47 protein-coding genes (2 of these 47 only partly in view) are annotated in these 57,364 nt (G+C 67.8%); 23 read left to right on the top strand and 24 right to left on the bottom strand.

Annotated features, from left to right (window positions below; genetic code table 11):
• Together ACMGFH_RS05970 and ACMGFH_RS05975 are read right to left on the bottom strand one after the other, a co-directional pair.
• Positions 1–1,252 carry the 5' portion of a glycoside hydrolase family 3 N-terminal domain-containing protein gene (locus tag ACMGFH_RS05970; RefSeq protein WP_415383208.1) on the bottom strand. 1,034 nt of this gene lie to the left of the window's left edge, so the window shows 1,252 of its 2,286 coding nt (coding positions 1–1,252); its start codon is at positions 1,250–1,252; its stop codon lies off the left edge, out of view.
• A gap of 181 nt (positions 1,253–1,433) precedes the next feature.
• Positions 1,434–3,551, bottom strand: coding sequence for an endo-1,4-beta-xylanase (locus ACMGFH_RS05975; RefSeq protein WP_415381917.1), 2,118 nt, complete (start codon positions 3,549–3,551; stop codon positions 1,434–1,436).
• Positions 3,552–3,820: 269 nt separating this feature from the next.
• Here ACMGFH_RS05975 and ACMGFH_RS05980 point away from each other — a divergent pair, with 269 nt between their 5' ends.
• On the top strand, positions 3,821–5,896 hold the full coding sequence (locus tag ACMGFH_RS05980; RefSeq protein WP_415381919.1) for an alpha-glucuronidase family glycosyl hydrolase: 2,076 nt from the start codon (positions 3,821–3,823) through the stop codon (positions 5,894–5,896).
• Between the two features lie 59 nt (positions 5,897–5,955).
• Here ACMGFH_RS05980 and ACMGFH_RS05985 read toward each other — a convergent pair whose 3' ends face one another.
• On the bottom strand, positions 5,956–8,376 hold the full coding sequence (locus ACMGFH_RS05985; protein ID WP_415381920.1) for a glycosyl hydrolase family 95 catalytic domain-containing protein: 2,421 nt from the start codon (positions 8,374–8,376) through the stop codon (positions 5,956–5,958).
• A gap of 199 nt (positions 8,377–8,575) precedes the next feature.
• Between ACMGFH_RS05985 and ACMGFH_RS05990 the strand changes: the two genes are divergently transcribed.
• Positions 8,576–9,631, top strand: coding sequence for a mannonate dehydratase (locus tag ACMGFH_RS05990; RefSeq protein ID WP_415381921.1), 1,056 nt, complete (start codon positions 8,576–8,578; stop codon positions 9,629–9,631).
• 368 nt (positions 9,632–9,999) lie between these two features.
• Complete coding sequence (locus tag ACMGFH_RS05995) at positions 10,000–10,773, top strand: IclR family transcriptional regulator (RefSeq protein WP_415381922.1); 774 nt, start codon at positions 10,000–10,002, stop codon at positions 10,771–10,773.
• 63 nt (positions 10,774–10,836) lie between these two features.
• Here ACMGFH_RS05995 and ACMGFH_RS06000 read toward each other — a convergent pair whose 3' ends face one another.
• Entirely contained in the window at positions 10,837–11,919 is a 1,083-nt protein-coding gene (locus ACMGFH_RS06000) for an LLM class flavin-dependent oxidoreductase (protein WP_415381923.1), read from the bottom strand.
• Between the two features lie 530 nt (positions 11,920–12,449).
• On the opposite strand from ACMGFH_RS06000, the gene uxaC reads away from it, so the two are divergent.
• Positions 12,450–13,814 carry a glucuronate isomerase gene (uxaC, locus tag ACMGFH_RS06005; RefSeq protein WP_415381924.1) on the top strand — a complete coding sequence of 455 codons (1,365 nt, stop codon included), beginning with the start codon at positions 12,450–12,452 and terminating at the stop codon, positions 13,812–13,814.
• A 78-nt stretch (positions 13,815–13,892) separates the two neighbouring features.
• On the top strand, positions 13,893–14,960 hold the full coding sequence (gene gfo6 / locus ACMGFH_RS06010; protein ID WP_415381925.1) for a D-xylose 1-dehydrogenase Gfo6: 1,068 nt from the start codon (positions 13,893–13,895) through the stop codon (positions 14,958–14,960).
• Positions 14,961–15,003: 43 nt separating this feature from the next.
• On the opposite strand, the gene ACMGFH_RS06015 is transcribed toward gfo6, so the two are convergent.
• Positions 15,004–15,981: an endo-1,4-beta-xylanase gene (locus tag ACMGFH_RS06015; protein ID WP_415381927.1), complete on the bottom strand. Its 978-nt coding sequence runs from the start codon at positions 15,979–15,981 to the stop codon at positions 15,004–15,006.
• A gap of 94 nt (positions 15,982–16,075) precedes the next feature.
• Between ACMGFH_RS06015 and ACMGFH_RS06020 the strand changes: the two genes are divergently transcribed.
• Positions 16,076–18,550, top strand: a complete 2,475-nt coding sequence (locus ACMGFH_RS06020; protein ID WP_415381929.1) for a TIM-barrel domain-containing protein — start codon at positions 16,076–16,078, stop codon at positions 18,548–18,550.
• 31 nt (positions 18,551–18,581) lie between these two features.
• On the opposite strand, the gene ACMGFH_RS06025 is transcribed toward ACMGFH_RS06020, so the two are convergent.
• Positions 18,582–20,666 (bottom strand): ABC transporter substrate-binding protein, encoded by a 2,085-nt coding sequence (locus tag ACMGFH_RS06025; RefSeq protein WP_415381931.1) that lies wholly within the window; start codon positions 20,664–20,666, stop codon positions 18,582–18,584.
• Between the two features lie 344 nt (positions 20,667–21,010).
• On the opposite strand from ACMGFH_RS06025, the gene ACMGFH_RS06030 reads away from it, so the two are divergent.
• Both ACMGFH_RS06030 and ACMGFH_RS06035 read left to right on the top strand, forming a co-directional pair.
• On the top strand, positions 21,011–23,152 hold the full coding sequence (locus tag ACMGFH_RS06030) for a sugar-binding protein (RefSeq protein ID WP_415381933.1): 2,142 nt from the start codon (positions 21,011–21,013) through the stop codon (positions 23,150–23,152).
• Positions 23,153–23,315: 163 nt separating this feature from the next.
• Positions 23,316–24,065 (top strand): ThuA domain-containing protein, encoded by a 750-nt coding sequence (locus ACMGFH_RS06035; RefSeq protein WP_415381934.1) that lies wholly within the window; start codon positions 23,316–23,318, stop codon positions 24,063–24,065.
• A 55-nt stretch (positions 24,066–24,120) separates the two neighbouring features.
• On the opposite strand, the gene ACMGFH_RS06040 is transcribed toward ACMGFH_RS06035, so the two are convergent.
• Positions 24,121–24,366, bottom strand: coding sequence for a hypothetical protein (locus tag ACMGFH_RS06040; RefSeq protein ID WP_415381936.1), 246 nt, complete (start codon positions 24,364–24,366; stop codon positions 24,121–24,123).
• 106 nt (positions 24,367–24,472) lie between these two features.
• Here ACMGFH_RS06040 and ACMGFH_RS06045 point away from each other — a divergent pair, with 106 nt between their 5' ends.
• The gene (locus ACMGFH_RS06045) at positions 24,473–26,182 is read left to right on the top strand and encodes a glycoside hydrolase family 2 protein (protein ID WP_415381937.1); all 1,710 of its coding nucleotides are present in this window, start codon (positions 24,473–24,475) and stop codon (positions 26,180–26,182) included.
• Between the two features lie 609 nt (positions 26,183–26,791).
• Here the strand turns inward: ACMGFH_RS06045 and ACMGFH_RS06050 are convergent.
• The 3 genes from ACMGFH_RS06050 to ACMGFH_RS06060 form a co-directional block, all read right to left on the bottom strand.
• On the bottom strand, positions 26,792–27,868 hold the full coding sequence (locus ACMGFH_RS06050; RefSeq protein WP_415381938.1) for a Gfo/Idh/MocA family protein: 1,077 nt from the start codon (positions 27,866–27,868) through the stop codon (positions 26,792–26,794).
• Positions 27,869–27,964: 96 nt separating this feature from the next.
• The gene (locus ACMGFH_RS06055; protein ID WP_415381940.1) at positions 27,965–29,119 is read right to left on the bottom strand and encodes a Gfo/Idh/MocA family protein; all 1,155 of its coding nucleotides are present in this window, start codon (positions 29,117–29,119) and stop codon (positions 27,965–27,967) included.
• Between the two features lie 3 nt (positions 29,120–29,122).
• Positions 29,123–30,088 (bottom strand): sugar phosphate isomerase/epimerase family protein, encoded by a 966-nt coding sequence (locus ACMGFH_RS06060; protein ID WP_415381941.1) that lies wholly within the window; start codon positions 30,086–30,088, stop codon positions 29,123–29,125.
• 160 nt (positions 30,089–30,248) lie between these two features.
• Between ACMGFH_RS06060 and ACMGFH_RS06065 the strand changes: the two genes are divergently transcribed.
• From ACMGFH_RS06065 to ACMGFH_RS06080, 4 genes are all read left to right on the top strand, one after another.
• Positions 30,249–31,112 carry a fumarylacetoacetate hydrolase family protein gene (locus tag ACMGFH_RS06065; RefSeq protein ID WP_415381943.1) on the top strand — a complete coding sequence of 288 codons (864 nt, stop codon included), beginning with the start codon at positions 30,249–30,251 and terminating at the stop codon, positions 31,110–31,112.
• Between the two features lie 93 nt (positions 31,113–31,205).
• Complete coding sequence (locus ACMGFH_RS06070; RefSeq protein ID WP_415381945.1) at positions 31,206–31,970, top strand: IclR family transcriptional regulator; 765 nt, start codon at positions 31,206–31,208, stop codon at positions 31,968–31,970.
• 584 nt (positions 31,971–32,554) lie between these two features.
• The gene (locus tag ACMGFH_RS06075) at positions 32,555–34,462 is read left to right on the top strand and encodes a DEAD/DEAH box helicase (protein WP_415381947.1); all 1,908 of its coding nucleotides are present in this window, start codon (positions 32,555–32,557) and stop codon (positions 34,460–34,462) included.
• Positions 34,463–34,529: 67 nt separating this feature from the next.
• On the top strand, positions 34,530–34,841 hold the full coding sequence (locus ACMGFH_RS06080; RefSeq protein WP_415381948.1) for a CGCGG family rSAM-modified RiPP protein: 312 nt from the start codon (positions 34,530–34,532) through the stop codon (positions 34,839–34,841).
• 68 nt (positions 34,842–34,909) lie between these two features.
• Here ACMGFH_RS06080 and ACMGFH_RS06085 read toward each other — a convergent pair whose 3' ends face one another.
• A complete protein-coding gene (locus tag ACMGFH_RS06085; RefSeq protein WP_415381949.1) occupies positions 34,910–35,140 on the bottom strand; it encodes a hypothetical protein in 231 nt (76 codons plus the stop codon).
• 150 nt (positions 35,141–35,290) lie between these two features.
• Here ACMGFH_RS06085 and ACMGFH_RS06090 point away from each other — a divergent pair, with 150 nt between their 5' ends.
• The 3 genes from ACMGFH_RS06090 (at position 35,291) to ACMGFH_RS06100 (ending at position 36,444) form a co-directional block, all read left to right on the top strand.
• Positions 35,291–35,473, top strand: a complete 183-nt coding sequence (locus ACMGFH_RS06090) for a hypothetical protein (RefSeq protein ID WP_415381950.1) — start codon at positions 35,291–35,293, stop codon at positions 35,471–35,473.
• Between the two features lie 351 nt (positions 35,474–35,824).
• The gene (locus ACMGFH_RS06095; protein ID WP_415381951.1) at positions 35,825–36,169 is read left to right on the top strand and encodes a hypothetical protein; all 345 of its coding nucleotides are present in this window, start codon (positions 35,825–35,827) and stop codon (positions 36,167–36,169) included.
• Positions 36,170–36,303: 134 nt separating this feature from the next.
• On the top strand, positions 36,304–36,444 hold the full coding sequence (locus ACMGFH_RS06100; RefSeq protein ID WP_415381952.1) for a hypothetical protein: 141 nt from the start codon (positions 36,304–36,306) through the stop codon (positions 36,442–36,444).
• An 18-nt stretch (positions 36,445–36,462) separates the two neighbouring features.
• Here ACMGFH_RS06100 and ACMGFH_RS06105 read toward each other — a convergent pair whose 3' ends face one another.
• Positions 36,463–38,214 (bottom strand): MutS-related protein, encoded by a 1,752-nt coding sequence (locus tag ACMGFH_RS06105; protein WP_415381954.1) that lies wholly within the window; start codon positions 38,212–38,214, stop codon positions 36,463–36,465.
• A gap of 123 nt (positions 38,215–38,337) precedes the next feature.
• Between ACMGFH_RS06105 and ACMGFH_RS06110 the strand changes: the two genes are divergently transcribed.
• On the top strand, positions 38,338–39,105 hold the full coding sequence (locus ACMGFH_RS06110) for a zinc ribbon domain-containing protein (protein WP_415381955.1): 768 nt from the start codon (positions 38,338–38,340) through the stop codon (positions 39,103–39,105).
• A 39-nt stretch (positions 39,106–39,144) separates the two neighbouring features.
• On the opposite strand, the gene ACMGFH_RS06115 is transcribed toward ACMGFH_RS06110, so the two are convergent.
• Positions 39,145–40,053: a PLP-dependent cysteine synthase family protein gene (locus tag ACMGFH_RS06115; RefSeq protein ID WP_415381956.1), complete on the bottom strand. Its 909-nt coding sequence runs from the start codon at positions 40,051–40,053 to the stop codon at positions 39,145–39,147.
• Positions 40,054–40,365: 312 nt separating this feature from the next.
• A complete protein-coding gene (locus ACMGFH_RS06120) occupies positions 40,366–41,388 on the bottom strand; it encodes a hypothetical protein (protein ID WP_415381957.1) in 1,023 nt (340 codons plus the stop codon).
• A 135-nt stretch (positions 41,389–41,523) separates the two neighbouring features.
• Here ACMGFH_RS06120 and ACMGFH_RS06125 point away from each other — a divergent pair, with 135 nt between their 5' ends.
• Positions 41,524–41,964 (top strand): DUF488 family protein, encoded by a 441-nt coding sequence (locus ACMGFH_RS06125; RefSeq protein WP_415381958.1) that lies wholly within the window; start codon positions 41,524–41,526, stop codon positions 41,962–41,964.
• 52 nt (positions 41,965–42,016) lie between these two features.
• Positions 42,017–42,457, top strand: coding sequence for a thioredoxin (locus tag ACMGFH_RS06130; protein WP_415381959.1), 441 nt, complete (start codon positions 42,017–42,019; stop codon positions 42,455–42,457).
• A gap of 52 nt (positions 42,458–42,509) precedes the next feature.
• On the opposite strand, the gene ACMGFH_RS06135 is transcribed toward ACMGFH_RS06130, so the two are convergent.
• The gene (locus tag ACMGFH_RS06135) at positions 42,510–44,669 is read right to left on the bottom strand and encodes a thioredoxin domain-containing protein (RefSeq protein WP_415381960.1); all 2,160 of its coding nucleotides are present in this window, start codon (positions 44,667–44,669) and stop codon (positions 42,510–42,512) included.
• Between the two features lie 104 nt (positions 44,670–44,773).
• Here ACMGFH_RS06135 and purD point away from each other — a divergent pair, with 104 nt between their 5' ends.
• Entirely contained in the window at positions 44,774–46,087 is a 1,314-nt protein-coding gene (purD, locus tag ACMGFH_RS06140; protein WP_415381961.1) for a phosphoribosylamine--glycine ligase, read from the top strand.
• Between the two features lie 3 nt (positions 46,088–46,090).
• On the opposite strand, the gene ACMGFH_RS06145 is transcribed toward purD, so the two are convergent.
• The 4 genes from ACMGFH_RS06145 to ACMGFH_RS06160 form a co-directional block, all read right to left on the bottom strand.
• Entirely contained in the window at positions 46,091–46,504 is a 414-nt protein-coding gene (locus tag ACMGFH_RS06145; RefSeq protein WP_415381962.1) for a VOC family protein, read from the bottom strand.
• Between the two features lie 89 nt (positions 46,505–46,593).
• Positions 46,594–47,112 carry a halocyanin domain-containing protein gene (locus ACMGFH_RS06150; protein WP_415381963.1) on the bottom strand — a complete coding sequence of 173 codons (519 nt, stop codon included), beginning with the start codon at positions 47,110–47,112 and terminating at the stop codon, positions 46,594–46,596.
• A gap of 216 nt (positions 47,113–47,328) precedes the next feature.
• Positions 47,329–49,935 (bottom strand): heavy metal translocating P-type ATPase, encoded by a 2,607-nt coding sequence (locus ACMGFH_RS06155; RefSeq protein ID WP_415383209.1) that lies wholly within the window; start codon positions 49,933–49,935, stop codon positions 47,329–47,331.
• A 133-nt stretch (positions 49,936–50,068) separates the two neighbouring features.
• Entirely contained in the window at positions 50,069–50,533 is a 465-nt protein-coding gene (locus ACMGFH_RS06160) for a GNAT family N-acetyltransferase (protein ID WP_415381964.1), read from the bottom strand.
• Between the two features lie 496 nt (positions 50,534–51,029).
• Here ACMGFH_RS06160 and ACMGFH_RS06165 point away from each other — a divergent pair, with 496 nt between their 5' ends.
• Entirely contained in the window at positions 51,030–52,199 is a 1,170-nt protein-coding gene (locus ACMGFH_RS06165) for a methyltransferase (protein WP_415381965.1), read from the top strand.
• A 23-nt stretch (positions 52,200–52,222) separates the two neighbouring features.
• Here the strand turns inward: ACMGFH_RS06165 and ACMGFH_RS06170 are convergent, their stop codons facing one another.
• The 3 genes from ACMGFH_RS06170 to ACMGFH_RS06180 all read right to left on the bottom strand — a co-directional run bounded on the left by ACMGFH_RS06170 (position 52,223) and on the right by ACMGFH_RS06180 (position 54,266).
• On the bottom strand, positions 52,223–52,819 hold the full coding sequence (locus ACMGFH_RS06170; protein ID WP_415381967.1) for a winged helix-turn-helix transcriptional regulator: 597 nt from the start codon (positions 52,817–52,819) through the stop codon (positions 52,223–52,225).
• A 77-nt stretch (positions 52,820–52,896) separates the two neighbouring features.
• Positions 52,897–53,592: a metal-dependent transcriptional regulator gene (locus tag ACMGFH_RS06175; protein WP_415381968.1), complete on the bottom strand. Its 696-nt coding sequence runs from the start codon at positions 53,590–53,592 to the stop codon at positions 52,897–52,899.
• A gap of 107 nt (positions 53,593–53,699) precedes the next feature.
• Positions 53,700–54,266, bottom strand: coding sequence for a peroxidase-related enzyme (locus tag ACMGFH_RS06180; RefSeq protein WP_415381969.1), 567 nt, complete (start codon positions 54,264–54,266; stop codon positions 53,700–53,702).
• A 148-nt stretch (positions 54,267–54,414) separates the two neighbouring features.
• Between ACMGFH_RS06180 and ACMGFH_RS06185 the strand changes: the two genes are divergently transcribed.
• The gene (locus tag ACMGFH_RS06185) at positions 54,415–54,954 is read left to right on the top strand and encodes a metal-dependent hydrolase (RefSeq protein ID WP_415381971.1); all 540 of its coding nucleotides are present in this window, start codon (positions 54,415–54,417) and stop codon (positions 54,952–54,954) included.
• Here ACMGFH_RS06185 and ACMGFH_RS06190 read toward each other — a convergent pair.
• A complete protein-coding gene (locus tag ACMGFH_RS06190) occupies positions 54,951–55,202 on the bottom strand; it encodes an MTH865 family protein (RefSeq protein ID WP_415381972.1) in 252 nt (83 codons plus the stop codon). The two genes, ACMGFH_RS06185 and ACMGFH_RS06190, sit on opposite strands and share 4 nt — an antisense overlap.
• Positions 55,203–55,329: 127 nt before the next feature.
• Between ACMGFH_RS06190 and ACMGFH_RS06195 the strand changes: the two genes are divergently transcribed.
• Positions 55,330–56,751: a PQQ-dependent sugar dehydrogenase gene (locus ACMGFH_RS06195; protein WP_415381973.1), complete on the top strand. Its 1,422-nt coding sequence runs from the start codon at positions 55,330–55,332 to the stop codon at positions 56,749–56,751.
• Between the two features lie 77 nt (positions 56,752–56,828).
• On the opposite strand, the gene ACMGFH_RS06200 is transcribed toward ACMGFH_RS06195, so the two are convergent.
• On the bottom strand, positions 56,829–57,364 hold the 3' portion of the coding sequence (locus ACMGFH_RS06200) for a DJ-1/PfpI family protein (protein WP_415381975.1). 55 nt of this gene lie beyond the right edge of the window; the window shows 536 of its 591 coding nt (coding positions 56–591); the start codon falls outside the window, past its right edge; its stop codon occupies positions 56,829–56,831.

Genomic DNA, 57,364 nt, shown 5'->3' on the forward strand with positions numbered 1-57,364 from the left:
GGGCGGCGTACGCGTAGTCGCCGAGCATCCCCTTCTTGTCGTCGGCCTTCGGCCCGACCACGGCGACGGAGTCGGTGCCCTCCAGGGGCAGGAGGTCCTCCTCGTTCTTCAGGACGACCAGCGAATCGCGGGCGGCCTGGCGGGCCAGTTCCGCGGCGGACTCGTCCTCGTAGGGATCGGTGGCGGCGTCGACGTCGACCGTCGGCTCCTCGAACAGCCCCTTCTCGAACTTCGCGCGCAGGACGCGGCGGACGGCCTCGTCCAGCGTCTCCTCGGCGAGTTCGCCCCGGCGGACGGCCTCGGGGAGGTACTCGTAGCAGTCCGTGTTGGGCAGTTCCACGTCGATTCCGGCTTCGACGGCGGCGACACCCGCCTCGCGCTGGGTCGCGGCCACGCCGTGCTCTTCCTTCAGGAAGTCCACGCTGAAGTAGTCGGAGACGACGTGGCCGTCGAAGCCCCACTCGCCGCGGAGCACGTCCGTCAGTAGCCACTCGTCTTTCGCGCAGGGGACGCCGTCGATGTCGTGGTAGGCGTTCATGACCGACTCGGCGTCGGCCTCCTGGATCGCGGCCTCGAAGGGGAACATGTGGACCTCGCGCAGCTGGCGCTCGCCGAGGTTCACCGACGAGCGGTTCTTCCCGCCCTCCCCGACGCCGTGGCCGACGAAGTGCTTGAGCGTCGCCGAGATGCCGTCGGCGGGCGAGTCGCCCTGCAGCCCGGAGACGTACGCGGTCGCCATCTGCGCGACGAGGTACGGGTCCTCGCCGTAGGTCTCCTCGACGCGCCCCCAGCGCAGGTCGCGAGCCACGTCGAGCACCGGCGAGAGCGCGTGAGCGGTCCCGATCGCTTCGAGCTGGTCGCCGATCGTGTCGGTGACCGCCTCCATCAGGTCCGGGTCCCACGTGCTCGCCATTCCGATGCCCTGCGGGAAGGTCGTCCCTTCGGGTCCCATGTACCCGCTGAGACACTCCTCGTGGGGGATCGCGGGGACCCCCAGGCGCGTCTCCTCGGTGAGGAACGTCTGGAGTTCGTTCGTGATCGCCGCCGCGCGCTCGGGCGGGAGGCTGCCCTCGCCGCCGATGCGGGTGAGGTGACCGATGCCCTCGGCGAGCAGTTCCTCGGCCGCCTCGCGGTTGAGTTCGCCGTCCTCGATCATCGCGGTCCCGTCATCGCTCTCGTTCTCGGCCTCGTCAGCGACGTTTCGGCTGGGGCTGACCGACCCCAGCTGGGCGGCCTTCTCTTCGACCGTCATCCGGGAGAGGAGGTCCTCGATGCGTCGCGAAGTCGGTGCTGTCGGATCGCGGTAGACGTGCTCGGGATCGGCTGCCATTACGGCCGTGAGGTCGTGATCCCGGACTATAATGGTTCCGGGGAAACCCCGCCCGGCCGCGGTTCCGCCGGTCGGACGCAGATCAGGTGGGCAGAATCGTGCGTCACTCCGGAGAGAGTTCGACCGTCGCACCGCCGTCGCCGAGCGAGACGCGTTCGCTCACCGCCTCGTCGTCCACCGTGGCGGTGACCTCGTACTCGCCGTCGAATCCAGTCACGGCGTAGGTGCCGTCGGCGTCCGTCTCGCCGCTCTCCTCGGTCCACCACTCGTCGAAGACGAGGTCGCGGTACTCGGCGAGCGCGGGTTTCTCCTCCCAGCCCTCGGCGAAGAAGGGCGCGTCGTCGCGCCAGTGGAGCGTGTCGAGGACCCCCCAGACGAGGAAGTCGTCGACCGCGGGGTGGCTGAACGCGACCTTGAGGAACTTGCGGAAGAACTCGGCCTTCTCCGCCTCGTCCCAGCTCTCGTCGGCCATGTCGAACTCCGTGATCCGGAGACGCACGTCGTGCTCGGCGTAGCGGTCGAGGCCCGCCTTGACCTGCTCGGGCGTGAGCGCCGCCGACCGGTCGAAGTGACACTGGAGGCCGACGAAGTCCAGCCCCGGGTCGGAGTCGGCGAGGAACTCGATCTGTCGCTCGTACTCCCGACGGGTCGACTCGTAGGGACCTTCGAGCGTGTTGTAGTCGTTGACGCCAAGTGGCATCCCCTCTGGGGCGGCCTCGCGGGCGGCAGCGTACCACTCGGCGAGTATTGGTGCCTCGACTGGGTCCACGTCGTCCAGCGAGGTGTCGTCGGTGGCCGGGACGCCGTTGACGGCCTTGACGAACCCAGGTTTGTGGACGACCTCGTTGGCCACCTCCCACTCGGTGATGTCGTCGCCGTAGTAGTCGATGATGTCCCCGACCTGCTCCAGGGTCCGCTCGCGGACGTGCTCGGGGTCCAGTTCCGGGTCGGTGACGCCGTTGTCCTCCCACTCGACGCCCATCGCGCTGACGACGTCCGGCGGCACCGCCCACGCGGAGACATTCGCCCACAGGCAGACGTGCCCCCGGAGATCTAGCCCCTGATCGAGGATCCACTCGGTCGCGCCGTCGGCCGTCTCGCGTTCCTCCTCCCAGAAGCGCCACTTGTGATGGTTGCCGAGGACGGCCAGGTTGAACAGGTCCGTGACGTGCTCGCGATACGGGTCGCCCGCCTCGGTCTCCTCCAGCAGGTGCCCGGCGTTTATCGCGGTCCCGAAGCCGAAGGCGTGTTCGCGCATCGCCACCTCCACCGCCGCCCCCTCGACGGGGTCGCCAGCGGCGTCGGTCACCTCGACGGCGAGGTCGCTCGTCCGGTGCCGTCGAATCCGCTCGTCGGCCGCCGCTTCCCAGTCGCCGTTCCCCGCGTCGTCGTCGGTACGGGTCGCTCCATCGTCCGCGGGGCCGCTGGGCAACTCATCAGCCGCGACCCGCTGGTCGAAGTCGATCAGCGCGACACCCCCCACGTCGACCGTCTGCGGTCCGTACCCGAGGAACAGTTCCATCCACCAGGCGCCCGCCTCGGCGTCGTAGTCGAACTCGATGGGGACGTAGTAGCGGGTCCACTCCGCGGGCGGTCGCACCTCCGCCGTCGACCGCACCATGTTCGTGTCGACGTTGTCCTCGCTCTTCGAGACGAACTGGACCGTCGGCGACTCGCTCGATTCGGGACCGCGCAGGGAGACCACGCCGAGGAGCACGTCTCCCGCGGCGACCGACCGGTCGGTGACCGTCCCCTTCATCGTCGCGTCCCACGGATTCTCCGTCTCCTCGGCGACTGTCACGCGCACCGCCGACGAGAACGGTTCGCCGTCGCCGACCGAAACCGACGACGTCTCCGCCGCGGACGAGTCGACGGAGAACGCGTCGAGCGCCGCGCTCTCGCCCTCGGCGTACACGAACTCGCCAGCCGGCAGGCCAGTCTCCTCGATATCCGCCGCGAGCCGCCGGTAGTACGGGTCCTCGACGTCCGGCCACCCGCCCCGGGCGGTCGGAGCCGTCGTCCCTTCGCCGTCTCCGTCAGGCGCGCGTTCCGTTTCCTGTGTCCCGCTTTCGTCGTCGGGCGGATCTGTCCCTCCGTCGCCGCTCTGTCCGGGACAGCCCGCGAGTCCGAACGCCGCGAGCGAGCCCAGCAACGGCCGTCTGCCGAGGGAGCGGCCGTCGCTGTCGGTACTGTCCGGTCCTGCTGGATCACCGGCTGGCATGGATATGACTCGATACTAATGAATACCGCACGTAAATAATTCCCTGCTGACGGGCGGAGCGCTTCGAGACGGGAACCGGTCTGGGAGCTGCGGTGATCGGAACCGAAGCGAGGCGTATGGGGGCGGGAACTGATGGCGGTCGCCGCGGTCAGGCGCCGTCGGCGGACCACGAGGGCGAGACCGCCGTCTCCCGGCACCCGACGCTCCCGGTCGCCCAGTGGATTCCTCGCCGTCAGCGTTTTAGTGGGTGGCGGCGATGGGCTTCCCGTATGCAACCCGAATACGACGACTGCTGGCTCCGCTACCGCGAGATCCGCGACGAGGAGGTCCGGGCGTCCTACCGCCGTCTCTGCGCGCACGCCTACGTCTCCGAGCAGTCCCGCGAACTCGGGGCCGTCCGCGAGGAACTCCGTCGCGGCCTCGGCGGCCTGCTCGGTCGCGACCCACACCTCTGGCAGCACCCGCCGCGGACGACCGACGGCTTCCTCGCGATCGGCACGCCCGCGGACATGGACGTCGTGGCCCAGTGCGTCGACGCGGAGCAGGTCGCCGACCTCGCCGAGGACGGTTACGTCATCACGACCGGCGAGTGGGAGGGCGTCGACACGCTCGTCGTCTCCGCGTCGTCGGACAGCGGCCTCGTCTACGGCACGTTCCACCTGCTGCGGCTGCTGTCGAATCACGAACCGATCGAGGACGTCGACCTCGTCGAGGAACCGGCCTCGCCCGACCGGCTGATCAACCACTGGGACAACCCCTTCCGCGGGTCGATGGAGCGGGGCTACGCCGGCCAGTCGATCTTCGACTTCGAGACCCTGCCGGATCTGCGCGAGCGATACCGGGACTACGCCCGCTTGCTCGCGTCGGTCGGGATCAACGGCGTCGTTCTCAACAACGTCAACACGCAGATCCCGGGCCGCGACAGCGCCAACGAGGGGATGGACGAACTGGAGGGGTGGCGACTGCTCGAATCCCGGTACCTGGAGAAGCTGACCGGCCTCGCCTCGCTGTTCCGCCGGTACGGGGTCACGACGTACCTCTCGGTCAACTTCGGAGCTCCCGAGAAGGTCGGTGGGCTCGAGACCTCGAATCCGAACGACCCCGAGGTGGCCGACTGGTGGGCCGCGAAGGCCGACGAGATATACGACCTGATCCCGGACTTCGGCGGGTTCCTCGTCAAGGCCGACTCCGAGGGCCAGCCGGGTCCCTACAACTACGACGCCGACCACGTCGACGGCGCGAACGTCCTCGCCGAGGCGCTGGAACCGCACGGCGGCCGCGTCTGGTGGCGCGCGTTCGTCTACGGCTCGCACAAGGACCGCGCTGTCCAGCAGTACGACACCTTCGAACCGCTCGACGGCGAGTTCCACGACAACGTCACCATCCAGGTCAAGAACGGCCCTATCGACTTCCAGCCGCGAGAACCCATCTCGCCCGTCTTCGGGCAGATGACGAACACCGACCTCGGGCTAGAACTCCAGATCACCGGCGAGTACACCGGCCAGCACGTCCACGCCTGCTACCACGTCCCGATGTGGAAGGAGGTGCTGGAGTTCGACACCGACCCCGAGGGCCACGGCACGAAAGTCAAGGACCTGTTCACCGACGAGGGGACAGGGATGGCCGGCGTCGGCGGCCCCGGCGAGGACAAGAACTGGACGGGCCACTATCTCGCGCAGGCGAACCTCTACGGCTACGGCCGCCTCGCCTGGGATCCCGACCTCGAAACGGCGGAGATCACCGACGAGTGGGTCCGCCAGACGTTCGGCCACGACTCCGATGTGGTCGAGACGATCACCGAGATCATGCACGGCACGTGGCCGGCAGTCATCGATTACTCGACCGGTGGCATCGGACTGATGCACATGATGTACAACGGCGAGGCATACCTGGAGAACCACTACGATCCCGGTCCCGAGGAGTGGCCCGGCTACACCGGCGCGACCGCGGACGGCATCGGGAAGGACCGCAGCTCGGCGGGCAACGGCTACGCCCGGCAGTACCCCGACGCGCTCGCCGAGCTGTACGACGACCCCGAGCGCTGCCCGAAGGAGTTGCTCCTCTTTTTCCACCACCTACCCTGGGACGACGAACTCGACGACGGGAGGACGGTGGTCCAGACGCTGTACGACAACTGTTACGCCGGCGCCGAGGAAGTCCGCCGACTCCGCGACGAGTGGCGGAGCCTCGAAGGCGAGATAGACGCGGAGCGGTACCGACACGTCGCCGAGCGCTTCGACGAACAGGTCGAACACGCCGGTATCTGGCGCGACCGCCTCACCGAGTTCTTTTACAACCACGCAGGGATCGCCGACGAGAAGGGGCGAGTCCCCCGCGAGGACTGAGCGGACCGCGAGCGCGGGCCCCGCGCTCGACGGCGAACAGTTCGTCCCCGGATCGTCGGTTACGCCCGGTCGACCACGAGCGCGTAGGACTCTCCGGCCGACGCCTCGAAGACGAGTACGTCGTCCCCCCGCTCGATCTCGACGGTAGTTCCATCGGCCGCCTCGACTCGGTCGATTCGGTTCTCGTCGACGCGCACCCGGCACGGTCCGTCGCGCTCGGCCCGGACGGTCGCCTCGTCGAGTCGTCCGTCGCGCCACGAGAGGTCTACCTCGAACCCGCCGCGAGCGCGAAGTCCGCTGACCGCCCCGTCGTCCCACCCCTCGGGGAGCGCCGGGAGGAGTCGCAGTTCGCCGCCGTGGCTCCCGAGGAGCGCTTCGGCGATGCCCGCCGTCCCGCCGAAGTTGCCGTCGATCTGGTAGGGCGGGTGCGAGTCGAGCAGCGAGTCGTACGTCGAATCCGCCAGGAGCTTGTGCACGTGGTCGGCGACGCCCTCGCCGTCTCCGAGTCTGGCGAACAGCGAGATAGTCCACGCGCAGGACCAGCCAGTGTGGCCGCCGCCGTTGTCGAGTCGCCGTTCCAGCGACGTCCGGACGGCCTCGCGGAGCGTCGACTCGTCCAGCGCCAGGTCTGCGTCGTCGAAAAGTACGTCAGCGGGGTAGAACCCGACGAGGTGCGAGACGTGCCGGTGGCCCGGGTTCACCTCCGCGTAGTCCTCCAGCCACTCCTGCAGGGCCCCGCTCTCGCCGACCTGCATCGACGGGAGCCGGTCGAGCGCGTCGCGCAGGTCCGCCGCGAAGTCGGCGTCGCGACCGAGCTGATCTGCGGCCTCGATGCAGTGGTCGAACAGATCGCGCGTTAGCTGGATATCCATCGTCGGCATGACGCAGGTCGTCGCCTCCTGGCCGTCGGCCGTCCGGTACTGGTTCTCCGGCGACGCCGACGGCGCGGTCACGAGCCAGTCTTCCTCGGGGTGCTCGACGAGGTAGTCGCGCAGGAACTCGGCCGCCTCCCGCAGGGTCGGGTAGATTCGTTCGAGATCGGCTTCGTCGCCGGAGAAGGCGTAGCGCTCCCAGAGGGTCTGGCAGAGCCACGCGGCGCCCGTCGGCCAGTGGCCCCAGTGGGCGTCGACGGTCTGGCTCGTCGTGTGCCAGCGGTCGCTCTGGATGTGGGTGCAGAAGCCGTCGCAGCCGTAGCGGTCGCGAGCCGTTCGTCGGCCGGACTCGCGGAGGTCGTCGACGAACGAGACGAGCGGGTCGGCGCACTCGGCGAGGTTCGTCACCTCCGCGTGCCAGTAGTTCATCTCCAGGTTGACGTCGAGCGTGTAGTTCGAGTCCCACGGCGGGTGGTACTCCTCGTTCCAGATTCCCTGGAGGTTCGCCGGGAGCGTCCCCGGTCGCGAGGAACCCAGCAGGAGATACCGCCCGTACTGGAAGTACAGCCGTTCGAGGTGCGGATCGCGGGCGCCGTCGCGGACCCGGTCGAGTCGCTCGTCGGTTGGCAGGTCGACCGGCTCGCCGACGTCGAGCGTCACGCGGTCCATATGCTCGCGATGATCTGCGACGTGGCGCTCGCGGATGCGCTCGTAGTCGTCGCCCGCGAGAGCGGCGAGCGTCTCGCGACAGTCCGTCGTCGGGTCGCCGTCCGACGGGGCCGTCTCGGCCGTGAACAGCACCGTCACGGCCTCTGCGTCGCGGACGACGATACCCTCGTCGCTCGCGACGAACTCGTCGGCGTCCTCGTTCCCGCCCTCGATTTCGTCCTCCGCAGAACCGTCTTCCGCACCCCCGATTTCCGACGCGGCGACGACGCTCCCGCCTTCGGCGCGGACCTGCGCGCGGCCCTCGAAGCGCGGTCCCCAGCCGCCGGGTTCGACGTCCTCGTCGTCGCCGGGGACGCCGACCACTTGTCCGCGGAGGACGACCGTGTCGTCCACGACCGTCGTCCGGGCGCACCGATCGCGGTCGAGTCGGATCCGGGCGTCGAGCCCGCCCGGCTCGTCGCTCTGCAGTCGGACGGCGAGCGCGTCGTCCGGGGCGCTCGCGAGATACTCGCGCTCGAATCGCGTCCCGTCGACGGCGTATTCGACCCGTGCGATCCCGTCGCGCAGATCGAGCGAGCGGCGGTACTCCTCGGTCTCGTCGTGACCGCGCTGGTCGATCAGGAGATCACCGAACGGCTGGTACGGTGGAACGCCCTGCGCGTCGGTCACGAAGAACTCGTTGCAGAGCCGCTGGGCCTGTTCGAACTCCCCGGCCCAGAGGCGGTCGCGGACAGCGTCGAGGTCGTCGGGCCCGCCGTCGGCCGTGCGGTCGGCGTGGTCGCCGGCCCAGAGCCGGTCCTCGTTGAGCGCGACCCGCTCGGCGCCGGGTCGCCCGTGGACCATCCCGCCGAGGTGTCCGTTTCCGATCGGCAGGGCCTCGACCCACTCCTCGGCGGGTTCGTCGTACCACAGCAGATCGGTGTGGGAGTCACCGGTCATCGGTACACCGGGAGTGGGAGCCGCGAGCGATTCGGGATCGCGTCGGTCGACCTGCGTCGTAGCGGGGGCGTCGCGGTTCGTGGCATGGGCCGAGCATCCGACGGCGACGTATTGAATCCACTCATAGGGGACCGGGCGCCCTGATATTCCGGCCGTCGACGTGACCGAGTTTTATGTCGGTGAACGCAGTACGGGGCGTATGGCTACTGAAGGCAGTGAGCCGCTCCCCTCCCGAGCGGAGCTTCCGATGCGGGTGGGAGCGGGCCAGTTCATGGACCCGACGCCCGAGCGGCTGCGGTACGTCAAGCAACTGGGTGGGAGCGACGTCCTCTTGAACATGTACCAGGTCGACGACCCGGAGTACGAACACATGCCCGACGACGAGCGGGTGCCGCTGTCGGACGAGGGCGCCTGGTCGGTCGAGTCGCTGCGAGAACTCCGAGAGCGCGTGGAAGCGGAGGGCCTGCGGCTCAACGCCATCGAGAACGTGCCCGTCTCCTACTACGAGGACGTGATGCTCGGCGGACCGAACCGTGACGAGCAGTTAGCCCGACTCAAGGAGACGATCCGGAACATGGGGGAGGCCGGGATCCCGATCTTCGGGTATCACTGGGCGCCCGCGGGCGTCTGGCGGACCGGCTGGGGAACGGCCCGGGGGGGTGCCCGAGTCTCCGTCTTCGACGGCGAGGCGGCCGACACCGAGGAACTGACCCACGGTCGCGAATACTCGGAAGCCGAACTCTGGGAGAACTACGAGTACTTCCTCGACGCGGTGCTCCCCGTCGCCGAGGAGGCCGGCGTCACGTTGGCGTTGCACCCGAGCGACCCGCCGATGGAGCGGCTGGGCGGCGTTCCGCAGCTGTTCCGCAATTTCGAGAACTTCAAGCGGGCGATGGACTACCGTAACAGTGAGTATCACGGCCTGGACCTGTGTCTGGGCTGCTGGTCGGAGATGGGAGCGCCGCTCGAAGACGTGATCCGGTATTTCGGCGAGCGCGACGAGATCGTCTACGTCCATTTCCGGGACGTGTCCGGCGCTGTCCCGCAGTTCGCCGAGGACTTCCTCGACGAGGGCAACTACGACGAGTACGCGCTGTTGAGACTCCTCGACGACGTCGACTTCTCGGGGCTGATGATCCCCGACCACACGCCGCATCTCGAAGGCGACAGCGACTGGGAACACCGCGGCCGCGCGTTCACCATCGGCTACATCCGGGGGATGCTCCGCGCGCTGCGCTCCGAACAGACCGAGTGAGCCCGGAATCGAGACTCCACGCCGGCGTTCGCACCCTCGGCTTTCTTTCGACCGCAGTAACTGCGCTCTCGGTGACTCCCTTCGGACCGACTTCGGACGGAACCGTCTCCGCCGAGACGCGGCCGGTGCCCCGATGCGAGACGTGGTATCTTCCCTCACGATCGAATCCAACGATAGTGGACTGGACGCATAACGATAGACCATTATGAATGAAGCCGTCACGGCGTCGATAGCGTCGAGGAGATCGCTTCGCCCGGGGGCTGATCGCGATCGGGTCCCGGCGGCTGAAAGACATGCATAGTACTGTAATCTGGGGGCCCGATTCCAACATCAGTGGATTTTATGACCAGCGAATGTGTAGAAGGAATATGGAGATCACGCGGCCGGGCGACAGCGACAAACTGGTGCAATCGGTGGAACGAGCGTTCGACGTCGTCGACGTGTTGCACACGGAGGGGACGGTCAGGATCGACGACGTGTCGGAGGCGCTGGACATTCCGACGAGCACCGCGCACGTCCATCTCAAGACGCTCGAATCGGTCGGGTACGTCGTCAGGGACGCCGACGGCTACCGGCTGAGCTGTAGATTCCTCCGCGACGGCGTGACCCTTCGCGGTCGGAAGAACGTCTACCGGGCGACCAAGGCCGAGATCGACGCGCTCGCGGAGACCACCGGCGAGGTCGCCAACCTGGGGATCGAGGAGAACGGCCAGCGGGTCATCCTCTACCAGGCCGAGGGGACCGAAGCCGTCTACGACAACGCGCCGATCGGCGAGTACACCAACATGCACTGGACCGCCCTCGGTAAGGCGATGCTCGCTCACCTCCCCGAATCCTACGTCGACCAGATCGTCGAGACCTACGGGCTCCCCGGTGCGCGCGACGCGACCATCACGGACCGCGACCGACTGGACGAGGAACTGGCACGCATCCTCGACCGGAACTACGCCCTCGAAGACGAGGAGCGACGCGAGGGCATCCGCTCGCTCGCGAGCCCTATCGTCGTCGACGACACTGTCGTCGGCGCAATCTCCGTCTCCGGCCCGAAGGAACGCCTCGACGACGACCGGATCGAGAACGAGCTCCTCCCGGAGCTCCGGAACACGGTGAACGTCGTCGAAGTGAAGTACGCCTACGACTGAGCGAAACGACCACCCGCCCACTCCGCCGGTCGACCGGTCGCTCTGCCGGCCGGACTGTCTCCCTTACTCCCCGCGGAAGCGCGGGATGATCGTCTCCTCGTAGTGTCGCATCGTCTCCTCGAAGTCGCCGACGGGGATGAGGACGGCGTTATCCAGCCCCGCTTCCACCCAGCGTTCGAGGTCGTCGATGGCTTCCTCGGGCGTCCCGGATATCGTCACCTCGTCGACCGCCTCGTCGGGGATCCGCTCGGCGGCGGCGAGGAGTCGTTCCTCCTGTTCCTCGTCGAAGGACATCTCGAACATTATCGGCGTCTCGTCGGCGATGTCCTCGTAGCCCATCTTCTCCAGCAGCGGCGGACGGAGCGCGAGACTCGTCCGGTTCCGTTCGATGGCCGCCTCGCGGGCCTCGTCGCCGTCCTCGGAGACAGTCGTCGGGATCATCACCGCACGGTCGATGTCGTCCGGGCTGCGCCCGCGGTCTTCGGCCACGTCGAGGACGCGCTGGAGGTCCCGTTCGTACTGATCCGGCGCGTGGATCCACGGGAACCACCCGTCCGCGAGCGCGCCGGTGAACCCCCGCATGCTCGGGCCGTAGCCCCCGACCCACATCGGTGGCCTGGGCTCTTGCACCGGTTTGAGCCCCATGTGGGCGTCGTCGAGCTGGTAGAACTCGCCGTCGAAGACGACCGGGTCGTCGGCCGTCGACTCCCAGAGCTCGTCGATCACTTTGAACGCCTCGCTGAACCGGCCGAACGGGTCCGACCAGTCGATGTCCTCGATCGGCGTGAAGTTGAACGCCTCGCCGGCGCCGATACCCAGGCCGAACCGACCGTCGGTCATCCGGTCCAGTGTCGCGCCCGCGTGCGCGAGTTCCGTCGGATGGCGGCGCACGGAGTCGGTCACCCCCGGCATCAGCATCGCCTCGTCGGTGTGCTGGGCGATCGCGGCCAGGACGGTGAACGCCTCCCAGGGCGGGTCGACGAGGAACTCCTCCGAGCCCGTCGGGTGGAACAGGTGGTCCGGCACGGTGATGATGTCGAAGCCCGCCTCCTCGGCGCGGACCGCGTCCTCGACTGTTCCCTGCACGTCGCCGTACGTCACGACCTGACAGCCGAAGTTCAGGTCCTGCGGATCTCGTTGGCTCATGCTCGCAGCATCGACCGATCGCAGTAAATAGGTACCGCCATCTTGTCTCCCTCTTCGCTCACCGGGAGATTCGCTCGCGCTCGGTGGACCGGCGCCTTCGGCGCCGGATGCTCAGTACAGCCCGCAGAGTGAATAACTGCGGTGGCGCGCGCTGTCGCGGCGTTCATGCCGCGACGAAGCCGTGCGAGGGATGAGCGAACGGAGTGAGTGAATCGGCTGGGGAGGCGTGAGGCGCGGTGCTGTGCGGTTGTGGTGCTGTCTTCCTGGCGGACTGAAAGGGCGAGGCGGGCTCGCGACGAAGTGGAGTCGACTGAGCGGGCACTATCCGAACGCAGTGAGGATATCCCGCTCAGCGACCGCGAGCGCGCAGAGGGCTTTCATCGCTTGCTGTCACCTGTGGTCGCTCCCGATTCACTTCTCTTCATCACTCATCCATCAGAAACACCCGCTCAACAAGCACGACGAACTGAACACCGCACGACTGCGGGAGGACACCTACTTTTATTGCAGAATCGACGGTACGAGCAGGTATGAGCTTCCTCGACGAGACGTACCTGCTCGAAACAGCCGCCGCGGAGACGTTGTACGACGCCATCGCGGACCGACCGATCCTCGACCCGCACAATCACGCCGACATCGTCGAGATCGTCGAGAACGACGGCTGGGCGGACATCTGGGAGGTCCAGGGCGCGACCGACCACTACGTCTGGTCGATGATGCGAAAGCGCGGTGTCGACGAAGAGTTGATCACCGGCGACGCGAACAACCGCGAGAAGTGGGACGCCTTCGCGGCGGTCGTCCCCGAGATGGCCGGTAACCCCGTCTACGAGTGGCTCCACCTCGATCTGAAGCGTCGGTTCGGCATCGACGAGCCCGTCTCCGCCGAGACGGCCGACGAGATCTGGGAGGAGACGAAGTCCCAACTCGCCGAGGACGACATGCGTCCGCAGGAACTCCTGCGGGAGATGAACGTCGAGGTGCTGGCGACGACGGACGACCCGGCCGACGACCTCGCGTACCACGAGCGCGCCGAGGTGGAGGTCGAGGGCGTCGACGTCCGGCCGACGTGGCGGGGCGACCGCGCCGTCAACGTCCAGAACGCCGACTTCGACGAGTTCGTCGCGGACCTGGACGACGCGACCGACCGCAACCCCGACGACTTCGACGGCTTCCGCGCGGCGCTGGAAGCGACCCACGACCACTTCGCCGAGCGCGGCTGTGTCGCCTGCGACATCGGCATCCAGGAACCGGTCTCGCGGCCGGTCGGCGACGAGCGCGCCCGGGAGATATTCGACAAGCGCCGCGCTGGCGACCAACTGAGTCAGCGGGAGATCGAGGACTTCCAGGCGTACATGCTGGCGTTCGTGACCGAACTGAACGTCGAGAAAGGCTGGGTGACCCAGCTGCACATGGGCCCTGTCCGCCACTACCGACAGGAGCTCTACGAAGCGATCGGCCCGGCAGCGGGCGGCACCGCGACGACGGGCGAGCTGGATCTCACCGACGGACTGCGCCACCTCGTCAACCGCTTCGACGGCGAGGGGGAGCTTGTCCTCTACGTCGTCGACCCGACGCATTACCCCTCGATCACGACCATCGCGCGGGCGTTCCCGAACGTCAGCGTGGGCCCCGCGTGGTGGTACAACGACAGCCCGTTCGGGATGGACCACCAGCTCGACTACGTCGGTTCGGTCGACCTGCTCGCGAACCACGCCGGCATGGTCAGCGACTCGCGGAAGCTCCTCTCGTTCGACTCCCGCTTCGAGATGTTCCGCCGGACGCTCGCCAACGTCGTCGGGAAGAAAGTCGAGCGCGGCCAGATGCCCCTCGACGTGGCCGAGGACCTCGTCGACCACGTCGCCTACGAACGCCCGAAGGAACTGTACGGGTTCTGAACCGCCGGCGCTGCGGCCCCCGCTCTCCGCGCTTCCGCGACCGTCCCCATTTTTGCCCGTGGCCGAACTGGTCATCGTATGGACCTGGAAGTGCCGACTACGTTCGACGAACGGGACTGGGAGCGACCGGTCGACGGCGGGCCCCTGCGGTTCGCCGTCGTTGGCCTCGGGTGGTTCGGTCCGGATGTCGCGATCCCGGCCATCGCCGAGTCGGACTACTGCGAGACGACGGCCGTCGTCAGTGGCGACCGCAAGAAGGCCGAGCGGGTCGCCGATGAGACGGGCGTCGAGCACGCACTGACCTACGACGACTTCGCGGACGGCGAGGTTGCCGACGCGTACGACGCGGTCTACGTCGTCACGCCCAACGCGCTCCACCTGCCGCACGTTGAGACCGCGGCCGAACTCGGGAAGCACGTCCTCTGCGAGAAACCGCTAGAGGCGACCGCCGACCGCGCCCGACAGTGCGTCGAGGCTTGCGACGAGGCGAGCGTCGAGTTGATGACGGCCTACCGGATGCAGACGACCCGCTCTGTCAGATGGGTCCGCGACGCCGTGCAGGACGGCGCAATCGGCGACCCGGTGCAGGTGCGAGGCGCGTTCGGCTACAACCTGATCGTCGCCGGCGAAGACACGGACCAGTGGCGCCTCGACCCCGATCTCGCGGGGGGCGGCCCGCTGATGGACCTCGGGGTATATCCGCTCAACACCGCGCGGTTCGTCCTCGACGCCGACCCGGTCGCCGTCTACGCCTCGACCGTGGAGGGGCCGCCTGAGTTCGACGGCCTGGAGAAGTACTGCGCGTTCACGATGGAGTTCCCGGACGGGGCGGTCGCCCAGTGCGACACCGGTTACGAGGTCGCGGGTACCAACTACTTCGAGGTCGGCGGCACGCACGGTCGGATCCGCATAGACCGGCCGTTCGACGTCGACGGCGACCGCCGGATCACCGTCGAACGGGAGGGCGAGGAGACGACGGTCGAGGTCGACGAACCGTCGGAGATGGTCGAGGAGTTCGACTACTTCGCGACCGGGGTCCTGATGGACATGGATATCGGTCCTGACGGCGAACACGGTCACTTCGACGTGCGCACGTCGGAGGCAATCTACGAGTCGGCCGAGAGCGGTCGACGAATCGATCTGTAGATGCGACGCGTGGGCGGTTCGCTTCGCGTCGATCCTCCGCCGGTCAGTACGTTTCGAGCGTCTCCTTGATCGCGTGGTAGGCGGGCTTGGGGTCGTTGCCGGCGTCGAACAGCAGCGGGTCGCCGGTCAGCGACTCGAACCAGCTGGAGACCCACGAGTCGGAGTCGCGGACGCCCCAGACGACGAGCGTGTCGACGCCCTCGTCGAGACAGACCTCCGTGATCGCCCGGTAGTACTCGGCCTGCTTCTCCCAGCGCGCGTCCCTGTCGCCGGGGTCGTCTGCGGGCGTGTAGGCCACGTCCATCTCCGTGATCTGCACGTCGAGGCCGAGGTCTCTGAACCGGCGGACGTTCTCGGCGACCGATTCGGGGGCGGGCTTGTCGTGCAGCGCGTGCAACTGGAGCCCGACGCCGTCGATGGGGACGCCGCGGTCGAGCATCCGGGAGACCAGGTCGTAGATGGCGTCGGACTTCTCGTTGACGCCGTCGGCGCCGTAGTCGTTGTAGTACAGATCGGTGTCGGGCGCCACCTCGTCGGCCCACTCGAAGGCCTTGTCGAGGTACTGTTCGCCCATGGCGTTGTACCAGAGGTTGTCCCGCATGGTCCCGTCGTCCGCGACGGCCTCGTTCACGACGTCCCAGGCGTCGACCTTGCTCCGGTAGCGGCCGGCCGTCGTGTGGACGTGGTCGCGCAGGAAGTCTTCGAGCTGGCCGTCCGTGTAGTCCCACTCCTGGAACCACTCGGGCGTCTGGTTGTGCCACGCGAGCGTGTGCGCGCGGGTGGTCTGGTCGTGTTCCCGGCCGAAGTCGACCACCGCGTCGGCGTCGCGGAAGTCGTAGGTGTGCCGGGAGGGGCGGAGCGGCCCCATCTTCAGCGCGTTCTCGGCAGTGACGTAGTTGAACTCGTTGCGGAGGATCTTCTTGTACGAGGCGTCGGTCCGGAGGGGCTCGGCCGCGACGGCGGCGCCGATCTCGAAGTCTCGTTCCGCGGCTACGTCTCGGAGTCTCGGCTCGTCAGCCATACCCCAACAGGTGATTCCGTCCCGGAAAAAGATACCGGGCGAATCCACGGACGCGACAGGAAACCTAAAGATGGACCCGGAAATGAGTAAATCCATGCAGGTCGACACCCTGGGAAGGGAGACGGACGGTCCGCTGTTCGAGGCGGGTGGGAATCGCATCAAACTGCAGGTCCTCGACGAGAACGTCGTCCGCCTGGTGTACACGGCCGGTGAGACGATACCGGACGCCGAGAGCCCGATGGTCGTCGAGCAGGAGTCGAGCGGCGAGTGGGACCTCCTCGAGCGCGAAAGCGAGTTCGAACTCCGCACCGACGAACTGCGCGTCGAACTCGACCGCGAGACCGGCGCGATCACCTGGCGCGAGGCCGACGGCCGGCGCCTCGTGAGCGAGCCCGAGGAGGGGGGAAAGTCCGTCGTCCGCGTGTCGCCCGAGGAACTGACCGTCGGCGACAGCGACGTGGCGACGCCCCGCGAGTCGCTCGACCGCGAGGCGTACTCGACGCGGCTGGATCTGGAGTTCGCCGACGACGAGGCGATCCTCGGTCTCGGCCAGCACGACGACGGCGTCGCGAACTACCGCGGCGAGGAACAGACCCTCTACCAGGGGAACACGAAGGTCGCGATGCCCGCGTTCCTCTCGACGCGCGGGTACGGCATGCTCTGGAACACGGGGTCGACGATGTCCTTCCACGACGACCAGCACGGCTCGTTCGTCTGGACGGAGTGCGACGACGCCCTCGACGTGTTCTTCGTCGCCGGCGAACCCGACGAGGTCATTTCGGGGTTCCGCCAGTTGACCGGCGAGTCGACGATGCTCCCGAAGTGGTCCTACGGGTACGTCCAGTCCAAAGAGCGGTACAAGACGGCCGACGAACTGGTCGAGGTCGTCGACGAGTACCGCGAGCGGGAGATCCCCATCGATTGCATCGTCCAGGACTGGCAGTACTGGCCGGACACGGAGGACCACCACCCGAACTTCGAGGAGTGGGACGGCCCCGAAGGCGACTGGGGACAGTGGGGCCAGAAGTCCTTCCACCCCGATCGGTTCCCCGACCCCTCGGCGATGATGGACGACCTCCACGAGCGGAACGTCCGGCTGATGATCTCCATCTGGCCGAACATGCTCGCCGGCGAGAACTACGACGAGATGAGCGAGGCCGGCCACATCCTCGACGACGAGGACGTGCCGGCGCCGGGCAACGAGCAGCGATACTACGACGCCTTCTCCGAGGAGGCGCGGGACATCTACTGGAACCAGGCGAAGGAAGGCCTGTTCGACCACGGCGTCGACGCGTGGTGGTGTGACTCCACCGAGCCGTACGACCCGACGTGGACGCTACCGACGGCGCCCGAGCCCCACCGCCTCGCCCAGCACACGACGGACGCGTTCAAGCACGTCCTCGACCCCGGATACCTCAACACCTACTCGCTCCACCAGGCGAAGGGGATGTACGAGGGCCAGCGCGCGACGACCGAGGACAAGCGCGTCATCAACCTCACCCGCTCGGGCTATCCGGGCCAGCAGCGCTACGGTGCGATCACGTGGTCGGGCGACATCGAGGCGACCTGGGAGCGCTACCGCACGCAGATCGCCGACGGCCTGCAGTTCACCGCCGCGGGCAACCCCAAGTGGACGCTCGACATCGGCGCGTTCTTCGCCGGTAACGCCGACTACTCGTGGATCATCGACGGCGACTTCGACGAGGGCAACGAGGACGCGGGCTACCGCGAGCTGTACGTCCGCTGGTTCCAGTACGGCGCCTTCTTGCCGCTGTTCCGCTCGCACGGGACCCACACCGCCCGCGAGATGTGGCGCTTCGGCGAACCCGGCGAGCGCACCTTCGACACGCTCGTGAAGTTCGACCGCCTGCGCTACCGCCTCATGCCGTACATCTACTCGCTGGCCGGCTGGGAGACCCACCGCGACTATACGATGTACCGCCACCTCGCCATCGAGTTCCCGGACGACGCCGACGCCCACGAAGTCGGCGATCAGTTCATGTTCGGTCCCTCGCTCATGGTCTGTCCGGTCACCGAACCGATGTACTACGGTCCCGACTCGGAACCGCTCGACGAGAAGGCCGAGGCGCGCGAGGTGTACCTCCCCGAGGGCGTCGACTGGTACGACTTCTGGACGGGCGAGCGCTACGAGGGCGGTCAGACGATCCTCGCCGACGCGCCCCTGGAGAAGGTCCCGCTGTTCGTGAAAGCCGGCAGCGTCGTGCCGATGGGACCGGTCGTCCAGCACACCGGCGAGCGGCCCGACGCCGACTGGGAACTGCGCGTCTATCCCGGCCGCGACGGCGAGTTCGACGTCTACGAGGACGCCGGCGACGGCTACGACTACGAGGACGGCGAGTTCGCGTTCACCCCGATCCGCTGGGACGACGCGGCGAGCGAGCTGACGGTCGAGGACCGCGATGGGTCGTTCCCGGACCTGGTGGATGAGCGCGACTTCGAAATCGTGGTCGTCGGCGAGAATCGCGGCGTGGGGGTCGAGACGGACGCGTCGGAGGACGAGACGGTCACCTACGACGGCACGGAGACGACGGTCGACGTCGACCGCTGACCGGTGGGACTGCGTCGGCGGCCACCGGGCCTCACTCCGGCGACTCGAAGTCGGTGTCGTAGCTGGCCTGGGTCAGACCGGTCATCACCGTCCCGACTGGGATGCTGACGTTGCGGGCGTAATCGAGCGCGCGCTCGTCCGGTCCCGGCCAATCGAAGTCCCGCACGTTGCCCCACGCCCCCGAGATCGACTGGGCGAACACGAAGTCGGGGAGGTAGAAGTTGTAGTACTGGGCGCAGGTGCGATAGAGCTCGTTGATTTCTTCTTCGGACTTGCCGGGCTCGCGGATCGCGTCGACGACGTCGAGCATGTCGACCTCGCGGCCGTTCTCCAGGTCCGGGTCGATGCCGGCCTCGTCGGGCGCGTCGATGGACCCGACTTCCTCGGGGAGTTCGACGACGACGGGCTTGTTCTGCGTGTCCCGCTCGTCGTCCTCGGTGAGGCGAAACACGCTGCCGGCGGAGGGGCTGCCGCCAAGCAGCGCCTCGCCCCACCACGCGCCGCGGTCGTTGTACTTGCCGAACACCGTCGCCGTGTCCGACCAGAAGATCGACGTGTCGAAGTTGAGGCCGTCGCCCTCCGGGTTGAGGTTGTTCGACCACGTCGAGAACCCCTGCGAGGAGAAGTTGACGCCGAAACCCCACCCCGAGAGGTTCGCCTTGATCGACTGGGCCGCCTGGACGTAGCTCGTGTCGTTCGACGGGGCGATGAGGTCGATGGACGCCGCGTTGCCGTTGGGGTCGACCCACTGACCGCCCTGGCGCGAGTAGCCCGCGTTCTGCATGTACTGGGTCGCGGTTTCGAGGTTCTGAGCACGCGAGTAGGTGTGGAGGCTGTCCAGAAAGTCCGAGGAGAACGTGCTCTCGGACTCGGCGTCCATCAGGAACGTGTCGTAGGTGGTGGTCCGGCCGGTCTGCTTGCCCCAGCCGTTGGCGACGACCGCGTTCCAGTCGACCGCTTCGACGAGCGCGCGGCGAACCCACAGCCGCTGGAGGTGGGGGTCGTGCCAGTTCATCAGCCACTGGGTCCCGAGCGTGGCGTTGAGCCACCGGGTCAGCTCCTGCGCGTGGTCGGGAAGGGTCTCGCGGTTGTAGTCCGCCGTCGGCGCGACGATGCCACCGTTGATGTCGATGTCGCCGTTCGACGCGAGCGTCTGGCGGCGCGAGGACTCCGCCCAGAGCAGCTCCAGGTTCTCGACGTTCGTGTGGCCGGCGTTGGGGTGTTCGTCGTCGAGGCGGAGCGTGACGGATTCCGAGCCGATGTCGTCCACGGATTGGAGGACGTACATCCCTGACCCCCACCCTTCCTCGCTGATGCGCTGGAGCGAGACGCGGTCGCTCGTCAGGTCGTCACTGATCGACCCGACCTCGTCGGAGGAGCCGGCGTCCCGGAACCGTTCGAGGTACGGTTCCGTGTAGTCGGGGTGGAGCGGCGGGTTGAACAGCAGCCCCTTGGCCTGGGCTTCGAGGACCGGTTTCGCGACCGGGTTCTCGTCCTGTTCGGGCACGTCGCCCTTGTCGAACCAGCCGTGGCGGGTCCACTGGTCTTCGGCTTCCTCGTTGAACGTCTCGCCCTCTGTGAACTTGTTGCCGTTGAAGAACCACGCGACGTGGTTGTGCGTGACCAGCGTGGGCGCGTCGTAGGGGTCGCCGTTCCAGAACGACGCCCGGTCGTCGAGGTGGTGGCGCCAGTCGTAGGGCTCTTCGACAGTCCAGTCCTCGATCCACGTCATCAACTCGACTTCCTCGTGGTCCGGTTTGTGCGGCGTCGGAACCGTCGTCCCGCTGTAGGCGTTCTCCGGCGTGTGGACGTTCGTGAGTCCGTTCAGTTCCGACATCCAGTTGTCGCCGGTGGTGTTGTCCTGGGGCGTCCACGGGTTCCAGTTGAACACGTCCGGCGAGTTGCCGACTGCGACCCGGATCGTGTCCCGAACCGCCTGGCGGTCGGTCGCCGTCCCGGCGTCGGACTCCTCGGTCGGCGTCCCGCCGTCCCCGCCGTCCCGGCTGTCGGCGCCTGACACGTCGCTCTCCGTCGCGTCGCCGTCGTCTGCGTCGCCGGGGTCCGTCGCGGTGTCTCCGCTGCCGCTCGGACATCCCGCCAGAGCGACCGATCCCATTCCGGCCAGTATCTGCGCGCACCGGCGTCGTGATAGGCTCTCTGCGTGGCTATTGTCATCTCTCCGCATGGATCGGAAATCCCATTGGACTAATTTCAACTTTTCTGAATAAATGTGATATATGATCTGCATTCCGCGGGTGGGCGATGACTGCCGGGAGACGGACGCAGCAGTGTGACTCGCCCGGCAATGACACCGATGGATACCCCTCGCAGATTCGAGTGGCGGATCGTGTCTGAATCGGCACGTATCGTTCATATATATGGATCTGACGCCGTCTGCGGCGGTATCTGCTTGATGAATAAAAATGAGTAACTTGCAGACATGCAGACATGTGCCCGGACATGGAACGACGAAGGTTCCTGCGTTCCGGCCTCGCCGCGACGGTCGCGGCCGGCCTCGCAGGGTGTCCGGGTGGAGAGGGTGAATCGACTACGAACGACGGCGGCGGCGAGACGGATTCGCCGACAGACACACCGACGGAAACGCCGGCTGCGGAGCCGACCGACACGCCCGCGGAGGGCACGGAGTCGGAGACAGACGCGGGGACCGAGACGGACTCGGCCCCGGCGGAACTCCCGCGGCTCCGAACGGACGGAAACTGGGTCGTCACCGAGGACGGCGAGCGGTTCACGCCGCGGGGCGCGAACCTGATCGAGCCGCTGTTCGGCGACCAGAACGAGCGAAACCGGGGTGGGACCTACATGGACACGCTCGAACTGGCGACCGACACGGCCGACGCGTGGTACAACAACATTCTTCGACTCCCGCTCTCGAACTACGCGATCGACCAGCTCGGCTACGAGGAGTACGCGACCCAGTACGTCGACCCGACGGTCGAGCACTGCAAGGAACAGGGCGTCTACCTGATCGTCGACTACCACATCATCCAGAACTGGGACGACGAGTCCGTTCACGAGGACGTCCGGGAGTTCTGGGACTTCTTCGCCTCGCGGTACGCCGACGAGCCCCACGTCCTCTACGAGTTCTGGAACGAACCACAGGAGCCGGCCGCGGACACGCTGGAGAACTGGAACGCCTGGAAGGAGGTCGCGCAGCCGCTGGTCGACCGCATCCGGGAGGACGCGCCCGACACGCCGATCATCGTCGGCTCGCCCAACTGGACCTCGCTCACGAAGTACGCGGCCGAGAGCCCCTTCGAGGGCGAGAACCTGATCTACGCCGGGCACATCTACCCCGGCGACGGGACGAGCGCCGAGGTCTTCGAGGAAGACTACGGCGCGCCCGCCGACGAGGTGCCGGTGATGATAACCGAGTGGGGCTTCGACGCCATCGACGACGTCCAGCCGGGGACGCGCTCGAACTTCGGCGAACCGTTCAAGGAGTGGCTGAACGGTCGCGAGAACGTCGGCTGGACCGCCTGGTGTCTCGACTCGCACTGGCACCCGACGATGCTCGACTTCGACCACAACGTCACCGGCGGCGAGCTGTATCACGGCCACTTCGTCAAGCAGTGGCTGGCCGAGACCCGCGATGAGAACGTCCCTGACGCCGTCGCCCGCGACGGCGCCGAGTACGAGGGACCGAGCGACACCGACGCGCCACCGACCCCGGAGAACCTCGAACTCACCGAGAACGCCGACGGCACGGTGACCCTCGCGTGGGACCAGGTCGTCGACGAGGAGACCCAGGTCATGCACTACAACGTCTTCGTCAACGGCGAACTGCGCCAGCAGATCGACACGATCGGCCTGCTGAACGATGCAGACGCCGAGAACGCCTTCGACGCCGAGGACCTGCGCTTCGAGACGACGCTCGAAGGGTTCACGCCCGGCGAGACGTACAAGATCCACATGAGCGCCGTCGACAGCCTCAGCAACGAGTCGGTCATCAGTCGGATCAAGACCCACAGCGTCTCCGGTGAGGTCGAGATCGCCGCGGAGATCCCGCGCGCCGAGTCCGAACCGAGCGTCGACGGTGAACTCGACGACTCGTGGGAGAGCGAGCGCAACGACTTCCAGCACGCAGTCATGGGCGACCCGGAGGAGTCCGACCTCAGCGGCGGCTGGCGCGCCCGCTGGGACGACGACGCGCTGTACCTCCACGTCGACGTGGTCGACGACCGGAAGTCCGTCGACTCCTCGGAGCTGTACAACGACGACTCGATCGAGGTGTACGTCGACGCCGACTACTCGCACCTGCCGAGCTACGACAGCGAGAACGACTTCCAGATCGTCGCCGCGCGCGGCGCGGACGGCGTCTCGGCGGGCGTCCTGCCGACCGAACTCGACCCCGAGATGGCGTGGAACGAAACCGACGACGGCTACGAACTGGAACTCGCCTTCGCGTGGTCGAACCTCGCCCCCGACCAGACGGTCGAGGCCGGCCACGTCCTCGGGTTCGACGTCCACGTCAACGACGACGACACCGGCGGCGACAGGGACAAGAAGCTGACCTGGTTCAACGAGCAGGACGACTCCTGGGAGAACCCCTCGGCATTCGCCGCCGTCGAACTCGTCGAGTAACCGAGGCCACGCGGTTCGGCCCGGCCCGATCGCTCGCCGTTCGGTGCGCGGTCGCCGTCCGGTTGACCAAGGGGATCGCGCGGTCGTTCGATCGAGCCGAACGGCTCCGTCCAGTTTTGCCGCTTGCCGAACCAGAAAGGCTTCGGGAGGCGAGGGTGTGAACATGACAGACACGCGCGTCACGGTCTGGAACGAGTTCGTCCACGAGCAGGAGAACGACACCGTCTCGGAGATCTACCCCGACGGCATCCACGGGACGATCGCCGACGCGCTCGCCGAGCGCGGGTTCGACACCGAGACGGCGACCCTGCAGGAACCCGAACACGGGCTCACCGAGGACGTCCTCGACGAGACGGACGTCCTGACGTGGTGGGGCCACGCCGCCCACGACGAGGTCGACGACGAGATCGTCGAGCGCGTCAAGGAACACGTCCTCGACGGGATGGGCCTGATCGTCCTCCACTCGGCGCACTTCTCGAAGATCTTCCGGGAGCTGATGGGGACGACCTGCGCGCTCAAGTGGCGCGAGGCCGCCGAGCGCGAGCGACTGTGGGTCATCGAGCCGAGCCACCCCATCGCCGAGGGGATCGACGACTGCATCGAACTGGAGGAGGCCGAGATGTACGGCGAACGCTTCGACGTGCCCCAGCCGGAGACGCTGGTGTTCAACTCCTGGTTCGAGGGCGGCGAGGTGTTCCGTTCGGGCTGTACCTACCGCCGCGGCGACGGCCGCGTCTTCTACTTCCGACCTGGCCACGAGACGTACCCGGTGTATCACGACGAGGAGATCCAGCGGGTCCTCGCCAACGCCGTCGAGTGGGCCGCGCCGAGCGACGAGCGCGCGACCTACAGCCAGGGCAACGCCGAGCCCCGCGAGGACATCGACACGAGCGACGACCGAACCGTCCACTGACCGGACTGAGCGGATCGTCTCGAACGCGGTCGAGAACCGACGTCCGGCCGACGTCTCAGTTCTCGACCGTCGGCGGCGTCAGGTCCTCCTCGTCGTCCTCGTCTTCTTCCTCGTCGTCATCCTCGTACTGCGGCGCGATCCGCCACTTGAAGTAGGCGGTCCAGCCGATCGACGTGGCGCCGAAGACGGCCACGACGAAGGGCGTGATTTCCGGATTCCCTGGCGTCGAGAGCCAGAGCGCGCTGACCATCACCCCGAAGGTGTAGACGAGCACCGCACCGTCCTGAGACGTGAGTTCCATGTCCCCCACTTCGCCCGCGGGGCCATAGAACTGGCGCTCGTTGTCGGCGCCGCACCCGGCCGTGGTGTGGTAACGTTTAACTCCCGGCAGAGTGCCTTGTGCACGTATGCACAGGACTTCCGAGACGACGACGGAACGACGGCGGCGGACGCTGGACGGGCCGTGGGAGTTCGTCACGGACCCCGACGACGAGGGACGCGAAGCCGGCTACCACGAGGAGTTCCCGAGCGAGGACGCCGACCGGGTCGCGGTCCCGAGTTCCTGGGAAGCGCGGACGGAGTACGCCGACTACGTCGGGCCGGCGTGGTACCGCCGGAGGTTCGACCTCGTCGACCCGGGATCGGTTCAGCTCACCTTCCACGCCGTCGCCCGCGAGGCGACCGTCTACCTCGACGGCGAGGAGCTGACGAGCCACGTGGGCGGATTCACGCCGTTCACCGCGCTGGCGCGAGACCTCGACGCCGGCGAGCACGAACTGGTCGTCCGCGCGGACAACACCCACACCGAGACGACCGTCCCGCACGACGACGTGGACTGGTTCCCCCACGGCGGGATCTACCGCGAGGTCGTCGTCGAGACCGTGCCGGACGTCTTCGTCCGCGACCTCGCGCTGGAGTACGAACTGGCGGGCGACGCGGTGACGGTCGAGGCGGAAGTCACGCTCAACAACCTCGGTCCGCGACCCGCGGAACCCGAACTCGCCGTCTCCGTCGGCGAGGAGACCGTCGCCGAGCCCGTCACCGTCGAGGGAATGGACGCTCAAACGGCGACGCTGACGCTCGAACTCGACGACGTGGACCGCTGGACCCTCGACGACCCGACGCTGTACGACGTTGAAGCCAGGATTCGAGGAGCCCACGGCGACGACAGCGAGGGCGAACCGTTCGCCGACGACCTCCGCGACCGCATCGGGTTCCGCGAGGTCGACGTCGACGGTCGGGACATTCTGCTCAACGGCGAACCGGTGTCGATCGCGGGTGTCAACCGCCACGAGGACCACCCCGACTGGGGCGCTGCCCAGCCGTTGCGGATCCAGCGACAGGACCTGGACATCATCCAGCGGGCCGGCTGTAACGCGGTCCGCTGCTCACACTACCCGAACCACCCGCGATTCCTCGATCTGTGCGACGAGGAAGGCGTCCTCGTCATCGAGGAGATTCCGCTCTGGCAGGTCGACGAGTCCGCGATGACCGGCTGTGAGGAGCAGGGACAGCGCACCCTCGTCGAGATGGTCGAGCGGGACCGCCACCACCCGTCGATCGTCGCCTGGAGCCTCTCGAACGAGTGTTCCAACGAGCAGCGGACCGTCGCCGATGCGACGCGCCAGCTCGCTGAAACCGCCGACGGGCTCGACGACTCCCGGCTGGTCACCGTCGCGTCCAACACCGACTGGGAGGGCGGGACCGACCGCGTCTTCCAGTACTGCGATTTCCTCTGCGTGAACGCGTACTGGGGCTGGTACCGCGACGACGGCGACTGGGCGGCCCATCTCGACCGGATCGAGGAGTCGTACGGCGAGAAGCCGATCGTCGTCTCCGAGTTCGGCGCCGGTGCCGTCCCAGGCGATCGGACTCACGCGGCCCGGAAGTGGTCCGAGACGTACCAGGCCGACCTGATCGCCGAGTGCGTCGAACTGTTCCGGGAGCGCGAGAGCGTCGCCGGGTTCACCGTCTGGCAGTTCTGCGACACGCTCGGGAACCCCGACCACGCGATGACCCGGCCCCGGTCGCGGAACAACAAGGGGATCGTCACCGAGTACCGCCGACCGAAAGACGCCTACTGGACCCTCGTCGACCTGCTCGACGGCGGACGATAGCGCGACTGGCACCCCGTTTGTCTCTCCCGTTCTGCCCGTTCGTGAGGTCCATCGCCCTCTCGTTGTTTCCCCCGTCGAGTACGTTCCTGACGCCTGTTCGTTCCCAGTCGGACGAACAGCTCCGCGATTCCGAGCCCGATCCATTGTGAGAGATAGAGAACGCCGATCTGTATTACGTAGGGCCGAACGCAACGGCATCGTCGGTATTACATCCGTAATCTTGTAATCACACCGACGCTGGATCTCTTCATGCCCGTGAATGACTATCGAATTCGATGCCCGAATGTAGCGAAATATTCGACGTTCAGCCGGCAACGCGGAACTCCCCTGCGTCCGGTCGCGACTCCGTACGGACGGATTACCGAGACCGTCGGAAGACGGATCCCTGGCAGCCGGTACTGGCTCTAGAGTTCGTGCCGTTCTGTCATTTTGGGAAGTATGCCATCTATAGAAAACGGTAATGATTGCGTAAGAACGGGGGTGAGTATGAGGTCCAGGTAGTTCGCCTGAGCGGGACGTCCCCGCGGGTGGACGGAACTGCCGGTCGGACAGTGTGCCACTCCGTTCGGGAAGTTCGATCGGCACTCTCCCCACTCCCCGAACGTGTGGTCAGGACGCGTCGGCCTCGGGCGTCAGCGCGCCGGATTCGACCATCGACTCCAGCGGATTGTCGTCGATCTCCAGTGGGAAGTCGACTCGGCCGCGGCGCCGGCTCGACTCCCAGGCGCCGAAGATCAGCGCCGTGCCGACGAGGGCGTTTCGGGCGCACAGCTCCGAGGGATCGCCCGTCTCGACGCCCTCGACGACGTCGACGATCGCGCGTCGGATGCAGTCGCTGCCGTGGACGCCCTCGTCACAGGCGACGGACTCCCAGCCCTCGCCGTCGCGACGGATTCGCAGCGGCTCAGAGGCGGCGACGCCCCCGGGGCCGACTTCGATGACGCCGTCGCTCCCGATCAGTCGGTTGTGACAGGAGACGGTCTCGGCGCCGACTCCTGTGGTCGCGAGGCCGGTGACGCCGTTCTCGTAGCGCCACTGGACGACGGCGTGGTTCTCGTTGTGCGCGCCGAAGAGGACGTCTTCCTCGCGGTAGTCGACGTTCGCGAGCACCCACTCCGCGTCGACCTCGTCGTTGTAGTACGAACAGAGGTCGAACGAGTGGCTGCCGTAGTCGTAGACGTTGGGGGCGGAGAACTCGACGCGTTCGAGGTCGCCGATCTCCCCGTCGTCGAGGAGTTCCTTCGCCCGGCGGAACGGCTCGCCGAAGCGGCGCTGGTGGTTAAAGGTGAGCTGGACGCCGTGCTCGTCCGCTTCATCTGCCATCGCGCGTGCCTCGCCCCACGTGTGCGCCATCGGCTTCTCGCAGTGGACCGCCTCGACGACGCCGCTCCGGATACACCCGATCGAGATGTCCGCGTGGATGGCCGGCGGGACGGTCACGCTGACGACGTCGGGTTCCACCGCGTCGAGCATCGCCTCGTAGTCCTCGAAGACGGCCTCGTCGCCGATCCCGTACTCGTCGGCGAACGCCCGGGCGTTCTCCGGGACGATGTCCGCGACCGCGACCAGGTCGACGTCGTCGACGGCCTCGTAGGCGTCGGCGTGGCGATACCCCATCGCGTAGCCGTCGCCGCTGGGGTTGTCAGGGTCCGGTCCGGCACCGACGACTGCAGCTGTCAGCGTCATGGGCTACGGAGTCACAGGACCGCGAAAAAGGTGCCGTCGCGAGCGAATCCTGCCGGATTCGTCTTCGAAGCCGGTGTCGACCGGTCTCGGGTGGTCTCAGACCTCGATCCACTCGCCGGCGGCGTCGGACTCCTCGATGGCGCTGAGCAGTTCCTGGACGCGGTAGCCGTCCTCGAACGACGGCGAGTGGTCCTCGCCGGCGACCGCAGCCGAGAGGAACTCGTAGTTCTCGTGGACGAACGTGTGCTCCCAGCCGATGACGTGACCGACGGGCCACCAGTGCTCCATGTACGGGTCGTCGGCCTCCGTCACGTTGATCGTCTGGAACCCTCGGTCGCCTTCGAGGAGGAGTTCGAGTTCGTTCAGCCGTTCGAGCGAGAACTTCAGGCTCCCCTTCGAGCCGTTGATCTCGACGCTGTGGTCGTTCTTGCAGCCCGTCGCGAACCGCGAGGCCTCGTAGGTGGCGACGGCGCCGTTCTCGAACTCGGCCTGGGCGGTGTAGGCGTCGTCGACCGTCACCTCGCGGGTCTCGGTCGAGTCGCCGCCCTCGCCCTGGAGCGAGCCGTCGTCGCCGCCGGGGACGGGCCGCTCGTCGACGAAGGTCTGCAGCTGCCCGGACAAGCGGGTGATATCGCCGGCTCGGTCACCGACGAGGAAGCGGGTCAGGTCGATGGTGTGGGCACCCAGGTCGCCGAGCGCGCCCGATCCCGCCAGTTCCTTCGAGTTACGCCAGCTCCAGGGCGCCTCGGGGTCGACCAACCAGTCCTGGAGGTACTTCCCACGGACGTGGTGGATCTCGCCGAGCTCGCCCGCGTCGATCAGGTTCTTGGCGTACTGGATCGCTGGGATGAACCGGTAGTTGAAGGCGATACCGGCGGTCGCCGCCGAGTCGCGCGCGGCGTCGCGCATCCGCTCGGCGTCTTCGAGCGTGTGCGCGAGCGGCTTCTCGCAGAAGACGTGCGTGTCGGCTTCCAGCGCGGCGATCGACGGGTCCGCGTGGATGTTGTTCGGCCCGAGGTTGTAGAACACGTCGACCTCGTCGACGACGTCCTCCCAGTCGGTGGCGTAACGTTCGAAGCCGAGCCGGTCTGCCGCCTCGGCGAGGGCTTCCTCGTCGCGCCCGACGATGACCTCGCGCTCGACCTCCGGCGCCTCCGGGAAGAACATCGGGAGGCGAGCCAGCGCGTTGGCGTGGGCCTTGCCCATGAAGCGGTACCCGAGCACGCCGACGGAGAGTGGTTCCTCGCTCATCGTTTAGGCCCAGTAGGCGTCGCCGGGGGTGGTCTCGAAGACGGAGCGCTGGAGCACGTCGATGGCCTTCTCCAGGCCCTCGTTCGGGGAGGTGAGCGAGTCCTCGTGCTCGATAGAGAGGGCGCCGTCGTAGTCGATCATCCGCAGCGTCGAGACGACGTCCTTCCAGAACTCCTCCCCGTGACCGTAGCCGATGGAGCGGAACAGCCACGAGCGATCGGGTTCTTCGGTGTACGGTTCGGTGTCGAGGACGCCCTTCACGCGGCTGTTGGCCTCGTAGACCTTCGTGTCCTTGGCGTGGAAGTGGTGGATCGCGTCCTCCTCGCCGAGGAAGCGGATGGCCTCGGTGATGTCGATACCCTGCCAGAACAGGTGCGAGGGGTCGAAGTTCGCGCCGATGTACTCGTTCGTGCGCTCGCGGAGTTCGAGCATCCCGGTCGGCTCGTAGACGAGCATGTTCGGGTGCATCTCGATGCCGACCTTCACGTCGTGGTCGGCCGCGTGTTCGGCGAGGTCGGACCAGTACTCTTCGGCGACTTCCCACTGGTACTCGTGGGCCTCGTGGTGCTCGTTGGGCCAGGGCGCCGTGATCCAGTTGGGCGTCTCGTCGTTCGGTCCGCCGGCTGGCAGGCCGGAGAAGCAGGTCACGGCGTCGACGCCGAGCTGGTCGGCCAGCGTGATGGCCTCCCGGAGTTCGGTGTCGGCGCGCTCGGCCCGCTCGTCGTCGGGGTGGAGCGGGTTGTTGTGCGTCGCGAGCGCGGACGCGTAGAGGTCGTACTCGTCGAGCAGGTCCCGCAGTTCGGCCTGTGCCTCGTCGTCGTCGAGGTACTCCTCGCGGGGGAGGTGGTCGTCGCCGACGAACCCGCCACAGCCCAGTTCGACCGCGTCGACCCCCTGCTCCGAGAGGTACGCGAACGCGTCTTCGAGCGATTCGCCGCCGAGTGCCACGGTCAGCACACCTACGTCCATGTTTGTTCACCTCTCTCGAACGCTCAAAAACTCTTGCGGTGCCGGTACCCCTCGCCGCTGGCACCGCGAGAGGGGGCGACCGCGACCACTCGCCCGAACCGCGTTCGGGAGTCACGCCCGGCACACTTAAATACTGCCTGTCCAACAGACCGTACAGAGTATGAGATACTTCCGAGTGACGCGGGGGAACGACCAGCGGCTGGTAGCGTCCGACGGAGAGACGGCCTACGACCTGACGAGCGCGTCGGGCGGCCCCGCGACAGTCGGGGAGTTGCTCGCGAGCGCCGACGAGACGCGACAGGGCCTCGACGAGAGCGCCCAGGCGTACCTCGACGACGCCGAACCGATCGAGTTCGACGGCGACGACGTCGTCCTGCCCGTCGAACCGCCCGAGGTCTGGGCCTCGGGCGTCACCTACCAGATCAGCGAGGAAGCGCGCCAGGAGGAGAGCGACAAACCCGACGTGTACATCGACGTCTACGAGAGCGAACGCCCGGAGATCTTCTTCAAGGCGACGCCGAGCCGGACGGTCGGCCCCGACGAGGCCGTCGGCATCCGGGCCGACTCCACCTGGGACACGCCCGAGCCCGAACTCGGCGTCGTCCTCTACGACGGCGAGATGGTCGGGTTCACTATCGGGAACGACATGAGCAGCCGCTCCATCGAGGGCGAGAACCCGCTGTATCTCCCCCAGGCCAAGGTCTACGACCGCTGCTGTTCGCTCGGCCCCTGCGTCGTCTCCCGCGCTGAAGTCGACGACCCCCACGATCTGGAGATGACGATGCAGATCCACCGCGACGGCGAGGTCGCCTACGAGGGAACCACGAACACTGGCGAGATGGTCCGCACGTGCGAGGAGCTCACCTCCTACCTGACCCGGCACAACGTCGTCCCGGAGCTGACTGTTCTGTTGACCGGAACGGCGCTTGTCCCCGAGGGCGATTTCACCCTCCGCGAGGGCGACGAGGTCGAGATCGACATCGAGGGGATCGGTACGCTTACTAACCCAGTGACGACCGTCTGACGCTGCGAGGGATTTTCTCGGAGGCGAGTGAATATCTGAACGGTCGTTTGCGATTGCAGAACGATTAAGACAGCGGGGTGTCTCTCGCTCGATATGGCGCAGTCCGCGCGAAACACGGTAAAGTCGGTCGAACGAACGTTTCGGATCATCGGCGGCCTCCAGGAGCTCGGCGGGGCGGGAGTGACGGAGCTGTCGACGCACCTCGACCTCCCGAAGAGCACCGTCCACAACTACCTGAGCACGCTCGAACAGGAGGCGTACGTCGTCAAGGTCGACGACCAGTACCGCATCGGCCTGCGGTTCCTCGAACACGGCGCGTACGCCCGCAACCAGTCGCAGATCTTCGAGATCGCCCGCCCCGAACTCGACCGCCTCGCGAACGAGACGGGCGAACTCTGCAACCTCCTCGTCGAGGAGCACGGCAAGGGGACCTACCTCTACCGGACCCGCGGCGAGAACGCGGTCCGCGTGAAGGAGCACGTCGGCAACCGCGTCTGCCTGCACAGCACGGCCCTCGGCAAGGCGATCCTCGCGCACCTATCCGAGGAGCGCGTCGACGAAATAATCGAGCGTCACGGCCTGCCAGCAACCACCGACCGGACCGTCACCGACCGCGACGAACTGTCCGAGACGCTCGCCGAGATCCGCGAGCGCGGCGTCGCGTTCGACGACGAGGAACGCCTGTCCGGACTGCGCTGCGTCGCCGCGCCGGTCCTCAGTAACGACGACCGCGTCCTCGGCGCGATCAGCGTCTCCGGCCCGTCCCACCGCTTCGAGAACGAACGCTTCCGCGAGGAACTCCCGAAGCGAGTCCTCGAGACCGCGAACGTCCTCGAACTGAACGTCACGTACTCGTAGCGGCACCGCCCGCGCCGTCGACGTCCAGCGCGAGCGATCTAATGGCCCACCACCGACTCCGGTTCCGACCCACCGGTCGGACTGCGCCAACCGCCTCCTCGTAGACGACCGCGGTTCCACGTTTCGACGTGAATCCCGAGCGATTCGAAATTGATATCGCACATCTGAATAGATGCCTATATACTTCGAATTCTTATATAAGTTCACCACGGTGCTGAACTTTCGGCACACTCTCCGTTCGATCACGGCCTTTCCCGTCTCAAACCGGTATATTAGGTGTATATCCGAATTCACCGGATAGATTCGGATTAGCTAACTGCTCAGTCGAGACAGCCAGACTGAAAAAACCTGGAATTTTCAAAATCCGGCTACTAGGGTTCGAAGACGTCCATTATGCATTATTAGTCACGTACCGAGAACTGGGAGTTCGCGATCGCGATCTGAATCGGAACGGATTGTGGCCTTCTAATCATACGATACCAATAATATATTGGTATCTGGTAGCTAGTGCTAATTCCGCTGGGTTCGGGGCTACGAACCGAGCAGACGAAAGCACCTTGTCCGGGGGCGGCTAACGGGCGAGTGTGACAGACGACCAGGACGGCGCGTCGCTCGATCGATTCCACGAGGCGATCGAACGGGCGGGTCGTCCAGTCCTGACGACCGACGAGATCGCGCGTCGCCTGGACGAATCGCGGGAAGACGCCGAGACGTGGCTCGCCTCCCTCGAACGCAATGGCGGGGCCGTGAGCCGGGACGTCTCCCAGGACCCCACGGTGTGGTATCCGGCCGAGTGGACGGAGTACGCCGACCGCGAGCGGTTCGTCGTCTTCCCGAACCGCCGGCAGATCGTCGTCGACAGGCCCGCGCAGTTCACCCGCGCCCAGCTATCGCAGTTCGCCCGCCTGGTCGACACCAACGGCGACAGCGGGTACGTCTACGAGATCGCGGACTCGGACATCTGGCAGGCGCCGTACGACGACGTCGAGGACCTCCTCGGCACCGTCCGCGACGTGCTGCCACAGCGCTATCCCGACCTCGAAGAGTGGATCGCCGAGCAGTGGAAGCGCGCCCACCAGTTCACGCTTCGCACCCACGAGGACGGCTACACGGTGCTCGAAGCGGCGACGGAGAACCTGATGGGCAACGTCGCGCGGCAGAAACTCGACGACACGCACCTCAGGGCGCCCATCTCCGACACCGAGAGCTGGGTCGCCGAGGAGGCCACCGCCGAGGTCAAGCGGATCCTCTACGAGGCGGGGTATCCCGTCCAGGACGAGCGGGACCTGGAGTCCGGCGATCCGCTCGATCTCTCGCTGACGCTCGAACTGCGAGACTACCAGCACGACTGGGTCGGGCGGTTCATGGAGACCAAATCCGGCGTGCTGGTCGGACCGCCGGGGAGCGGCAAGACGGTCGCCGCGATGGGTATCCTGGAGCGGGTCGGCGGCGAGACGCTGATCCTGGTACCGAGCCGCGAACTCGTTCGGCAGTGGCGCGATGAGGTTCTCGCCCACACGACCCTCGACGAGTCCCAGGTCGGCGAGTACCACGGCGGGAAGAAGGACATCCGGCCGGTCACAATCGCCACCTACCAGACGGCGGGGATGGACCGCCATCGGCACCTCTTCGACTCGCGCGAGTGGGGGCTCATCGTCTACGACGAGGTCCAGCACGTCCCCAGCGATGTCTACCGCCGGAGCGCGAACCTCCAGACCCGTCATCGCCTCGGGCTCTCCGCGTCGCCCGTCCGCGAGGACGACCTGCAGGAGGAGATTTTCACGCTCATCGGCCCGCCGATCGGCACGGACTGGGACTCGCTGTTCGACGACGGATTCGTCGCCGAGCCGCGCGTCGAGATACGGTACGTCCCCTGGACCGACGACGACCACCGCAACGAGTACGTCGGCAGCGAGGGCCACGAACGTCGGCAGATCGCCGCGTCGAACCCCGCGAAGGTCGACGAGACGCGCCGGATCCTCTCACGGCACCCCGAGCAGAAGGCGCTGGTCTTCGTCGACTACCTCGACCAGGGCCGCGAGCTGTCGTCCGCCCTGGACGTGCCGTTCGTCAGCGGCGACACGCCACATCACGAACGCGAACGGCTGTTCCAGCAGTTCCGCGACGGATCGCTGCGGACGCTGGTCGTCTCCCGCGTGGGCGACGAGGGGATCGACCTCCCCGACGCGTCGCTCGCCATCGTCGCCTCCGGGCTGGGCGGGTCGCGCCGGCAGGGGACTCAGCGCGCGGGACGAACGATGCGACCCGCAGGCCGGGCGCTGATGTACGTGCTCGCGACCCAGGGCGCCCGCGAGGAGGAGTTCGCCCGCCGACAGATGCGGTATCTCGCCGGGAAAGGCGTCCAGGTTCAGGAGCAGACGGTCGAGGAGCCCGACGGAGGTGACCCGGAGGACGATGAAAACGGCGGGGATCAGGCCGACGACGCCGACAGCGACGGAGACGGCTCAGGCGAGGACGAGTCCGCGGTCTGACGCACCCACGATCCGGTCGAACATATTCGGCGCTGCGGGTTACCGCGTGGAGCGGCTATGAAGACACATGTCCGTCAGCCACGACGACGTCGAACCCGTGACCGACCACGTCCACGAGAACTCCTGGTCGGCAAACCTGGAGAAGCCCCACCACGGCGAGGACCGCGAACTCGTCGTCTCACAGGCGCTCGATGCCGTCGACCACACGGCGCCGGGCAACCACGTCAACCTGGTCACCCATGGCGACCACGGCCACCCCGAGACGTATCTCTACGACGAACTCGCGGAGGCGTTCGGCGACGCCGTCCGCTACGAGTACGTCGAACAGTGTGGCTGCGGAGGACACGTTACCCGACTCCACGTCGAAGAACAAGGTTGAGCGCCGCGAACCGGTATCGCCCGGCCGTTACGCGTTAAGCGGGTCGGCCGCGGCGGACGGCCCGGTCGTCACTCCTCGTCGGCCAGTTCCACTCGCTCGGCTCGCCGCTCTTTTACGTCGTCGATGAACGAGTCGACGGTGACGCGTTTCTCGCCGATGGTCGCGCCGACGATGGCGCCGAGCGCGCCGCCGGTACTGGCGGCGTTGCGGCCGACGAGGCCGCCGATTCCGGCGCCGACGGCGGCGCCCATGGCTGCGTAGCGAGCACGACTCAGGATGCGCTTCAGACGTTTCTGCATACCTCCCACTTCGAGTATCTGGCCCATAAGTGTGGCCCTCCCGAAAGTTCCGTGCATGACAGAGCCTCGCATACGTGCAAAAAATTTAATATATTCCCGTGTAGACGTATCGAGTACGTTCCACCACTACGGTGCGAGCGGTGATCCCGAATGATCGACCTCATTGCGTCACCGGCGTTCGCCCGGGCCCACGGCCCGTATGGCGGCAGCGCCGGTTGCGCCGACGCCGCCGTCACGGCGGACGTCGGTGCAGTGAATCCCAGCGGGGAGGATCTGGCGATCGGTCGGTCTGCAGGGGGCAACCGCATGCTCGAACCGACCGTCGCCGCGTGAAACCCCGCGGGCCGCCCGGGCTCCCAGTCCGGTCGACGGCTGTCGGTTCGAGCCGATCTCGGCTCTTCCTGTGACCCCGACGTCGTGGCCACCGGCCCGTCTCGCGTGACGACAGGTTTCGTCCCACCGATGGATCCGCGCTTCGCTGTCCCCCCATCGGCCCACGCACGCCCGGTCCACGCTCCCCAGGTCCCCAGTCGCTGACGCGGCCTCTGTCGCCGCGTCCGGCTCGGACGGGGAGCGCGGCCGGCGAACCAGCGCCAGCGCTGCCGGAGAGAGGCATCACTGCGCGCTTCGACGCCCGCACGGCGGTCGCTCAGGCGACGCGCGTTCGACTCGCGCCGGGCGCCTATGGCAGTCCATGCCACAACCGCGGTGGAATCGACGGCGGAAGTCGACCTGTGGGTCCCCCGGGACACCATGGCGGACCTCGAGAGCGGCGTCCGAACGGTCGTCGCGGACGTCGACGGCGTCGAGACGGCGGAGGTCACCGGCGTGACTGACGTGACGCCTCGCGCGACCGACATCCGGGTGACGGCCACCGTCTGGCTCGTCTTCCCCGACCACGCGCCCGAGGCCGACGCCGTCCGCGAGACGCTCGAAGACGGCTTCGGCATCATGGAGGCGACCGTCCTGGTCGCAGACGCGGCAGATGCCACAGACGTAGTCGACGCGACCGACGCGGACGAATCGTGAACGGCCGCAACTATCGACGACGGCCCGGCGAACGGGCCGTCCCGACCCCCTGCTCTCCGCGGTCACAGCGGTGTGACGCCGGCCTCGCGCCGGAGCGGCGGGTTCGATCCCCGCCGGAGAGCCTGGTGAGAGCAATGTTGTGCATCATCGCGCCGGAGTACGAGTCGGCCGACGACGAGCATCGACGATCGACAGACGCTGGTACGGACAGCGAGGCAGAGAGCGGAGACGACGCCGGGGACGACGGCGATCTCCCGACGGTCGGGACGGTCTGAGTCATCCGATCCGTCCGATCACGCCGTCCAGCGGGCGTCCGAGAGCGTCCGTTGGACGGCTTCCTCGCCGACCGCTTCGGCGAGAGTCTCGAAGCCCGCCCGCTCGCTGCGGTCGCCGGCGTTGGCGACCAGCCGCGAGACGATGAATTCGGGCGTCGACCGCCCCACCGTCTCGAAGCGTGGCTGGTAGTCGACCTCCAGGTCCAGGTCCGGCGTCAGCCCCTCGGCGAAGATGCCGTCGACGCGGGCCTCCGGTGGCAGGGGTTCGAGGTCGTCGGCGAGGTGGGTGACGAACACGCCCAGCGCGCCGCGGTCGACGCTCAACCGGACGAGGCCGTGGAGCAGGTCGGCGGCGCTACCGGGTTCGGTGATGGCCTCGAACTCGTCGACGAGCATCAGCGTCCGACCCTCGTCGGTCAGCGGCGGCACGACCGACCGGAGCGTCGATTCGAGCACGCCGGCGTTGAAACTCGCGTGACGGCGGTGGAAGACGACGGCGTCGACGACGCCCACCTCGGCGCTGTCGGCGGGAACGGGCAGCCCCATCTGGGCGAGCAGCTGCACCTGACAGAGGGTCTCCAGCAGCGTCGTCTTCCCGCCGCTGTTGGCCCCCGTGAGCACGGCGACGCGGTGGTCCCGCGGCGGCGCGTCGGCGCCTGTCATGCCGAGGTCGTGGTCGCCGATGCCGTAGGTGACGGGCTGAACCGGAACGCCCCCGGCGACCAGCGAGAGGTTGCGTGCGTTCTCGACGGCGACGGTCTCTCGATCCACGAACGTCGGCCGCTGGAGGTCGTAGGCGTCGGCGAATCGGGCGAGCGAGACGTACAGCGCCACGTCGTCGACCGCGGTCACCGCGGCGTCTATCTCCGTTCTCGCCGTCTCGATCGTCCCCTCGAGCCTGTCGGCGACTTCGACCTCTCGTTCGTCGACGGCCGTCCGCAGGTCGCCGGCCAGCGAGCGGAGCGTCTCGGCCACGAAGTCGCCGGCGTCGGTCGCCTCTCCGGGCATCGCTTCGCGGACACGCGTCACGTCGACTTCGGTCTCGCTCGTGACGTGGCGAACGAGTGTCTCGCGGAAGTCGTCCGGGCCGCGAGCGCCCGACTGAACTTCCTCGGCGACGCTCTCGGGCGTCGCCGCCATGTCCTCGACGCTCGCCAGCGCGTCCCGGAGCGAGTCGAGTCGGTCGTCGGCCCCTTCGCCGATGCTGTCGCCGCCGCTCCGGAGCCCAGCGAGCGCGGCCGCCGCGTCGGCGAGCGCCTCGTCGTCCAGGTCGGCGATCGGCTCGAAGACGCCTGCGGAGACGCCGGCCTCCGAGAGCGCGAGCGCGGTCCGGACGGCCGCGAGTTCGCCGCCGGCGGCGTTGTCCTCGAAGGCGTCCTCGACAGCGGCCCGGGTCTCGTCGTCCAGCGCAGTCCACGAGTCGCGGGCTTCGAGGATGCGGTCGATGCGCTCGGCCATCTCCTCGCGGGCGCCCAGCGGCGTGAGGATGCGGATCCGGCTGGCCGCGTCCTCGGTGAGGGCGTACTCGCCGGCGAGGTCGAGGATCTCCTTGTACACCTCGCGGGTGTCCCGCGTGGCGAGCACGTCCATCGCCTCGCCGCCCTGTGCCCGCCGGAGGATGCGCGTCGCCCGCCCCTGCGAGAGGCCGGCGTCGACCAGCGCCCGGGTGTCCGCCGACTCGATGGCGGCCAGCGCCCGCTCGACGCCCAGCTGTTCGGCGAGCAGGTCCCGGGTCTTCGGCCCGATTCCCCAGTAGTCCTCCAGTCGCATGGCAGTGGCGTGGGCGTGCGCCGGTATAGTCGTTTCTCGTCGACGCCCCCTCATCGTCGCGAGCGACGCTGGTCGACCGCTCCGTGACCGGGATTCTTGTCGACCGGGCGCAAAGGGGGTGGCATGACCGAGCCGGCGGACGAACGCGACGACGGCGAGGGCGCCGGTAACGCGCCCGACGACGCCAGCGACGTGTCGGACGGCGCCGGATCTGCGGGCGAGCAGCCGCCGGCGTTTCCCTGTCCCGAGTGCGGGAAGACACTGCCGGACGGCGCGCGGTTCTGTCCGCACTGCCAGACGCCGATCGGCGACGACGAGGGGGCGGTCGACCTCTCGGAACTTGACGGGCTGTTCGACGAGGGCGAGCGTCCGGAGTTCCTCACCGCCGAGGGGGGTGAGCGGCGAGCCTCCGGACGCGTCATGGTCGTCGCCGGCCTCGCCGTCGCCGTCCCGCTCGCGCCACTGGGGCTGTTCCTCGTGAGCACGGTCCGCCCCCTGTCGGTCTGGACCGCGCCGCTGGTGTTCCTGGGCAGCTGGCTCGCGCCGGCGGCGTATCTCGCCCGGGCCCGCGTCCCGGCCGAGGCGTTCGCCCGCAGCCTCTATCTCATCGCGGCGGGGACCGCTCTCGTCCCGCTCGGCCTGCGATTCGGCGGTGAGGGCGCCGCGAGCGACGACCTGCAGATCGCCCTCGGCACCGTGACGGCGGTCGCCCTCCTCGTCGCCGGGCTCGCGGCCGTGCTCGGTCGGTACATGCACGGCCAGGCCGACGGTCGGGTCAGCGGCGAGCTCCGGGCGTTCGAAGCCGCACGGGAGAGCGAACGCGGGACGAAGGGGGACCGGTCCGGTGAAGCGGCGGACGGGAAATCGAACGCGGGCGGCATCGAGGAGTAGCGCGACGACAGGGCGGCGTCGAGTTGCGGCCCGGCGGCGTCAGTCGAACATCCCGGTCGACATGTAGCGTTCGCCGCTGTCCCAGTAGACGGTGACGACCAGCGGGTCCTCGACGGCGTCGTCGGCTGCGAGCCGCTCGGCCACGCGTTTCGCGGCCAGGTTCGTGCCGCCCGAGGACTGGCCCACGAGGATCCCCTCCTCGCGGGCGAGGCGGCGACACTCGGCTTCGGCGGCGTCGAGTTCGACCGTCTCGACGTCGTCGATCAACTCGCGGTCGAGGTTGTCGCTGACGAAGCCGGGTCCCATCCCCTGGAAGTCGTCGTCCCCGGCCTCGCCCGTGGAGAGGACGGCGTTGCTCGCCGGTTCGACGGCGACGATCTCGAGGTCGGGGAATTTCTCGCGAAGGCGGCGGCCGATACCGGTGAGCGTCCCACCGGTGCCGACCCCGGCGACGAAGGCGTCGATCTCCCGGTCGCCGACCTCGTCGAGGATCTCCGGACCCGTCGAGCGGTAGTGAGCCTCGGGATTCGCCGGATTCTCGAACTGGCGGAGCTGGACGAAGCCGTTCTCGGACTCTAGCTCGTCGGCGCGGTCTTTCGCTGCGGAGATGTCGCCGTCGACGAGTTCGATCTCGGCGCCGTAGGCGCGCATGATCTGTCGGCGCTCGGGCGACTTCGAGGACGGCATGACGAGCGTCACGTCGTAGCCCTTCGCGGCGCCGACGACGGCGAGCCCGATGCCGGTGTTGCCGCTGGTGGGCTCGACGAGGGCGTCGCCCTCGGTGAGCACCCCGTCGCGCTCGGCGGCCTCGACCATCTCCTTCGCCGGCCGGTCCTTGGCGGATCCCCCGGGGTTGTACGATTCCACTTTCGCCGCGATGGTGGCGCCCGCCGGCGCGTCGACCTCCACCAGCGGCGACCCGATCGTGTCGAGGATGCTCGAGTACACTACTGCGGAATACGACGCAGCCGCTTAAATGGGCCGCGGCAGCGGCAGGCAGTGCGGCCGTCCGTGACGGACAGGGAACGTCACCGGGCCGTTGGCCGGCGAACCGGCCGCCGTAGGCGGGTTTCTATTGCAGGCCGAACCCGCATGTGACTGGTCGAACAACGTCGAGTCGAACCGTTCGACGAGCCACGCTCGTCGCTCGGTCACAGCCGTCCGAGTTCAACAATGTCCTACAACAACGACAACCGTCGACAGCAGAGCCAGCACGACCAGCAGCAGGGCCGTTCGATGGGTGGCCAGCACTCGGCACACTCACAGCAGCGCGACCAGCAGGGCCAGTTCACCGGCCACCAGGGTCAACGGCAGAGCCGTCAGGCCCGGCAGCAGGGAGGACCGCAGTACCAGCAGCAGCAAGGTCAGCAGCCACACCAGGAGAACCAGCAGCGATATCAGCAGGGTGGCCAGCAGCAAGGTCAGCAGGGCCATCGAGGTCAGCAGCCAAACCAGCAACAGGGCCAGCAGTTTGGCGGCCAACAGAACTACCAGCAGCAGGGTCAGCAGCCACATCAGCAGCAGGGTCAGCAGCCACATCAGCAGCAGGGTCAGCAGCCACATCAGCAGCAGGGTCAGCAGCCACATCAGCAGCAGGGTCAGCAGCCACATCAGCAGCAGGGTCAGCAGCCACATCAGCAGCAGGGTCAGCAATTCGGCGGCCAGCAGGGCCGGTCGATCGGCGGTCAGCACTCCGCCCAGTCCCAGCAGCGTGACCAGCAGGGCCAGTTCACCGGCCATCAAGGCCAGCAGCACCAGCAGCGAGACCAGCAGCAGAGCCAGCAGCCAGGGGGTCAACAGTTCGGCGGTCAGCAGGGTCGGTCGATCGGCCGCCAGCAGTCCGCCCAGTCCCAGCAGCGTGACCAGCGGGGCCAGTTCAGCGGTCAGCAGGGCGGCCAGCAACACCGACAGAGTCAGCAGCGACACCAGCAGGGCCAGCAGAGCCAGCAGCGATATCAGCAGGGCGGCCAGCAGTTCAGTGGTCAACAGGGTCGATCGATGGGCGGCCAGCACTCCGCTCAGTCCCAGCAGCGCGACCAGCAGGGCCAGTTCACCGGCCACCAGTCCCAGCAGCGTGGTGGCCAGCAGTCCCAGCAGCGCGGTGGCCAGCAGTACCAACAGGGTCAGCAGAATCAGAACCGCTCGAACCAGAGCGACCGCGGCGACAACCAGAGTAGCAGCTCCCAGAGCAGCGGCGGTAACACGCAGGGTCTGACGCAGGAAGCCCGCTCGCGCGGCGGCAAGAACTCCGCCCAGGAGCAGGAACGCGACGAGCAGGGCCACTTCACCGGAAAGGACTGAACGCCGCCGACGACGCCCGTAGAATCACTGCACCGCCCGTCCGATCCCGTCTGATCTCGCGCAGTGGCCGCCCGTATCGTCGAAACGTTTTCCGCCGTCTCGCCCGGAGACCGACACGTGACGGGGACCGTTACGGACACCTACGCGGCCGCGCTCCAGCACGACATCGCCGACGTGCCCGACGACGCGCGACTGTTCGGCGTCGTCCGGCGACCGACGGGGTGGTTCAGCGCGCTCGTGGACGAGAACGTACCGGCGCTCGGCCCGCCGGAGTCGCTCCTCTCGGAGACGAAAGACCGGCAAGAGGCCCTCCAGATGCAGGGGCTGTGCGACGAGGAGGCCCACAACGCCGCCTGGGTGGAGACCGACTTCGGGACCCGGTACTGCGAGCACGTCGCGAACGACGACGCGGCCCGGGAGGCTGTCGACGCGCTCGCAGAGCGGGTCGCGAACGGCGAGACCGTGGCGCTCGTCTGCTTCGAGGGGGAATCGAAGCGCTGTCACCGGCGGATCCTCGACGACGTGATCCGCGAGCGGGCCGGAATCGGGGGCGAGTAGCTGCGGTGAACGGAGCGTTGTCGTTAAGCCACCCCGCCCGGTAAGGGAGCGTATGTCACTGGAGACCATGGAGCCGAATCCGGTGTGGACCGAGGAGGCCTACGCCGAGACGGTCGACGTGCTCGCGGCGCTCAGACACGAAGTCACGTACAAGGTCTGGGGCGGCGACTGGTGTATCGACTGCCGCTCGCAACTGCCGGACTTCGGCGCGGCGCTCGACGCCGCCGGCGTCCCCGACTCCCGGATCGAGGAGTACGCCGTCGAGAAGGAAGACGACGGCAGCAAGACCGGCCCGAAGGTCGAAGAGTACGACATCGAGTACATCCCGACGGTCGTGGTGGAGCGCGATGCGCGGAGCGCATCGGACGGCGCGACCGGCGATCAGCCGGGAGCGCGCGAGGGCGAAGAAGTCGCACGGTTCGTCGAGGAAGAACCGGTCCCGATCGCCGTCTACCTCGGCCGCGAACTCGAAGCGCTGGCCAACTCGGTCTGACGGTCCCGGACCCCTCGCGGTCGGCTTTCTCTGATCTCTCTCGCCGTCGCTCTCACTCGTCGAACCATTCCAGCGCGTCCGCGACGGAGCGGCTTGGCGGCGAACACGCCCGCGACTGACAGGCGTACACCGTCGGCTCGCCGTCGCGCGCCTCGCGGCCGGTCCAGATAGGCGGAGCGTCGTCGAGGTCGAGCGAGTCGAGCCACGGGGCGAGCTCGTCGTCCGTCGGCGGCCGCGGCGCGAGCAGGCGGCGCGGGACGTAGGTCGTCGCGAGCGTCTCGCGCCACTCCTCCGGAACTGTGTCGGCCGCGAGCGTGAGTTCGTGACTCCCGGAGCGGTAGGTGTCCGCGGCGAGCGCGAGCGACGGGTGCTGGACCGGGTCGGTCTCGATCCGGTTGCTGTGCGTCCCGAGCACGTCCGCGGCGACCGACTCGAATCGGTCGTGGGCGACGAAGTGGTCGAGCGCGAGCAGGAGTTCGGCGGCGACGCCCGCGCTGGAGGGCGTGGACTGGTCGGCAAGTTCCTGCGGTCGCGCCACGAGCGATTCGCCGCTCGCGGGCGTGAAATAGAGCGTCTCTTCATCGGCGTCCCAGAACTCCTCCTCGATAGTCCGGGCGAGGTCCAGGGCGAACGCGAGGTGCTCGACCTCGCCGGTGGCCTGGTAGGTGTCGAACGCGCCGCGCGCGAGGAAGGCGTAGTCTTCGAGATACCCATCGATCCGCACGTCTCCGTCTTTGAAGCGCCGGCGGAGTCGGCCCGCGTCCTCGTCCCAGAGATGTTCGCGGGCGAAATCGAGCGCGCCGACTGCCGTGTCGGCCCACGATTCCGAATCCACGACGGCAGCCTCGGCGAACGCGGAGATCATGAGGCCGTTCCACCCGGCGAGGACCTTCTCGTCGCGGGGCGGTCGCGGCCGCTGTTCGCGCGCCTCGAAGACGGCCGACTTCGCCGCGCGAAGCAGTTCCTCGACCTCGTCCTCGTCACGGTCGTACTCGTCGGCGAGTCCCTCGACGGGCGCGCTCAGGGTCAGGACGGTCTGTCCTTCGAAATTACCGGTCGGGGTGACGCCGAAGCGGTCGCAGAACAGGTCCGCGGCGAGGTCGGTATCGTCGTCGGAGAGTCCGGCGGCGGGACCGTACTCCGAGACGGCGTCTTCGACACCCTCAGGCGTCCAGACGTAGAACACGCCTTCCTCGCGTTCGCCGTCTTCTCCCTCACTCTGGGCATCGAGCGTGCTGTAGAACCCGCCCTCAGAATGGGTGAGTTCGCGTTCGACGAACTCCAGAGTCTCGCGGGCGGTGTCACGGTAACGCTCGCGGCCGGTGAACTGGAAGCCGGCGAGGAAGACGCGGGCGAGTTCGGCGTTGTCGTAGAGCATCTTCTCGAAGTGGGGGACCACCCACTCGCGGTCGGTCGTGTAACGGTGGAACCCGCCGCCGACGTGGTCGTAGAGGCCGCCGTCGGCCATCGCGTCGAGCGTCTCGGAGACGACCTCGCGGTAGGCGTCGCGGCCGCCCTCGCGGTGGGCGCGCATCAGCGCGTGCAGGCGACCGGACTGTGGGAACTTCTGGCCGCGTCCCCAGCCGCCGAACTCCCGGTCGGCCCCGCGGAGTGCGGCGCTGGCCGTCGATTCGAGCACGTCCTCGGCCGGTACCTCGCCGGGCTGGTCTGGGGTCTCCTCTAGATCGCTCTCGATGGCGTCGGTCCACTGTCGCGCGCGGTCCTCCATCTCCTCGCGTTCCTCGGGGTCGATCCAGGAGTCGCTGATGTCTTCGAGGAGGTGACGGAAACCGGGGGCGTTCCGTTTGGGTTCGGGCGGGAAGTACGTCCCCACGTAGAAGGGGTCTCCGTCGGGGGTGAGCCACGCGTTGAGCGGCCAGCCGCCGCGACCGGTCACCTGCTGGCAGATGCTCATGTAGATGCTGTCGACGTCGGGGCGCTCCTCGCGGTCGACCTTGATCGGGACGAAGTGCTCGTTCAGCAGCGCCGCGACGTCCTCGTCCTGGAAGCTCTCGTCCTCCATGACGTGGCACCAGTGGCAGGCGGCGTAGCCGATGGAGAGGAAGATGGGCTTGTCCTGCTCGCGGGCCGCGTCGAGGGCCTGCTCGTCCCACGGCTGCCAGTTGACGGGGTTGTCGGCGTGCTGGCGGAGGTATGGGCTCTCCTCCTCGTCGAGCCGGTTGCGTGCAGTGGGGTCGGCGTCGTCGGTCATACCGAGGGGTAAGCGGTCCCGACAGTAAACCCCGGCGGAGTGGTGAGCGGCCCGATATCGGTCGAAACGCAGGACTTACGGTGACCGGATGCGGGCCTACGCGTATGACAGAAACAGTCCTGCTGGTCGGTGGCGGCGGCCGCGAGCACGCCGTCGCTCGCGCGCTCGCCGAGTCCGACGCGGACCTGTACGCCTGCGCGGGCAACCGCAACCCCGGCATCGCCCGGATCGCCGAGGGATTCGAGTCGCTCGACACGACGAACCCCACCGCGGTCACCTCCTACGCCCGCGAGGTCGACGCCACCCTGGCCGTCGTCGGCCCCGAAGCCCCACTCGCGGCCGGGGTCGCCGACGCGCTCGACGACGCGGGCGTCTACGCGTTCGGTCCCCGGGAAGCCGAAGCCCGCATCGAGACGGACAAGGCGTTCCAGCGCCGCTTCATGCGCGAGCACGACATCCCCGGCTGTCCGGACTTCGAGACCTTCGAGGACATGGACGCCGCCGCCGAGTACATCGACGAATACGACGGCGACCTCGCGGTCAAGCCCGCCGGCCTCACCGGCGGCAAGGGCGTCCGCGTCACCGGCGACCAGATCACCAAAGAGGAAGCCAAGGAGTACGTTCGCGAGTCCGACTACGAGCGGATCGTCCTGGAAGAGCGCCTCGTCGGCGAGGAGTTCACCGTCCAGGCGCTCGTCGCCAACGGAGAAGTCCGCGTCACGCCGGCCGTCCAGGACCACAAGCGCGCCTACGAGGGCGACGAGGGGCCTAACACCGGCGGGATGGGCAGCTACTCCGACGCGACGCTCGATCTCCCGTTCATGGACGAGGACGACTACATGGAGGCCGTCGACGTGCTGGAAGCGGCCGTCGACGCCCTGGAAGGGTACAAGGGCGTCCTCTACGGCCAGTTCATGCTCACCAGCGAGGGCATCAAGGTCGTCGAGTTCAACGCCCGCTTCGGCGACCCCGAGGCGATGAACACGCTACCGGTGCTCAACACGGACTTCCTCGACGTGCTGACGGCCGCGCGCGACGGCGAGTCGCTCCCCAAACTCTCTTTCGCCCCGCGGGCGACAGTCTGCAAGTACGCCGTCCCCGAGGGCTACCCGACCGACCCCGACAGCGGCGCGAAAGTCACTGTCGACGAGGAGAGCGCGGCTGCCGCGGCCGAGGGCACCGACGGCGAGGCACTGCTGTTCTACGCGTCCGTCGACGAGCGCGACGACGGCATCTATACGACGACCTCGCGCTCGTTCGCGGTCGTCGGCCTCGCAGACACGATCGAGGCCGCCGAAGAGATAGCCGAGGACGCGCTCGCGGCGGCCGGAGACGGCGTCCGCATCCGCCACGACATCGGCAAGCCCGACCTCGTCCAGCAGCGCATCGATCACGTGGCCGAACTGCGCGGCGAGTAACGCTCACTCGGGCGCGACGACTTCGATTTTGATCGCTTCGGGGCCCTCGCAGTAGAGGGCGTAGTACCCGCCGGCGTACGGATGCTGATCCTCGTAGAGCAGTGACGCGTCGTCGCGCTCCCGGATCCCGGCGGTGACGCCGTCGACCTGCTCGCGCGAGGCGGCGTGGAACGCGACGTGGTTCAGCCCCGGCTCCCGCCGGTCGAACGGGTGGTCCGCGGCCTCGGCCTGCACGAGCACGACGTACGTCGGTCCGTTCTCCCACGACCTGCCGCCGTCCCACTGGTCTTTTCGGTCGTACCCGAGCGCCGTGAGTAGCCAGTCCCAGAAGTCGACGGACGCATCGAGGTCCGAGGCGCACAGTTCGAGGTGATGCAATTGCCCGGCGCGCTCCGGGTCGGCGTGGTCGGTAGTCACGGTCGGTAATGTGCCGAACTCGTCAAAAAATCGACGGCTGACGTGGTGCGTCGGTCGGGACCTACGACGCGGAAGACCGGTCGTCCCCCCTACTGGACGACGACGGCGCCTTTCATCCCGAGGCTCTCGTGCGGGAGACAGTAGTAGAGATAGGTCCCGCTCTCGCCGAACTCCTCCTCGAAGGTGAACCCTTCGTCCGCGGTGGTCTCGCTCTCGAAGTTCCCCTCTTCGTGGACGACGTTGTGGGCCTGTCCCTCGCCGGTCCACTCCCAGACGACAGTCGTCCCGGAGTCGATCCGGATCGCGGCGGGGTCGAACGCGTAGTTCCCGGTGTTCCCCTCGGCACCGACAGCAACGGTGACCTCGTCCTCGCCGGTGTGGTCCGCTATCTCGCCGTCGAAGTTCGAGGTCTCCGAGAGATAGTCGGATACCTCCGACGGGACGGTGCCGCCACCGCTCCCGTCGCCTCCGTCGCCGTCAGTACCCCCGTCACCGCCTCCGTCTCCGCCGTCGTCGCTGGTCTCCGTCGTACATCCCGCGAGTACGCCGGTGGCTGCGATCGCTCCGATACCACCCAGGAACCGTCGGCGCTGAATCTCTCTGGTCATCTCGTGTCTCATCTAGGGAGAGCACACAAAAGAGAGTTCGCAATTTCGGTTGCGCAAATTCGGGATATGAGCTCCGAAAGCCGTTAATTCGGCCGTTTAGAGGGGAACTGGTTCGGTACGTTCTTTATATAGCTACGGTACCGTGGCCGTCGCAGTCGGCCGGTATCCGAACAACGTTTTCGACGAGAAAGCTGAACGAGACGCGCGACACGCCGCTCAGCGCAGGAAGCCGAGGAGCCGGTAGTCTTCGTCGGGCGTGTACCGGCGGAAGAGGAGGCTGTTGGCGAGGACCGAGACGCTGGAGACGGCCATCGCGACGGCCGCGAGCACCGGCTGGAGCAGGCCCAGCGAGGCGAGCGGGATCATCGCGGTGTTGTAGCCCAGCGCCCAGAAGAGGTTCTGCTTGATCTTCGAGAGGGTCCCCTCCGAGACGCGGATGGCCTTCAGCACGTCCAGCGGGTCGTCGCGCATCAAGGTCACGTCCGCGGCTTCGATGGCCACGTCGGTGCCGCTGCCGATGGCGCAACCGACGAACGCGGTCGCGAGCGCCGGCGCGTCGTTGACGCCGTCACCGACCATCATCGCCCGCCGGCCGTCGGCCTGGATGTCTTCGACGGCCTCGGCCTTGTCCTCGGGCAGCACGCTCGCCATGACGTTGTCGGGGTCGATCCCCACCTCCTCGGCGACTGCCGTCGCCGTCCGCTCGTTGTCACCGGTGATCATCCACACGTCCACGTCGCGCTCGCGCAGCGCCGTGACTGCGTCGCGGGCGCTCGGCTTGACGGTATCGGCGTCGGCGACCACGCCGAGGAGTCGGTACTCGTCGCGGCCCTCGTCGGCGAGCGCGACGAGCATCGCCGTCTTCCCCTCGCGTTCGAGGCGGTCCATCGCATCGGCGGCCGGTTCGACGTCGACGCCCTCGTCGCGCAGGAGCTTCCGGTTGCCGACGAGGACGCGACCGTGGCTCGTCGCCGCCCTGACGCCGTGACCGGGGACGTTCTCGAAGTCCTCCGGGGATTCGACGTCGATGCCGCGCTCGCGGGCGCCCTCGACGATGGCCTCGGCGAGCGGGTGTTCGCTCGCCGACTCGGCGCTCGCAGCGACTTCGAGGACGAACTCCTCGGTGGCCTCGGGTTCGGCGAGGGCGCCTCCGTCGACGGCCACGTCACCGTCGACACTTCCCCCGTCCGTCGCTGGGAGCGCGACCACGTCGGTCAGTTCCATCTCGCCCTTCGTGAGCGTCCCCGTCTTGTCGAAGACGACGGCGTCGACGTCGCGGACGCGTTCGAGGATGTCGCCGCCCTCGAAGAGGACGCCGTTGCGGGCGCCGATGGCAGTCCCGACCATCGTCGCCGCGGGCGTCGCGAGCCCGAGCGCGCAGGGACAGGCGATGAGCACCGCGGAGGCGAAGACGACCACGGCGAACTCGAAGAAGCCGACTGCCGTCGGGCCGCCCGCGGCGAGCCCCCAAAGCGGGAGCGACGTGACGAAGCCGGCCAGCGCCTCGGGGAACGCGTACCAGACGGCGCCCCAGAACAGCGCGTTCACGATGACCGCCGGGACGAAGTACGACGAGATGCGGTCGGCGACGTTCTGGATCTCCGGCTGGCGGCTCTGGGCGTCCTTGACGCGCTGGACGATCTGCTGGATGGCCGTCTCCTCGCCGACCTTCGTCGCCTCGACAACGAGCACGCCGTTCTGGTTGACCGTCGACCCGATCACCTCGTCGCCGGGCCCTTTCGAGACGGGAACCGACTCGCCGGTGACCATCGACTCGTCGACCGCGCTGTCGCCGTCGACCACTTCGGCGTCGGTGGGAATCTTCTCGCCCGGGCGGACCTTCAGGCGGTCACCGACCTCGACCTCCGAGAGCGGGACTTCCTCCTCGGTCCCGTCGTCGCGGACGAGCGTGGCCGTGTCGGCCTCCATCTCCAGTAGCTGCCGGATCGCCTCCGACGCCTGGCCCTTCGAGCGGGCTTCGAGGTAGTTGCCGAGCGTGATGAAGACGAGGATGAGCGCGGCGGTGTCGAAGTACAGCCCCTCGCCGGGGAACCCGAGCAGCCGCGCCACGGAGTAGAGGTACGCCGTCGACGAGCCGAGCGCGATCAGCACGTCCATGTTCGCCGTCCCGTTCCTGACGATCGCCTTGTAGGAGTTCTCGTAGAACTCCTTGCCGAGCAGGACCTGGACCGGCGTCGCGAGCGCGAACGCGATCCAGCCGAGCGGGATCCCCTCGAAGGTGGCCTCCATCCACGCCGGGGCGAACAGGTGGCCGGCGAGCATCGCCAGGAGCGGGAGCGACAGTGCGGCGCCGAACAGCGTCAGGTTCCGCTGACGGCGGATCTCCTCGTTGCGCGCCGCGTCCTGGTGTTCCTGGCTCGACTGACCCTCCGACTCGTCGACAGCGCGGACGGGCGAGTAGCCGGCGTCCTCGATGGCGTCGTAGACGTCCTCGACCGACGCTTCGGCGGGGTTGTACGTCACCTTCGCCTCGTCGGTCGCGAAGTTGACGTCGGCGTCGACGACGCCAGGGGTACCCAGAAGCGACTCCTCGTTCGAGGCCGCGCAGTTCGAGCAGGTCATGTCCGTGATCGCCACGGTGACCGTCTCGCTCGCGGCCTCGTAGCCCGCGTCCTCGATGGCGTCGTAGATCTCGCCGAGCGAGACGGTCTCGGGGTCGTACGTGACGCTCCCCTCGTCCGTCGCGAAGTTCGCGTCGACCTCCGACACGCCGTCGAGCGATCCCACCGACTCCTCGATGGTCTGCGAGCAGTTCGCGCAGCTCATCCCGTGGAGTTCCAGTCGTTCCCTGCGCTCACTCATCTTGTCTATCTCTAGGGGCTCCCCGTTCATGCGGTTTGTCCCTTCGTAACGAAGGCAATATCGTGGCTAGATTTTGGAAGTGAAGTCCAATGGTGGATTTGAGAACCATTCTGAACTGATTGCGGGCTCAGCGTCAGTCCAGCCGCCGGGCGTAGGTCACCTGTTTCGGTTCGAAGCCGTTGTCCTCGTAGAAGCGCCGCGCGCCGTCGTTGTGCCACTCGCAGGAGACGGTGACCTGGTCGGCTCCCCACGACTTCGCCGTCTCCACCGCGCGCTGGACCGCTTCGCTACCGATCCCGGCGTCTCTGTGGTCGGACTCCACGAACAGGTCGACGATGTCGACGCGCGCCGAGTACTCGCGAGAGGGGTGGTCGTGTTCCCGGAGGACGACGAAGCCGACGCTGTCGCCGTCGACGGTGAGGAGGTAGATGGTGGTGTCGCTCTCCTCCAGGAGGCCCTCGATCCCGTCTTCGGCGGGTTCGGGGTTCTCGTACGCGATCTCGTTCAGTTCGTCGTAAGGCTCCATCTCGGTCGCCAGCGCGTACCAGTACTCGGCGAGCGTCTCCACGTCGCTGTCGGTCGCCTCGACCAGTTCCATATCGGGCGGACAGCGCGGGTCGGCTTGTTCGTTACCCTCCCTCGGGAAGGGATCACGGAGAGCCACAAACGATTAGTTGACCCGCCGAGATGGCCGAGACAGGATGGACAAGGGCCCGAGGTCGGGCCGGGCTCCCCGCGCCGCGTAGCCGTCGACGGCAGCGACGACTCGTTCGGCCGGGTCCGGTTCGATCGGCTCGCCGACTGTGCGCCGTCTGGACGCGCGATCCGGGTCGCTGCCGGACGCGACTGTTCTCCGGGCGGCCGCGCTTTCGGTACCCGTGGTCGCGCTTCGCGGACAGCCGTGAGTGAGTTTTCGGCAGTTGGTGTCCGCAGGCGCGGCTCTGAGTCGGTCGACGAACGCCAGCCCTGCCGACCATCCGAATGCCACGCCACGCACGCCCGCGACAGCACAGTGCCGACAGCCACCCGACCGCACGGAACCCCATCCGAACGCGGAGGCCGCAGTCACCGCCCTCTCGACGGGAGGTGAGCCGATGACCGCCGTCCACGACCCGCTCGTCCTCGGGTCGCGAACGGACGCCGACCGGGACCGGTTCCGGTTTCAGACGGCGGACGGTGTCCCCGACGCCGACGCGTTCTGCCCGGGAGAACTCCTCGCACTGGAACACCTCTGGGACCGCGACCTCGGCCGGCTCCGCACGATCGACGCCCGGTACGGCGTCCTCGGCGTCGTCCTCGCGGCCGTCGCCTCGGGAGTCGAAATTACCGCGTCCAGCGCCCGCGCTGCGGCGCTCTGTGAACGGAACGTCGCCGCGAACGGTGCCGACGCGACCGTCAGGCTCGCGACCGGACTCGCAGCCCTCGACGACTCGCCCGCCGTCGAGGCACGGGCGGAAGACCGTCCGTTCGAGGCGTTCGATACCGTCGCTTTCGTTCCCAAAGCCTACGACCCGATCGAACTCGGGACGCGACGAATCCGGATCGCACTCGACTCGCTCGCGCCGGGAGACGACCTCTTTCTCGCCGCGAAGCCCGAAACCGGACTCGAGCGCTACGAGTCCGCGCTCGCCGACGCGGCCGAAACTGTCTCGACGGTCGGAACGCGCGACGACTGGGCGCTCCTCCGGGCGACGGCCCCCGCACGCGTCGAACTCCCGGCCGAACCGCCGTTTCGGCAGGTCCGCGCGACCGTCGACTCCGTTGACCTGACGTTCGTGACCGCTCCCGGTCTGTTCTCGCCCGCCGAACTCGACGCGGGAACCCGCCTCCTCGCGGAGACGGCAGCGATCCGAGACGGCGACGCCGTCCTCGACTGCTGCTGCGGCTACGGCCCGCTCGGCGCCTACGCAGGCGCAGTCGCCGACTGTGAGATCTGGTGCAGCGACGACGACGCGCTCGCGACGGCCTGCGCTCGACAGACGCTCGACGAGAACGGCGTCGACGGTCGGGTCGTGACGGGCGACTGCACCTCCGGCATCGCCGACAGCACGTTCGACACCGTCCTCTGCAACCCGCCGACCCACGCCGGCGACGGCGTCCTCGCCGACCTGTTCCGGGGAATCGGGGGCGTGCTCGCCCCGGACGGACGGTTCTGGTTCGTCCATCATCGGTCGCTCTCGTTGGACCGCCACACTGCGCCGTTCGGATCGGTCGAGACTGTCGCGACCGGTCGCGAACACGTCGTCCGACTGGCCCGGTGCTGAGCGGACGCGGGCCGCCCCGCCGTTCAGCCGTCCACACCCTCGCGCAGGTCCTCGTACATCTCGACGAACGAGGCCTCGCAGGACCCACAGCAGAAGTGATACGTCTCGCCGTCGAGTTCTCGTGTCTCGCCCTCGCTCGTGACGGTGTTGCCGCACTCGTCGCACGTCAGCGCCAGCTCGGCGTCGTCGACGGCGGGGTTCCACGCGCGGTCCGCCAGTAGCGACACCTCGTAGTCGCGGACGTCCTCGGCGACGATATCCGCGTCGAGGACCGACAACACGTCGTCGACGGGGACGGTCCCGGTGAAGACGACCTGTTCGTCCGCGGTGGTAAAGACGTGCTCGACGGCGTCGGCATCGACCAGCGAATCGGCGATGGTGCTCGCCGAGCGGGGAGCGACCGCTAGCGTCACTAGGACGGGCGTCCCCCGCCGGAGCTTCGACCGGTCGACGTCGACGGTGAACCCGCGGATGACGCCGAGGTCTTCGAGCCGGTCGACCCGGTCGGCGACGGCCGGCGGCGACAGGTCCACCGCGTCGGCGATGTCCCGCCAGGAGCGACGGGCGTCGTCGAGCAGCAGTCCAAGGATCCGCCGGTCCGTGTCGTCGAGGTCGCGCATACCGAGAACAGGCCGGCCGCAGGCAAACTGGTTTCGCCTCCGGTCGGGACGGGGAGAGAACCGATCCGTGAGCGGACTCAGGCGGCTTCTTCGGCGGACTCGGCCGCGTTCTCGGCGGGGGTCACGAATATCGTGCCGGCGACGCCGTCCGGGAGCGCGACAGTCTCACCCGTCTCCACGAGCGCGGCGGTGACCATCCCGATCGGCGCGACTTCCTCGATCACGAGTGTCGTCCCGGGGGTGATTCCCTCGTCGTCGAGGTACGCCAATTCTTCCGGGTCGCGGTCGCTGACTCGCTGAACGACCACAGTATCGCCTTCCGAACAGCCCTCCAGCGTCGACCCGGGCGACTCGTCGACGGGGTCGAGCGCGTCCGTCGGAATCGGGTCCCCGTGCGGGTCGACCGCCGGGTCGTCGAGTACCTCCGCGACCCGGCGCTCGAAGGTCTCACTGATGTGGTGTTCGAGCCGGTCGGCCTCGTCGTGGACCTCCGCCCAGTCGTAGCCGAGTTCCTCGGTCAGGTACGTCTCCAGCAGCCGGTGGTGTCGCACCACTTCCAGCGCCACGGTCTCACCCTCGGGCGTGAGTCGAACGCCCTTGTACTTCTCGCGCTCCACGAGCTCGCGGTCGGCCAGCTTCTCCATCATGCTGGTCGCCGTCGGGGGCGTCACGTCGAGCAGCTCCGCGATGTGCGACGTCGCCACGGGCCCGTCGCTCTCGCGCTGTAGCTCGTAGATCGCCTTCAGGTAATCCTCCATCTTGGCGCTGAGCATTCACACGAATTAGATTGATCTAAACCTTAAGGGTGTTGCACGGCGATCACACTCGCCGATCGACAGCTCTACGGCCCCGACGGCCGCTCGATCCCTCCGGCTGACTCCTACCGGCCGAGGTCGTAGAACTCGTCGTTCGGGCGCATGTCGGCGAGGTGGGCCATCCGGTTCGAGAGGTTGAAGAAGGCGGTCACGCTCCCGATGTCCCAGATCGCCCGCTGTGAGTAGCCGTGCTCGCGGAGTCGCTCGAAGTCGTCCTCGTCGATCTCGGCCTGATTCTCGGTGAGCTTCACGGCGAAGTCGAGCATGGCCCGCCTGTCATCCGAGACGTTCGCTGTCCGATGGTTGCTCATCAGTTGCTCGGCGAGGTGCGGGTCGTCGGCGTAGATCCGGCAGAGCGCGCCGTGGGCGACGTTGCAGTAGAGGCAGTCGTTGGCGCCGCTGACGGCGACGACGATCATCTCGATCTCCGCCCGGTCGAGTTCCGTGTTCTCGACCAGCGCGTCGTAGTACTGGAAGAACGCCCGGAAGTGCGACGGACGGTAGGCGTAGGCCAGGAAGACGTTCGGGACGAACCCGGCCTCGTCTTCCTCCTCGGCGATTCGCTCTCGGAGGTCGTCGGGCAGGTCCTCGACGTCCGGGACCGGAAACCGCGTCATGGCTGGATCGCTCATACGTGAGAGGGTGGGTGGCACGCCCTTCAGTGCTCGGGCGAGGACGGGCCAGTCCGTAGTGCGCATCCACGGTCAGAGGCCCGCGAATCGGGGCACCCGTCGAGGCCGTGAACCGTAAGTCGTGTGCCCCCTTCGGGTCCACACGTCCATGCACAGATGGGGGCACTTCGGCGTCGCCCTGCTCGTCTACGCGCCGCTCGGAGCCGCGCTGCTGGCGCTCGGGTTCGAGGCCGCCGCGCTCGTGGGAGGTGCCGTGGTCGTCTCGCTCTCGACGCTACCGGACCTCGACCACAGTATCCCGTTTGTCGAACACCGCGGGAGCACGCACACGGTCGGATTCGCGCTGCTCGTCGGCGCAGTCGTCGGCGCCGCCGGGGTCGCGCTCGGCGCCGGCGCCGACGGCAATTTCGTCCCCGGCGCCGATGCCGGGGTCGCGTTGCGCACGGCCGACGGGCTCACGGCGGCCGGACTGTTCGGCGCGTTCGGATTCCTGCTCGGGGCGCTCGCCGTCGCGTCGCACTTGCTCGCGGACGTGTTGACGCCGAAAGGAATAACGCCGTTCTGGCCCGTCTCGCGGGCCCACTACACGGTCTCCGTCTGTCGTGCGGACAACGCCGTGGCGAATCTCGCCCTGCTGGCGGCCGGCGTCGCCGTCACGGTCGCGGTCCTCCTGGCCGCTCGCGGTTAGATGAGGTCCTGGTCGTCGAGTTGGTCCATCACGTCGTCGACGAACGCGTCGACGTTCTCGTAGGGGAAGTTCCCGCTGCCGAGCTTCGTGTTGAGCTCCATCGCCGTCATCGAGAAGTCGCCGGACTCGAACTTCGTCCCCGGGCCGTTCGGGAGCGCCGGCACGAGGTCCATCGGGCTGGAGATCGGGTAGTCCGCGCCCTCGAACGCTTCGGTGAACTGCTCTCGGAGGTCTTGCCTGTCAACCATACACGAACCATGTCGGCAGTGCAGTAAAAAAGGTTCGAGATTCACATCTATGAACTGGTTGCTCGTTTCCTCCGCGTCCTGTCAGTCGGATCCAAAGCTTCCTTTCCGTGGGGGCCGAACCAGGGCTATGACCGAGGACGGACTGTCACGGCGCCGCGCGCTCGCTCTCGCCGGCCTCACCATCGCGACGCCGCTCGCCGGTTGCGGCGGCGGGGGCGACGGCGGTGGACCGGCCGGTGAGACGACGGACCCGCCTGAGGGAACCGCGAGTCCCGGAGACGAGACGGAGGGGGACACGGACGCCCCGACGGACGGGACGGCAGAGACGGACGCGACCGGGACCGCCGCGTTCGAGGACTTGACTGTGCGCGCCGAACGGGTGGCGACGGGGTTCACGTCGCCGATTGCAGTCGAAGTGCCCCAGCCCGGCCGCCGGTTCGTCGTGGACCAGACCGGCCAGATACGCCTGCACGACGACGAGGGGTTGCGCGAGGAACCGTTCCTCGACGTGTCCGACCGGATGGTAGACCTCGGCGGCGGGTACACCGAACAGGGGCTCCTCGGCCTCGCCTTCCACCCGTCGTTCGACGAGAACAGCCGGCTGTTCGTCCGGTACAGCGCGCCGCCCAGAGAGGGCACTCCGGACGGGTACTCCCACACGTTCGTCCTCTCCGAGTTCCGCGCCGACCCTGCGGGGACCACCGCCGACCCGGACTCCGAGACGACGATCCTCCAGATCCCGCAACCGCAGGGCAACCACAACGCCGGGGCGGTCGCGTTCGGTCCGGACGGGTACCTCTACGTCGCCACGGGCGACGGCGGCGGGGCGAACGACCAGGGCAACGGCCACGTCGACGACTGGTACGACGCTGTCGGCGGCGGCAACGGTCAGGACCTGACCGAGAACCTGCTGGGCAGCATCCTGCGGATCGACGTCGACGGCGAGAGCGAGGACCGACCGTACGCCATCCCCGAGGACAACCCGCTGGTCGGCGAGGACGGCCTGGACGAGCAGTACGCCTGGGGCTTCCGGAACCCCTGGCGTTTCTCGTTCGGGCCGGACGGACGCCTGTTCGTCGCCGACGTCGGCCAGAGTCAGTGGGAGGAAGTCAGCGTCGTCGAGCGCGGCGGGAACTACGGCTGGAACGTCAGGGAGGGCGCCCACTGCTTCCAGGCCGAGGACTGCCCCGAGGAGAGCCCGCGGGGGCGAGAGCTCCGGGATCCCGTCGTCGAGTACCCCCACGGCGGCGCCGAGGTCAGCGGGATCGCCATCGTCGGCGGCTACCTGTACGACGGCGATTCGATGCCCGATCTTCGCAGTCGCTACCTCTTCGCGGACTGGCGAGCGCAGGGCCGGCTCTACGCAGCCCGCGAGGCCGACGAGGGGCTCTGGGAGACGACGACCGTCGCCGTCGAGTCAGAGGCGGAGTTCGGGCCGAACGTCCTCTCGTTCGGGCGGACGCCCGAGGGGGAGGTGCTCGTCTGCACCACCGCGGAGTCGGGCGTCACCGGCGACAGCGGCGCGGTCTTCCGGCTGCGCAGCGCGTAGCGCCGGAGAGATGACGGCCGGAAAGAGACGGCCGGAAAATGACGGCCAGCGTTCGCCTCGATCGGCGGTAACTCGGCTCAGTCGGCGGTGACGGGCTGGCCGTGCTGGATCTCCGTCCCGAGGACGTCGAGGAACTCGGCGATCCACTCCGGATGGTCGGGCCAGGCCTGCGCCGTCACGAGGTTCCCGTCGCGGACGATCCCCTCGGCCCACTCGCCACCGGCGCCGCGCACGTCGGCTTCGAGCGCCGGATAGGCGGTGCAGGTGCGGCCTTCGACCACGTCCGCGGCGGCGAGGATCTGCATCGCGTGGCAGATGGCCGCGACGGGCTTGTCCTCCGCGAAGAAGTGCTCGACCGTCTCGATCACGGCGTCGTAGTTGCGGATGTACTCCGGCGCCCGGCCGCCCGGCAGGACGAGCGCGTCGTACTCGGCCGGGTCGACCTCCTCCAGCGTCGCGGTCAGCTCGAAGTCGTGGCCGCGCTCTTCGAGATACGTCTGGTCGCCCCGGAAGTCGTGGACGGCCGTCTTGACCGTCTCGCCGGCTTCCTTGTCCGGGCAGACGGCGTCGACCTCGTGACCGACCGCCTGAAGCGCCTGGAACGGTACCATGA

It is taken from the genome of Halosimplex rarum, from assembly GCF_047715405.1.
Lineage (GTDB): Archaea > Halobacteriota > Halobacteria > Halobacteriales > Haloarculaceae > Halosimplex > Halosimplex rarum.

Excerpts from the sequence above, each read along its gene's own strand:
- ACMGFH_RS05975 (WP_415381917.1), bottom strand. The coding sequence starts at position 3,551 with ATGCCAGCCGGTGATCCAGCAGGACCGGACAGTACCGACAGCGACGGC.
- ACMGFH_RS05980 (WP_415381919.1), top strand. The coding sequence starts at position 3,821 with ATGCAACCCGAATACGACGACTGCTGGCTCCGCTACCGCGAGATCCGC.
- ACMGFH_RS05985 (WP_415381920.1), bottom strand. The coding sequence starts at position 8,376 with ATGACCGGTGACTCCCACACCGATCTGCTGTGGTACGACGAACCCGCC.
- ACMGFH_RS05990 (WP_415381921.1), top strand. The coding sequence starts at position 8,576 with ATGGCTACTGAAGGCAGTGAGCCGCTCCCCTCCCGAGCGGAGCTTCCG.
- ACMGFH_RS05995 (WP_415381922.1), top strand. The coding sequence starts at position 10,000 with ATGGAGATCACGCGGCCGGGCGACAGCGACAAACTGGTGCAATCGGTG.
- ACMGFH_RS06000 (WP_415381923.1), bottom strand. The coding sequence starts at position 11,919 with ATGAGCCAACGAGATCCGCAGGACCTGAACTTCGGCTGTCAGGTCGTG.
- uxaC (WP_415381924.1), top strand. The coding sequence starts at position 12,450 with ATGAGCTTCCTCGACGAGACGTACCTGCTCGAAACAGCCGCCGCGGAG.
- gfo6 (WP_415381925.1), top strand. The coding sequence starts at position 13,893 with ATGGACCTGGAAGTGCCGACTACGTTCGACGAACGGGACTGGGAGCGA.
- ACMGFH_RS06015 (WP_415381927.1), bottom strand. The coding sequence starts at position 15,981 with ATGGCTGACGAGCCGAGACTCCGAGACGTAGCCGCGGAACGAGACTTC.
- ACMGFH_RS06020 (WP_415381929.1), top strand. The coding sequence starts at position 16,076 with ATGCAGGTCGACACCCTGGGAAGGGAGACGGACGGTCCGCTGTTCGAG.
- ACMGFH_RS06025 (WP_415381931.1), bottom strand. The coding sequence starts at position 20,666 with ATGGGATCGGTCGCTCTGGCGGGATGTCCGAGCGGCAGCGGAGACACC.
- ACMGFH_RS06030 (WP_415381933.1), top strand. The coding sequence starts at position 21,011 with ATGGAACGACGAAGGTTCCTGCGTTCCGGCCTCGCCGCGACGGTCGCG.
- ACMGFH_RS06035 (WP_415381934.1), top strand. The coding sequence starts at position 23,316 with ATGACAGACACGCGCGTCACGGTCTGGAACGAGTTCGTCCACGAGCAG.
- ACMGFH_RS06040 (WP_415381936.1), bottom strand. The coding sequence starts at position 24,366 with ATGGAACTCACGTCTCAGGACGGTGCGGTGCTCGTCTACACCTTCGGG.
- ACMGFH_RS06045 (WP_415381937.1), top strand. The coding sequence starts at position 24,473 with ATGCACAGGACTTCCGAGACGACGACGGAACGACGGCGGCGGACGCTG.
- ACMGFH_RS06050 (WP_415381938.1), bottom strand. The coding sequence starts at position 27,868 with ATGACGCTGACAGCTGCAGTCGTCGGTGCCGGACCGGACCCTGACAAC.
- ACMGFH_RS06055 (WP_415381940.1), bottom strand. The coding sequence starts at position 29,119 with ATGAGCGAGGAACCACTCTCCGTCGGCGTGCTCGGGTACCGCTTCATG.
- ACMGFH_RS06060 (WP_415381941.1), bottom strand. The coding sequence starts at position 30,088 with ATGGACGTAGGTGTGCTGACCGTGGCACTCGGCGGCGAATCGCTCGAA.
- ACMGFH_RS06065 (WP_415381943.1), top strand. The coding sequence starts at position 30,249 with ATGAGATACTTCCGAGTGACGCGGGGGAACGACCAGCGGCTGGTAGCG.
- ACMGFH_RS06070 (WP_415381945.1), top strand. The coding sequence starts at position 31,206 with ATGGCGCAGTCCGCGCGAAACACGGTAAAGTCGGTCGAACGAACGTTT.
- ACMGFH_RS06080 (WP_415381948.1), top strand. The coding sequence starts at position 34,530 with ATGTCCGTCAGCCACGACGACGTCGAACCCGTGACCGACCACGTCCAC.
- ACMGFH_RS06085 (WP_415381949.1), bottom strand. The coding sequence starts at position 35,140 with ATGCAGAAACGTCTGAAGCGCATCCTGAGTCGTGCTCGCTACGCAGCC.
- ACMGFH_RS06090 (WP_415381950.1), top strand. The coding sequence starts at position 35,291 with ATGATCGACCTCATTGCGTCACCGGCGTTCGCCCGGGCCCACGGCCCG.
- ACMGFH_RS06095 (WP_415381951.1), top strand. The coding sequence starts at position 35,825 with ATGGCAGTCCATGCCACAACCGCGGTGGAATCGACGGCGGAAGTCGAC.
- ACMGFH_RS06100 (WP_415381952.1), top strand. The coding sequence starts at position 36,304 with ATGTTGTGCATCATCGCGCCGGAGTACGAGTCGGCCGACGACGAGCAT.
- ACMGFH_RS06105 (WP_415381954.1), bottom strand. The coding sequence starts at position 38,214 with ATGCGACTGGAGGACTACTGGGGAATCGGGCCGAAGACCCGGGACCTG.
- ACMGFH_RS06110 (WP_415381955.1), top strand. The coding sequence starts at position 38,338 with ATGACCGAGCCGGCGGACGAACGCGACGACGGCGAGGGCGCCGGTAAC.
- ACMGFH_RS06130 (WP_415381959.1), top strand. The coding sequence starts at position 42,017 with ATGTCACTGGAGACCATGGAGCCGAATCCGGTGTGGACCGAGGAGGCC.
- ACMGFH_RS06135 (WP_415381960.1), bottom strand. The coding sequence starts at position 44,669 with ATGACCGACGACGCCGACCCCACTGCACGCAACCGGCTCGACGAGGAG.
- purD (WP_415381961.1), top strand. The coding sequence starts at position 44,774 with ATGACAGAAACAGTCCTGCTGGTCGGTGGCGGCGGCCGCGAGCACGCC.
- ACMGFH_RS06150 (WP_415381963.1), bottom strand. The coding sequence starts at position 47,112 with ATGACCAGAGAGATTCAGCGCCGACGGTTCCTGGGTGGTATCGGAGCG.
- ACMGFH_RS06155 (WP_415383209.1), bottom strand. The coding sequence starts at position 49,935 with ATGAGTGAGCGCAGGGAACGACTGGAACTCCACGGGATGAGCTGCGCG.
- ACMGFH_RS06160 (WP_415381964.1), bottom strand. The coding sequence starts at position 50,533 with ATGGAACTGGTCGAGGCGACCGACAGCGACGTGGAGACGCTCGCCGAG.
- ACMGFH_RS06165 (WP_415381965.1), top strand. The coding sequence starts at position 51,030 with ATGACCGCCGTCCACGACCCGCTCGTCCTCGGGTCGCGAACGGACGCC.
- ACMGFH_RS06170 (WP_415381967.1), bottom strand. The coding sequence starts at position 52,819 with ATGCGCGACCTCGACGACACGGACCGGCGGATCCTTGGACTGCTGCTC.
- ACMGFH_RS06175 (WP_415381968.1), bottom strand. The coding sequence starts at position 53,592 with ATGCTCAGCGCCAAGATGGAGGATTACCTGAAGGCGATCTACGAGCTA.
- ACMGFH_RS06180 (WP_415381969.1), bottom strand. The coding sequence starts at position 54,266 with ATGAGCGATCCAGCCATGACGCGGTTTCCGGTCCCGGACGTCGAGGAC.
- ACMGFH_RS06185 (WP_415381971.1), top strand. The coding sequence starts at position 54,415 with ATGCACAGATGGGGGCACTTCGGCGTCGCCCTGCTCGTCTACGCGCCG.
- ACMGFH_RS06190 (WP_415381972.1), bottom strand. The coding sequence starts at position 55,202 with ATGGTTGACAGGCAAGACCTCCGAGAGCAGTTCACCGAAGCGTTCGAG.
- ACMGFH_RS06195 (WP_415381973.1), top strand. The coding sequence starts at position 55,330 with ATGACCGAGGACGGACTGTCACGGCGCCGCGCGCTCGCTCTCGCCGGC.